A 57,226-nucleotide genomic window follows, 5' to 3' on the forward strand; every position below is an offset into this window, starting at 1 on the left:
TCAAAAGACCACAGCCGTGTCAAACGCCCTTCACTATGGCGAACACAGTTTTGCACCACATCATCCCACTCTTTATCAAGAGGCTCCAATGCGACAATATCGGGATAAAGCCAATGGTTGCCACCCAACCCTTTGTTGTTGCTTGAACGCTTTTCGTCAATACGACGGCACAATAGCCCTTCTTCCTGCGAAAGATAATCAATCAGGATCGGATACAACGAATGCTCGGTAAAGCTAACAGTTTCAACTGTTGGTTCGGGGGCTACATTATTAGCATCCGCCTGCTCAACCACAGACTCCCCCCAATAAAACAACCGTGGTCTTGGCTTATCACGCGTCATCACCTGCGGACACATAGCTTTCGCTTTAACAGTTCGACTGCCACCAACCTCAGCGGTGATTTGGCTTAAAAAATCCTCATCGCTGACAAAACGTGGATTTTTACGTTTTTCAGCGAGTTCTGCGCTGTAGTGATCGATGATTTTCTGCGCCAGTTGGCGAGCAGTGAACTGCTGGCCGGGATTAGCCTGTAACACGTTGATTATCATCTGGGGGCGACTGGTCATATGCCTTCCTGCGTTTGTACGCACGGCTTTGCGTATCGGCTTTTAAGCGATGCGTGGTTTACAACTCCTGTGGATGCAGTTTACCTTTCAGAGTTACAGACATAAAGCATCGATTTCATTCTCATCAACGTGACGAACCACAATTGAATTTCACCGCTTTTGCGAGCATGATCGCAATAACATCAGCCTGTTACCCGGTTTATTCTTATGATCTCTCCAGAAACGCTGCAATCCGCCATCGCTAACGTCTCTGTCTGGCGTCAGGGCGAGGTATGCGCGCCGCATAAACCGCTGCTGCTGTTGTACGTACTGTCGCAGTACAAAGCAGGCCATCCACGCCTGTTTAACTACGGCCTGGAAATCCACGAACCGCTTACTTGCCTGCTGAAAGAGTTTGGCCCCAAGCGACGCACCGACTATCCCAATATGCCATTCTGGCGGCTGCGAACAGACGGCTTCTGGGAGATCGCTCACGCAGAAGGTTGCAAACCGCGCAAGGGCAATACTCAGCCGACAAAGAAAGAACTGATTGATAACCAGGTGGCGGGCGGCTTCGATGAGGCGGCTTACCAGCAATTGCTGGCCCACCCTGAGATGATCGACCAACTGGCCCAGAAGATCCTCACCGATCGCTTCCCGGAAAGTATTCAGCGGATCCTGGCCAACCAACTGGGATTCGATTTTATCGATCGCTCCAGGAACCGCGATCCGCGTTTCAGGGATATCGTTCTTCGCGCTTACCACTCACGGTGCGCGTTCTGTGGTTACGATCTCAGACTTGATGGCGCGCTGGTTGGTATTGAAGCGGCGCATATTCACTGGAAAGCGTACGGTGGTCCGTGCGTGGTAAACAATGGCCTGGCGCTCTGTACGTTGCACCATGACGCATTTGATATGGGGGCATTCGGGCTGGATGAGAGTATGACCATCCGCATCTCCGGCGGCGTCAGTCGTAGTCCGGTGGTAGACCATCTGTTCTGGCACCGGGACGGCCAGCAGTTATTCCTCCCTTATGACAAAACGCAGTGGCCTGCTGAACAGTATGTCGGCTGGCACCGTAAACAGATTTTCAAAGCCTGAGACCGCGAGCTTCACAGGTATCATCGATTATATGCTTTATCCCCTTTAGAGGATAAATTGCCTCTAACCTCTATAGCGGATAAATCCTGTACATCAGTCTGGATTTTAGAATAATAAGTCCCAACTCTCGCCCAGAGAAACCAGATTCTTGATTATTATTGATACCGTAATAGTCTGTACGAAGTTTGATCCGCAATCAGAGCCATTAAGTTGCCACTTTCCCGGTGACGTCGTCTTTATCGTCCGCTCCCTATCATCCCCCGCGGACAGCGCTTAGCGCTTGATAGATCCTCATCGCTGTAACAATCGGTCGCGTGTGTGGGGGAAAACGAGATAGCATGAGTAAGGGTAGGTTAAGACGTAATAATGCGTGCCACTCTGTTCAGGGGCATTACGTAAGAGTTGTTCCCTTAAGACAAGGGAGAGAGCAAGGCTTATAAAATAGCCTTGTATTTCTCTAATGCTTTCACGGTCATAGGTAGCCCCTGCCGTAACAACGCTTCTAGATACTCATCCACACTCTTGGGCGGTTTCTTCATGTTAGCGCGTTGCTCTGCAACAGCCTGCAGCGCTAATGCGTGGTTTAAGTCAAACAGATCTGAAATAAACTCATCCGGATGAAGAGCTTCAACATCAAATTCTGCGATGCATTCCCTTGGAAAATCTTTCAGATTAGCCGTAACAATCACTTCTGCATTACATCGCACTGCAGCTGCAACAACATGGCGATCATCTAGATCAGGCAACTCGATGCTAGCGATCAAGTTTTCATAACCCGTGACCATTGCATCTGGTATAGCCTCGTTCATCAGTTGATCTGTGCGCTTTACTTGCTCTGGAGTTAAATCACTCCGATCATGAAGCAAATTGCGCTGCCATTCATCCTGAATTTCAGCAGTCCATTTTGGCTGGTATAATCCTTTTAGCCCCAAACGCATCAAGAGATCCCGCAGTAGCGATGGGTACAGTACACATGCGTCTAAAACTACGGGATATGGAGAGTGGTTCATTAGTACAGTCCTAGATCCTGGCTAAGGTCGGACAACTCCTGCATGGCTTTCTGGCTTTTCTGATCACGTAACTCTTTATACTTCATCAGATCAGCAAAAAGTACGCGGCGATGGCGACCCGTTTTATGGAATGGCAGCTCGCCGTCTTCCAAAAGTTTCACCATATGGGGCCGTGAAACATTCAGAATATTGGCTGCTTCCTGCGTTGTTAATTCAGCATGTACCGGAACAACTTGTACTGCGTTACCCGCAGCCAACTCACCCAAGATGGCCATTAGCAACGTCAGGGAGGATGTTGGTAATTCAATCTGGTGAGATACATTGTCTGCATCCTGAATAGAAATTTTTTGTGTTTCAAGCTTGGTTGACAGGTAGGTTGCAAGTTCTCTCTGTCCACGGACTGCCGCCTCAATTTCCTTAGGAGCTGGTAGGCTCAAGCTGTCAAGAAATGAGTTTGTCATAGTATTCTCTAAAGTTGGTCGAGTTAAGTTAAATAGTATTCAATATCAATGATATATGTTATTACGGGTTTAGTTTTAAACTTTCAAATCACACTGTTAATTACGGGTTTAGATAGTCATTACGGGTTTATGTTTTAGCGGTTGTCACTCAAGCAAGTAAAGAGTAGTCGAAATAAACGAAAAACGCAATAAACGAAACAAACAAAATAAACGAAACTCGCATCAGAGGGATCGTACTTTGCGCCTATCATTCCCGATGTGCTTTCTGCGGCTATGATCTGCGGATGGATGGGGCGCTGATTGGCATTGAAGCAGTACATATTCACTGGAAAGCCTACGGTGGCCCGAGCGTGGTAAACAATGGCCTGGCGCTCTGTACATTACACCATGACGCGTTTGATATGGGGGCGTTTGGGCTGGATGAGAGTATAACCATCCGCATCTCCGGCGGCGTCAGTCGCAGTCCGGTGGTAGACCATCTGTTCTGGCAGCGGGACGGCCAGCAGTTATTCCTCCCTTATGACAAAACGCAGTGGCCTGCTGAACAGTATGTCGGCTGGCACCGTAAACAGATTTTCAAAGCCTGAAAAAACGCAACGGGCCGTTAAGCCCGTTGTTCGTTATATCACCGCAGTTCTATCACTCTCGCCCGCTCAGCCTGCTCTCGGTAGTGGGCGTATCGCTCCCGGAACCATGCTTGCTGTTCATCACTCATATTGCCGGTCACGGCGTCGATATCCACTGGCTGGCCCAGGGCGTGCATACGGGCAAAACTGCGCGCCAGAAAATCAAAATTCTTCAATGCGTTTATATCTTGTTGGTTCATTAGCATATCCCTCCAGTCATTGTGATTACTGTTCAAGGTCATATGCTTTTCTGATTTCAGTATCCGCCTGAAAAAGATCGTTTTTTGAGCGATGCGTGCGCATCAATCTGCCTGCGTTCACATTTCAGGAACGATAAAACTCTTCAGCCCCGGTAATGATTTTCCCCTCCCTTTTATCATCCGCGCAGAAAACACTACCGTCAGCCATGCAGTAAGTTCGCCATGTATCCGGAAGATGCGAACGGCGCAGATGCGCAGGATACACGAACCATTCCATCCCGCAGGGAAACGCCCTGCGAAGGGTGTTCCCTGCTCATTTACAGGAGAAACACCATGTCGCTTTTCGATAAAAAACCGTCGTTAATGCCGGTGGTTATCGCCCCTGATGTCTGGCAATCCTCTGTGGAATTTCCCGCCGACCCGCAGCAGGTGGAAGAACGGCTGGGCAATCTGTTGCTCGCCGTACTGCTGACCCTGCGCACCGCCGGGGCATCCCGCAAGAAAGTCACCTTTACGATCTACTGCCAGCCGCCGCAGGGCGATATGAAAGTCCCTGTCGCATTACCGCTGTCGCTCAACTATCACGGCCACTATGTGCAGGTCTCGATGGCTGAACAGGCATAACCTCTCCCCGCCGGAGTCGCCTCCGGACGGAGGTAGCTCCGGCTTCTTCCATGAGGATCGCACAATGGACAGAAGCAACGATATCTACCAGAAAGTCACCGACCAGATTATTGCTGAGCTGGAAAACGGCAATGTGCCGTGGATCCGCCCGTGGCGCGATGGCGAGCCGCCGTTCCCGATCAATGCGTTATCCGGTCGTCCGTATCACGGCATCAACGTGCCGCTGTTGTGGAACAGCGCCGACAAGCAAAGTTTTGCCAGCGACCGCTGGCTGACGTTCCATCAGGTCAGCGCGCTCGGCGGGCAAGTGCGCCGGGGCGAGAAATCCTCTCTGGCGGTGTTGTATCTGCCGCGCACGCAGGAAGAGACCGACGCTCTCGGTCAGCCATTGCTTGATGAAAACGGCGAGCCGCAGATACGGCATTTCGGGATCATCCGCGAGTTCCGGTTGTTTAACCTGTCGCAGTGCGACGGCCTGCCGCAGTCGCTGTCTGAGCCGTTTACCCGGCCCGCAGAGCCTGTGGAGATGGCCGAAACCATTGCGAAGAATAGCGGCGTGACGCTGCGCCATCGCCGCCAGTCGAAAGCGTATTACAAACCCGCGACCGACCTGGTGATGATGCCGCACCCGCAGCAGTTTGAAAGCAGCGAGGCGTACTACGCCACGCTGTTGCATGAACTGACGCACGCTACCGGACACGCTTCACGCCTCAACCGCCCCGGTATTGCCGGAGCGGAACGCACCGAAGCGCTCTACGCCGCTGAAGAATTAGTGGCGGAGATGGGGAGCGCCTTCCTGTGCGCCCATTGCGGCATTCAGGGCAGGCTCCAGCACGCCAGCTATATCGGCTACTGGCTGGATATCCTGCGCCAGGACAAGCGGGCAATGATCCGCGCCAGCGGTATGGCGCGCCACGCCAGTGAATGGCTGCTCAACGCTGTACCACAACCCTGTCAGCTTAGCGCCTGACAGCCCACTCGCACGGGGAGTCTTCCCCGTCGGGGAGTTGCTCCCCTTTTTTCTGGAGTGATATATGGGACTCGATCTCTTCTTTTTCGAACGGGCAAAAAACGCGCCCGATGAAAGCCAGTACGCCAGAGTGGGTTATTTCCGCAAGGTGAACCCGTTACTCAAATGGGTGGATAAACACGTTGGGCTGGTGCGCAACCAGGTGCTGTTAGAAGTCACAAAAGCACATTTGCAGGCGCTTCTGAGCGACCTGCAGAGCCTGACGCCGGATAACTGCGGCGCGGTTTATCCGACGATTGACGGCTTTTTCTATGGGTATACCGATTATGGAGAACACTACTGGAAAGACGTTCGCGCCGTCACCCACTGGGTGAAGGAGACGCTGGAGACGTTTGATTTTGAGCGAGACAGGCTGATGTTTTATGCCTGGTGGTAATTTTAAAGTGGCCGACAAAACGTCGGTCACTTTTTTCATTTCATACTCGGTCGGAGAAAAATAATATGCCCTGACTAAGTCTATTCAGCACCATTAATGAGTTGCCATGCTTCAGCTTCCGCCGCCTGAATTACATTGGCCGGATAGTGCGATAGCATCTCCTCCGGCATCTTGCCTGCCAATAAATCATTTGAGGTAGCAAACCACTCGGCTATGCCCCATGGTGTTTTCACCTTTGTCAGAATATCCAGAATCGATTTCATCACCGGTAATGGCCGCAAGTTTTCATCTAACGCATAACCAGGAAATGCCTCCCCTACACCATTTTTATGTACCGAGAAAATACAGCCCTCGCGTTTCCACTTAGCAAACTGTTCAGGAGTAAAATCCGTCAGCAGGGATATTTCATCTGCTGTCAGCCAGCCCTGTGCAACCAATTGCCCTCTGGCCTGCGCCAGTGCTTCCTCATCAATCAAAGTGCACAAATTACCTGCTATTTTTCCATCCAACGCTGTGTGGTTCACTCGCACCATAACATTGGCCTCACCAATCGCATTATTTCAGCCACCAGTACCATATTGAACAAAATTTGTCCGTTGAGATAAGCACAATATTTAACTGTTCCTGGCTGACAAAAAAACCTGTTACACACAAAAGGCCCAAAGGGAGAAACTGCAAAGGAAGGGCAACAAGGGCAAAGGGGCCTGCCCGGAAAGGGGAAATATGCTGAAGTGGCTACAAAGATCATCCCAAAGCCAGCCACCTGCGCCAGACGCTGCTCTGCCGGAGGGCTGGTTTGCGCCACTATCCGCAGAACAGTTGCTGGCGACGCCGCTACGCCAGTCCTGTTTGCACCAGTTACGGCAAATGACCCCCCTGCCGGATCCCCTGTTTGAAAGCTGGATCCTCGCGGCGATTCACCGCTTCGCCGCACTGGTGCAACTGCTACCCGCTTCCCAAAGTCATCACCACTCCATTCCCGGCGGGCTACTGGATCATTCGCTGGAGGTTGCCTGCAACGCCATCCGGCTACGCCAGGGTTATCTGCTGCCACCAGAAGCGGGCGCGGAAGAACAAGCCCGGCAGGCCAGTGCATGGACGGTCGCGGTGGTCTGCGCAGCATTGCTGCACGATACGGGAAAAATCGCCGTGGATATGGCGATTCATCAACGTGATAGCGCGCACTGGCATCCGTGGCAAGGGAATCTGGCGCAGCCTTATCGCTGGCAGTACCAGAGCCACGGTCGCGACTATCATCTGCATCCGGCGGCTGGCGCAATGTTGATTAATCAGTTGCTACCCTCGCCATTACTGGACTGGCTGGCCGGATACCCGGCGGCTTTTGCGTCCCTGATTTATCAGCTCACCGGACACTACGAACGGGCTGGCGCGCTGGCTGAACTGATACAGCAGGCCGATAAAGCCTCTGTCGCCCGATACCTTGGCGGCAATATCAAAACCGCGCTGGCGCAAAAGCCCTCGTCCTTCCCACAGCAGCTTCTTACAGCCTTACGGTCGCTGGTACAGAACGAGTACCGGCTCAATAATCCCGAATGCGGATCCGATGGCTGGCTGACGGAGGATGCGCTGTGGCTTATCAGCAAAACCACCGCCGACCGGGTCCGCGCCTGGCTGCTCCAGCATGGCGTAGCCAGCGTACCGGAAAACAATAACCGCCTGTTTGACGAACTGCTGACGCATCAACTTATTGTTGCCAACGAAGATAAAGCGATTTGGCGCTGCATTATCCGATCGGATAAAGGCTGGTCGCCCGTTGAACCGCTGACGCTACTGCGCCTGACGCCGTCTGTAATCTGGGGGCAGGATGATCAACGTCCGGCCTGTTTCGATGGTGATGTGACGCCGATAATTGAAGCCGAACCCGCCCCTGAACTTAGCGCACCGACTCAACCGTTACCGGAGATAGCAGACGACCCGAGGCTTGGTGACAATAACAATTTCCTGCAGTGGCTGAAGAACCACACTAGTCCTTCAACCACGGTGAATACCCGGAACGGCAAGGTACATGTGGTGGAAAACCATCTTTTCTTGATTTCGCCGGGGATCTTTAAGATATACGCATCAGAAACCACTGGAGACACCGGCGACGGCTGGAAGCTGGCACAGCGAATGTTTCAGGAGTCAGGGCTGGCCCTGCGCTGTAATGATGACAGTTTTATCTGGACCTGCGAGGTTTGCGCACCACAAAAGAAAAATAGTCAGTTGAAAGGGTTTCTGATGGAGGCTCCTGGGCGGGTGCTTGGAGAGATAATACCGGTGAATAACCCGTGGCTGAAGCTGGTTCCCGCAATGGAATAACCATGATGCCCTCATAGGGTCTTCGCTGCCCCTTGCAAAACTGTATGCACAACGGCCAAAAGCGCAATAACACCAGAGCGAGCGTAATAATTATTTCGTATTATTTAATTTACGAGGATTAAATTAGGTTAGCAGTACGAATAAACACTAAAAGCACCATTAACTAATCCAATGATATTAATAGAAAAATCTGCCCCCGACACGCCAGAGTCTTTGTATCTTATCGAAATGCTATCCGCGACGCTGGCTGAGATAACTGGCGATAGCGGAAAGACCAACTTTAACATCGATACCATGAAATCTGATCGAGCGCTGTGGGTAGTGGCAAAAGATGAAAATGGCGAGGCAATCGGTTGTGGGGCGATCCGGCCAATATCTGAAAATATTGCTGAATTGAAAAGAATGTTTTCCGTCAATAAAGCATCCGGAACAGGCACAGCATTGCTCCGGTATCTTGAAGGTGAAGCAAAGTCGCTTGGATATAACGAAATCAGGCTAGAAACCCGTAAAGTTAATACCCACGCAGTTGCTTTTTATGTAAAGCATAACTATCAGCGCATCGCTAACTATGGCCCGTATGTGGGTAAAGATGAGGCAGTTTGCTTCTCAAAGCACTTATCTCTCAAGGAGATTTGAAAGCATCAGTGCAGCGGCAGCGTAACGTAGCGGCAAAGAAACCGCGCCTCATTCTGGTTGTCCAGACGTACCTGAAAGATATCGTGTGTATCCTGCGCGGATGCATCCTCACGCCACGCCAGCAGACCCCGTTGGTTCATGCGGATAATAATCTGATCGGGCGTTTCGCCCTGATTCAATGCTTCGACTACCTGTTGCAGGGGAAGTGGTAGCGTCTGAGCAGGCCACATCACTTCAACGCTCACGAGCTGGCGGTGTGTCCGGGGTAACATCGGTAGTTTCCTCCATGGCTAGAGTTTAGCGGTTAATTAGCCATGAAATAGGGGCATTTTTCACGTTTGCAAGCGTTGCCAAGATACCTCGCCATCGTTTCAAAAGACTACTTAAGCTTGTCAAACATTCGTATCATCTAAAGGTCGGTACGCCTAAAGAAAAGCCATGGATAGAGGAGTGATTGTAAAACATGTTGGTGGAGAAGAAGTCTCTTAATGGGCTAATCCAGAAAGCCTGCGTCAAGCCATCGAGGATATGTCGATAAAAAGCATTTTTTAACATATACCCAAAACATGTTTATGACATCTACACGTTTCTGCTATACGTCGATAAAACACGTTTTTTTAAACATATGGGTAGGCTCCCGTAAATTTCTTGCCTGTATTAACACGGATGTGATAAGGCGTGTTTATAGTCCAAGACTATTCATGTCTGACACCCAACTTTTCTCAACTCATCAGAAGGTAAATCAGCATCTCTTTGAAGGCAGACTTACTTCTCACTCATAGCAGATCTATTCATCTCTTTCAGACCGTTTTGTGCCTAGCGCATAATTTGCTAAATCAATCTATATCACTCAATGGGGAGCAAGTCATCAAGACATACACTATATTATGTGTCGCTGCCGTCCGGCGCAGTATCAGATCTAGCGTGATGTTTTCCGATACCCAAAAGCAAGGATCCGGCTGAATGATTTCACGGAGAAAGCCGCTCTAATAAATCTTTTCGATGACACACTGCTCAGGGCGAAAAGTGCCGCACTGATGGAAGTGCTGGATGTACTAAATTAGGAAATGGTAATGGTTTATGGAACAGAGAATCAGCAAAGGCTGGAAGATGAATAGTGAAACGTTGTCTCCAGCCTATAATACGAAATAGAACGACTTATCCATCTCAATGGTTAAATAACAAATTACCTTAATTATTTAGTAACATTGTTTTCGATAAAGTGGATCGCATTTTCTACGTCATCTTGAGAAACCGTGATATGCTTATATATATCAGATTCTTTAAATCTCTGTTTTGAATATTGCAGGCTATCAAAGATTACACTAGGATAAATATATTGCTTATCCTCAATAATACCAACGATACTTAAAATATCAGCAGCATGTTTCCATACTGTAATTTCATTTTCTACTATACCTTTTTCAAACAACTCTTGATTTGCATGCCATGCAATCGATTTAAGCCCCAATAAACATTCTAAATTAACTGTGCTAACATCATCAATTGATATTTTAGAACCCCGTATAAAACTATATATATCATCATCCAGAAGGATTGCTGATAAATTTGAAATATTACCATCAACTTGTATTGGTGTAATATGAGGCTTAGATGACTTAGAAGTATCAAAATAATCAGGTTTCCTAGTGAACAATTCTATTTGCTTAGGTAAATCACTTTTAACATTATCTTCTGGTAAAACAAATCGATAAGATGACCCTCCGGTATTACTTCCATTATATGTCCTCCCGATATAATCATGCTCTGATAAATAAGCTCTCAAATGTTCATAAAATTTCTGATTATCACCTTCAATAATCAGGACGACATCTAAATCTACCGTTGCCCTGAAAGAAGAACCCTCCTCTTTAAAATTTAATGCACAAGCATTACCACCGATCAATATATAGTCATCTTGGTAATCGCGCATATAATCAGATAAAAATCCAAAATCAACCATCATGTATTCCTTTCATTACCAGATAGATTTAAAGATATTTTTTTCTCAAGCTCTTGATAAGATGCTCTTACTCTAACATCAAATTTATTAAACCTTGAAAGAGCAAGAAAAACATCATTTAAACAATTGTTTATAATAACCGGCTCATATGGAAAAACCTGAACAAGCGCTTCACCGTCGGAGTAATAGCTTTCAATACCGATGTTATTACTACTATCTCCCAATAATCCAATAGCTTTGAACAATGATTCACCTTCAATTGTAGCGGGTGAAATAGTTCGAAGATACCGTTCGTTCGAACTTAGATAAATCCCCAATTGTTCTTTGTTCGGTGGTGATAAATCAGAATAATTACTAAGAGCAGTTTCGCCGGAGGCGAAGTACTTTCTATTATGTAGACCATCCACAGAAACGGGAATGAAACCAGTTGATAGTGGGGTTATTCTGTACCTGTAAATATTCCATATATCATATTTACTAATAATAAACCTATAGGACTTATACCTATCTTTACCATCTTGAATTATCAGTCCATTACTCTGTAACTCACGTAAGGCCCTTGATATAGCCATTTTAGATACATCGAAAATGCTCATAATATCAAAACTATTAAACCAATCGTCATAATAACCTGATAAGTAATAACTTATTATATACGATGGAATAACACCAAATGGCTTTTCATTATCGACAATAGTATTTTCAAGTTCGAAAGGCTTAGCCTTTTTCTTGATAAACATTGAAGGTATCGAAAGAAACTCGCCAGGTATAATATATCCTGCAAGAAAATCGCCTAGTTCTTTTCTCGTTTTATACTTTAGATTTCTTGCTACAAGAACAATTGGATAACCCAGCCTTGCATGTAGTCTTTTGAAATGGATTTGGCTATTAACACTTAGAACTTCATCATTTTGGATAGTTATAAACAGGAAGGGGTTCCCCTCTATTAGAACTGTATAAGCATGTGCTTTATTCTTTAATTGAAAAGGAAGAATATCGCTAATGTCATCCTTTATGGATGCATTGATAAAAAATTCGTGCTCAATAAAGTAAACCGCATCAGAAATTATCTGGTTCATGATACCCCCCCCAAACTGTTTAGAACATAGTAACGCATATGCGTTACCAACACAAACAAGAACCAAATCAAAACTTAATTAATTGATTTTTAACGACATTTAAGTAACGCATGCTTTTCGTTAAATTCAAAATCACAGATCAAGCTCTTGTGGATACGTTACCAATAAAGGTCACGATAAAGTAATCACCTTAATGGTGCTAAACCGCTGCTATTGCGTAACGCTAAAGTCAGGAGATACACAATATTACTTGTATTTTCGTTGATGAACGCCCGGTCAAAGAGCAGAACATTTGCAGCCGAAGCTCCAGCGAACGCATCACTATGCTTCAGGCCATGCACGGGTGTGTGCGAGTATGCCGATGCCAAACGCACAGGGGAAAAATTACAGAGGGGCGGCGTAATTGCCGCCACAAAGCGGTATTTGTTCGTACCAGTCCGTTTTCTAATGAATAGTATGCAGCAACAACTGTCGGAAGCTAATGTTGGCCACCTATGATACGCGTGATATTGTTGCCTCAGTCGTTGGGCGATGGTGCAGATCTGCCGTGATGGTTTTCGGTATCATAAGGCCGGAATCATATAGAATGATTTCCTCGAGAAAGCTGGTCAGATAAACCTCTTCGACGACGCCCACGACTCCACCTCATCCTGCGCCGCTAGCAGTACCAACTCTGACTTTGATACCAGCAGATCTTTCGGCCTCCCTCCGCGCAACCTGCGATTGGCCGAGCCAAACCAGATAGCCAGCCCCCACGGTGTTTTACGCTCCTTAAACAGTGAAAGAATCAAACGGACAACCTTGAGAGGCCGCATTTTCTCATCCAGAACATAATCCGGGTACAAATCCTCCCCGTCGACCTTCAGCGAGAATATCTTCCCGGCGGCTTTCCAGCCTTTCGGGCCTGCCTCAGGATCGGCAGAACGGAAACCCGCTTTTGCCGATAACTCAGACGCCGTCAGCCATTCCGAGTCGGCCAGTATTCTGGCTTTCAGCTCCTCTAGCTGCCGGTCATTACGCTCCTGGAAGCTCATATGGTCGAGTGTGCCTCCCGGCGACTTTTTAAAGCCATACGGCACCACATGCCTGAACCGGTTTGCATCCAGATAATCCGCCCACCACTGCATCATCTCCCGGCGCTCTTCGAGATGCTGCGCCTTATGGATATACGCCGCACGCACGCGCTTGCGCTCCTGATGGCTCATCTGGCGCTCTACCGCGTCGCTTGACCACAGGCCTGACTCCACCAGCGCGCTACAGGCCATAGTGCGAAAACCGTGGCCGCAGACGTCTTTCTGGGTGTCGTAGCCCATCACCCGCAGCGCTTTGTTGATGGTGTTTTCGCTCATCGGTTTGCGGTAATTGTGATCGCCGGGGAACACCAGCTCAGTTCCCGGTCTGCAATGCTGCCGCACCTCGTGCAGCAGTTCGATGGCCTGACGCGACAATGGGACCAAGTGTGGGGAGTGCATCTTCGCCCCACGCGCTGAATATTTAACGCCGGGGATCGGCTCACGCTCGGCGGGGATGGTCCACATGGCGTTACGCAGGTCAATTTCATCCCAGCGGGCAAAGCGCAGTTCGCTGGAGCGGATAAACAGCAGCAGCGCCAGCTTTACCGTCAGTTGAGTCAGTTGACGGCCTTTGTAATCATCGATTCTATCCAGGAAATCAGGGATAAGATTCAGATCCAACGCCGGGTGATGACGAACTTTGGGCGTAGAGACCGCGCCGGTTAAATCTGATGCAGGGTTATGATCGATAATGCCGTTCTGCACCGCATAGCGCATCACGCAGGCGGTACGTTGCTGGAGACGAGAAGCAACATCCAGTTTGCCCGCTTTCTCCACCTCCTTGATGGGCACCAGCAGATCTTTGACCTTCATTTTGGTGATGTCACAGCTGCCGTTCGTGGGGAACACATAAAGCTCGAAGTAACGCAGCACCCGCTTCTTATGTTCCGCCGACCAGTTTACGTTACTGGTGACCCATTCGCGTGCCACAGACTCAAACGTATGTTCCGGCGTTATAGCAAGGCGTTCAGCCTTTCGGTGTGCGCTCGGATCGATGCCGGAAATCAGCAGTAATTGGGCCTCTTCACGCATGCGTCTTGCCTGTGCAAGCGTCAAAAGCGGATAAGGGCCTAAAGCGAGCTTTTTCTCTTTGTTTACAAAGCGGTACTTGATGTACCAGCGTTTTGAACCGTTAGGGTTAACCAGCAGGTAAAGTCCATGCGAGTCACTGAGCTTGTACGGCTTGCCACAAGGCTTGGCGTGGACTATAGCGCGATCTGTTAGTGCCATTTGGGGGCCTCACTATTATCGAACTACGTCTAAGCCCCCAATTTGGCCCCCAAATCGTGTGGATGTCAATGGATGAAAAATGACCAACACGGAAAGACCGCAAAATAAAAATGGTTATTACCGAAAAATAAATTACCTTTGAATTACAGACGGATATGGACGAATTTGGACGAAAATGGACACAAAAAAAGCCACCCTTAGGTAGCTAATTATTGCATCACTTGGTGCCGAAGGCCGGACTCGAACCGGCACGTATCTCTACGGTTGATTTTGAATCAACTGCGTCTAACAAGTCATTGATTATCATCACTAACTTGTTACGCACCTACGGTTCGTACAGCCAATTTCGCCAACAGATTGCCCCAGCAAAATAGCAGGGGTTTACATGGATCACAAGAGGGTAAAACCGAAGGACAAACGCGATCGTTATCTGATTCTCGATCCGTGTGGAGTGTACATGGTACGCATAGCTGTCCCGGCATACATGGCGGCACACTTCGGCAATAAAACATACTTCATGAGGTCAACAGCGACTCGCGACATTCGTCAGGCACGCCTATTCCGGGATGCCATCGCATTGGAATGGTACAAGCTGCGCGATCAGCTTAAGCCTGTACGTTCAGGTTCACGGGTGGAGCTAATCCTTGATGAACTTCGAGGCATCGGCAAACAAGCAAAGGACACACAGCCCACACAATTGAACTTCCCCGCTCAAGTGCTGGCTTGCCCTTCTCTTCTGGCGATGCGGGATCAGTACATTCTGCAATTCAGCGAGAAACGTAAACTGACCACCCTGTCAAAGACGAACAAGGCTGTCGAGGTCTTATTGTCCCACCTTCGTAAGCGCGATATTCCTCTGAGGGATGTTAACCGAACCATAGTTACTGGCTGGTTGGATAGGCTGAAAAGCGAGAGAGCGCCCCAGACGATTCAAAACTATATTAGCGCCTTGGCTCAAATCTGGGATTTAGCCCGTAACCGATATCACGACGCTCCACAGGATAACCCCTGGCGTGGTCATGGTCTGGAAGCTAAAAGCAGCAAGGTAAGCTACGAAGTTTTCACCCATGTGGAACTGGCGAAGGTCTTCGCAGCTCTGGGGGATGACGAAGAGATGCAAGCGGTGACTCTGATCGGCATGTATAGCGGCATGAGACTGAATGAGATTTGCTCTTTGCTGGTAGGGAACATTCGAAAAATCGAGGGTGTCCTTTGCTTCGAGGTCACAGAAGGCAAGACCAAATCAGCGGCGCGTATCATCCCGGTTCATAGCCGCATTATCGATCTGGTGGAGTCACTTCTCCAGGAGCCTCATAACGGCTTCCTTTTCTACCGTGCGTCGATCATTGATCGTGCAGACGGCAAGCGCTCAACGTGGCATACGCAGCGTTTTACACGGGCTAAACGACAGGCGCTGGGTGAAGTTGAAACGGAACGGAAGGTTTATCACTCGCTACGTCATGAAGTGGCCCAGCAGCTTGACCGGAACCAGGTTCCAGAAGACAGGATCGCGTTATTGATGGGCCATGAGCGCGGGAAAACAGAGGCGTTCAAGACATACTCAAAAAATGCTGCATCACCAGTGGAGCTATCAAAATATGTCGAGTTAATCCGTTACGATATCGCCGGATTGCAGGCATAAAAAAACCGGGCGGTTTCCCGTCCGGCATTAGCTCACATTTTTCAATTTCTGTTCAGTGGCGTAGTACAAGATCGCGGCTTCAAGACCATGCGTCGCCACGCGTGATAAAAAGGTGCTGCGGTGTACTCCCAACTTTCTGGCGAGCGCTGACACGTTCAGCAACCCGGCATCGTCCAGCGTCTTAACCTTGACCGACAGCAGCGGCGAGTTTCCAACGCCCAGAATCTTCAATTGCATATTTTTACCTCTCCATAATAGCGGAGGGCGGCAATCACCGCCCCAAAACCGTTAGCCCCTGGGGTTTTATCCCGTTGGGCTGTTGCCTCGCCTGATTACGAAGCATCGTTGGTGATGGCGGTCACCAGATCCGGGCGGTAGCAAATCGGCAACAGGCTGAACTCACTGGAAAGCGTAATGTTCTTATACGCATCGGTGCTGCTATAGATGCGGAAATCCACCACGTCAGCGAAGGCAAGCTCAAGGTTGCGGCTCGTTGGCCCCACCAAATTGGTAAATGGAGATGCCTGATCAGCGCTTAACGGCTTCTCGAATATCGGAACCATGAAGCCTTGATCTGCCCCGATGCCGTAGAAATCGGTATCGGACATCTCGACCACGGTCACGTTATCCAGGACGTAATAGCTGAATGCCGGGTTGATCTCTTTATTGAATACCAGGCCATCAGGGTCAAGGACACCATACTGTACAAGCTGGCGCACCGATGGGTTAAAACGCAGCTTCTTGAACAGGTTGGAACCCGCGAACAGGTAGATGCCTTTCAGCAGGGAAGCAAGGCCACCCATGCGGCGCTTCATGGCGCTGACCTCATCGGACAGGGATTCTAACGGATCAGCGGCAACCCCCGTGTAGATGGTTCCGGTGCTCTGGTCGTAACCAAATTCCTCTGACCAATCCAGGATCGGGCCATCAGCGGTGTATTCCATATCGGTGACGCGATGACGGAACAGGCTTTCAGCAAACATACGCTCACGGCTTGCCGCAAAGCGTTCATAGTGAGCCAGGCTTTTAGCAGTAACAGCGTCCAGGACGTTGGCCTGTAGCGAAGATCCGATTTTACGGAATGGCTGCACGTCTGCTGCCGTGATCACATCCTGGGTGGGGAATAACGGCAGTTCGATCAAATGGTTAGCTGCTTTTGACTTCGGTGTGCTTCCCCATTCGCTGGAAAAGCGATTCGCTGCTGGAGCGATGGTGTCAGCCTGAGCGTTCAGAATGTCCAGACTGGTTTTAAACTGGTCAGTAACGTCACGCTGGAAAATGTTCAGGTTGGTTAAGATACGGTTGCGAGCCGGAACGTTAGCAAAGGTCGAACTGTAATCGACGTATGAAAAATCTTTTGTAAGAGCCATGTTGTGATGTCCTTATCGGTAAAATTATTGAGCGTCAGCCTGATCTACGCGGATATTGCCGGATGTAGCGAGGGCAGCGAGGGCAGCAGCACCAACTGATGTCCCCATAACGGCGATCACTGTTTCCGGGCGGATGTAGACGCCACGATCAGCAACGATGATGTTCGCATCATTTCCGGCGCGGTGATGGCTCAGAACCAGTAATGCATCGTTGCCGGAGGTAAATGCGGTTCCATCGGCCTTAATGACCGAACCGGGCTGCACTTCGACGGCCAGGTTTGGGATGTTGATTGTTTTCACTGCAAAATTAGCGTCGGCCTGGTAGGTCACGACATCATTAAAGGTGCGTTGGGATTCGCCCATTTTCATAAAGATCACTCCATAAAGTTGTTTGGTCGTTTTACGATGATGTCGAAGCATCACCGCTATAGCGGCCCGTAGGCCATATTGCGGCCCTGCCGTCAGAATTGACGGACTCAGGCCAAAGAGAAGCCGGAGGGGCTAACCATCCGGCTGTATCGGTGTTCAGATGTCAGAAAAACCAGGCGGCAGGAGATACCGCCCCGGAGGACAATAGACAGACATTTATTATTGTTCGTTTTCTGATCTGGGAAGAAGGGAGCGGCGGCACATCCATTGAAGGGCAAGGAGTCCCAAACGTGACGCGCTCAATGCCAGTTTGCATCATGGCAAGATGGCCCACTGAGGAGAGGGACGTAGTGCGGTTGTTAGACCGCTGGCAAATCCCATCGCGGCAGGCTAATACCACGGCAGAATTATTTAGCGTTCAGCGGGATTGTTGCCCGGCTGAATGAATAAGCGGCGCTGGGAAGCGATGAGGCTCGTGCAAAGCGTATCGGAGGCCAGCGCCTGAGAGGAGATTAAATGCGACAATTGGCAGTAGTACGCAGTCTCTTTCGAGACATTAATCACCTTGCATATAATTTTAACACGTTATTATTGAAAGTGCAATCATAATTTTCGTCAAATCTGTTGACTTAACGATTCATTTGTGAATTGAACGAAATTCGTACTAGTAAGTACGTTAATTCCCTTCATGGTCAAGCCATCTCATGGTCACGGAGAGGTGCCGATTCGATAATGTATGAGTACGCTGCCGGATCGGCGGCGACAACCTGGCGGCATTTCTCCCTCGCCAAGCGAAGCATTTCAGGATCTATTTCGTGCGGAGTAAAACCTCCCGCCCCTGCACCCAGTGTCTTCATAATGCGGCGCATTTTGATTTTGCTGTCGGTCACTGGCGCAACTGCGGGCGCTGTTGTTGGTTTCCAGTCTGGATGGCGGATCAGATAGTCATCAACGGCGCTTTTTACAGCGTCCTGCCGCTGTTCTTCCTCCAGTTGCTCTGGAGTTTTCCCCAGAAGCGCTGCGGCAATGCCGTCTCTGACTTTTTGCAATGTTGTTTTCATTCTTATGGTTCCTGTACAGGGCCAGCCCGTCACGGGCGCAGCAGTACGCCAGCCAGATGATGGGCAGGTAAGGTAAAATGTCGAGTAGGTTCAATGCTGGAACTATCAGGCCGTCGCGATCTGACTCACGGTTGCGGCCTTGTTCGTGGCCCTGGCTTGCCTTCCTGGTTCTTATTGATGCGTCTTACCGGGTTTATTTGAATCGCTTTAAAACGGCTCGCGGCCTTCCGCTCACACACCCGGCGATATTCAACGCATAGCGGATGGTCGTATGGAGGGAACCGTGGAGCCATTGCGGCATCGGTGACGCCATTCTGCCTGAGTGACATCACCACCCAGTACAGCGACAATCCCAGCGCCGTACATATGGCGCTTAAATCAGCCCCCTCGTTAAAACTGGTAAAGGCCAGTCGGGAGTTCTGGTAGGAATTGGCCTTAGCAAAGCGCCTGCATCGCGGGTTATAGCTGTTGTCGTAAAGGTTCTGTACCTTTTCCAGCGGCAGACGAAGCATTAGCGCGACCTTTCCAGGAAGCATTCCAGCGATTAAAAGGTGTTTGCACTTCTGCATGATATCGCCATCACGGCAACGCCGCTTGTACAGGCGAGTCAGGTCGGGTAATTCTGGATCTGGGAGTGGCTCTGGTTCGGTACAGCCCGCTTGACGCGAGTTAACTTCGTTAACGTCACCAGGTGACGCTGGTTCGGCGCTTACGCCGTTACGGTCATCATTGTTCATTAGTCCTCATCATTAAAAAGGTGTGCCACCATCGGCATACTTTGTACGTTCCTCAGCAGCAAAGCGGGCCATCTGCTCGGGAGTGTAGATCGTCCCTTTGCTCTGTATAGTCGGGGGTTTATAGCCAGTTTCCACAACGACGGGCTGCGGCTCAGGTGTTTTTGTCTGTTTTTTGAAATCGACCTGGATAACCTTATCGTCAGTTTCCCCACCGGTTCCACGGCTTGCCCTCAGCCGCTCAAGTGCTTTTTCATGATCGTAGGACGGTGAACCATTTAACAGTTTCGGGTAATAGAAAATCAGGTTGTGTTCCTGGCTCACTACTGAGCGCACCGTGTATGAATGACTCTTCTGACTCTCATCAATGACGAGTAAACCAAGCGTTTCGAGAACTTTTATCCACTTACCAAGGGTTTTTGGTGTGCATTTGCATTTAGTCGCGATGTCCCTTTGGTCTTCATAGAATGACTGCTCCTTTTTCCGGTAGCTGTTGTACTGATCCACCATATAGGTGTGAATTTTTGCAAGTTTGTCCTCAATCTTGAAACACTCACCAGTTGCTTTGATAGTGACGCTTTCTGCAAAGAAAAGGCGGCGATCCTCTTCAATCCAAATTTCTGGTTTATTTTCTGCTGCTCTGTTGGTCATAGTGTTCTCCTTCAATGGGATTCTTCATGTTTGTTCGGATGCGTTCTGCCTCGGCATCCACGAGTCTATTGATGAGCGTTGCAACAGGCGTCCCGGTTCTGCGGCACTCCTGCATGATTACGTCCATCGTTGAATTGCTAAACGTCAGTTTCATGGCGTTTTCTCCTGTTTGTCAGACATGCGGATTTGATCCTGCGATCGCGGGTGGCGATCAGGATTCGGCGGGCCTTATAGCCTGCATTTGGTTATGTGTTTAACGTTTGTTCAGTGATCTGATAGCCCGGCACTGTGCCGGATCACGCTGTCGCCGCAGTCGGGAAAACGCCCGCAACGCTATAACCGTGTTGCTCCAGGTTCTCCACACCGTGTGTGGCAACCAGGAACATGATCACCTGCTCGGGCGTCATATCCAGATTGAGTTTTTCACGGTACAAGCAGCGCCAACCCTGGAGCACCGGGGCCAGAATCTCAGTCAGGGATTGACCATCAGCAAACTGGCGGGATAGCGGTTTCAGGATCGCCTTGACCGCTCGGGCGCTCTTTGCCTTTTTCCTTTCCTGTTTCAGGATATGAAGTGCAACAGCAAGCTGCGGGTACTTAGCGTGTGCCGCATCCGCTCCACCATTTCTGGAGATGAAAGACCAAAGTGCGGTTTTTGTGTACGTGCCGTAAAGGATCGCATCTGCGATTTGCTCGCCTGTCATGGCGTTTGGGGTGATGCGTTGGGATTTCGGTTTGTTCATTTGGGTTCTCCGTTGAGTTATTGAAATTATTCTCGGAGGTCATTTGTACCCATTTGTCAGGAGCCATCACCGGGCGGCAATGCACCTTATTTGTTAAAACCATTGTATCAGGAATGCATGCGAATAGCAAGCACAACCAAGGCATACACTGATTTCTTCATCTTAATATGACACACGTATGATTTCAATGTCAAATTCTTTTTTAACGCACTGAGACGCTCCGTATCGCTCTCTGCTACGTCCTGATGTCTATCCGCTACATCGTATTACCCGAGGTGTTACAGCGTCGCGTAGGCCCCTCTCGTTAAGGATTTGATGGCTTTGTGTATAGTTGGCACGGGTGTTGCATAAGTCGCACACCCTCGCGGCCCCAATAGACTCTCACACTACGTGTTCGTGACAGTTTCCAAATTGCTGCGCGGGCTGTCGCCCTTGCTGCCCAAAGGTGGCTGGCCTCTCCCGGTCAGGGAGAGATTAGCCGGACACCGTGGGCGATGCATATCGCAAAGCGCGGAGCGTAGCAACCAAACGAGACCAATAAGAAAGATAGCCATCGCAATGGCAATCTTAAGATGTGCAGGTGTGACCTTGCGTAAGTTCTTCACGGCCAGGGAAGAACGCATGGTGTTTTAGATCTTATTGGTTTTATTGATCTTATTAATTTGATCTTATTGGTGCGTAACCATTACCGATGTCTCATCTGTAACCATTACCGATGAAACGGCTTTTCATATGAACTGATTACCGATGACTTCTGACTGGTAGCTCCTCCCGTAACTGAGTAACCTCGTTCTATCAGTGAACAAAAGGAAACAGCATGGAAATCATCCAAGGCAAAGATAGCTTTAACGAGATGGCGACAGGAATTCTGGTGAAACTTTTCGCGGATTACCCATTCCACTCAGAATTTGACTATTCGGACTGGGGCTGGAATAACAAGCGCAGCGAGCTACTGCGTAACACCTTACTGGCTCTAAGGGATATGGGTTACATTGATATAATCTCATCAACCGACATGGACTACACCGCGAAGTTAACTCCAATCGGCTTGAAGTTGCTTCAGCAGCAAGCACCAGGCGCCAGCGATACCATAATCAACGTCCTCAAAGGTGCAGCAGGTGAAACCCGGACAGCGGTCATTGGTGCGATCATCGGTTGGATTTTTGGCGGGAAATAATTGCGTAATAATACCTATTAAATGCGGCTAAATGCCCCACCCCGTCGGGCCAGGTTGGGGTATTACCCAGGCGGGGTCGTGGTCAAGTGGCTGTCTTCGCTACGGTGTTGAGTACATAACGTTCAGGTCTGAGCGCCGCGCCAATTGCGGCTTCGTCAATTCTGTCTGCCGATATTGTGGCTTACCTGTTCATCGCGGTGCTAAACCAAATCCGCCCACTACGCCCCATTTCTCTGCAAAAAATAATTCTTCGCCAAAAAACCAGAAACGATGAGAATCGCCTCGCTTTTCAGCCCGATTTTCAGGCTCACGGGACGCGCTCTGGAGGGCGCTGTGATTGCGGTTATCGTGATTCAGATCGTGACGGCAAACGCCGCTAAGGGTTTCTGGTGAAGCGTGGGAAGGGTTGCCGGATGGTGCAAAGGCTGAGGCCGGAAATGTTGTCGGATGTGGCAAAGATCAAAGGCGGGAACCGGGACACATCGCCAGCGCCTGGCGTCATGTGGTGGGGAAACCTTGCTTATCAGGTAGAGGGAAAAGCGACCCCCTGAGTTAGGTCACACTGTATTCAAGTGTGACCTAAGCAAGGAGGAATACAAGCAACCAACTGAATAATAATAACTTTTATCGCCTTGCCGTCTCTGCCACCGCCGTATCGTGGTTTTATGCAGTCACCAGATGAATAGAACAAGCCGAAATGTGAATGAAAATTCAATTCTTTGCATACGTTGACGAAGTTCAGCCAGGCGACCAGGAACCGGGCGAGGACTCGATCACTCAGCTGTCAAGATATTTCAAAAACATGTTTCATTTTTATTGAACCAGCCAAGCAGGCACTTAACCGTTTTCCAAGTCCGAAGATACTAACCCTGCTAAGAGTTCACCAGTAGATATTTTCCGACCTGCCAGCCTTCGGCATGGCCCTTGTTGGTGTGTCTCTCCGGCGGGGGTGGGGTATCCTCTACATTTTTTGTGACCTAACAAAAATGATCAAAAAACACCTTTAAAATGATCGTGTTGTGATCAATAATTCATTCACAGGAACGATGACGGAGACACAAATTATGGCAAAAACCAACGCGCCAACGCTGGAGGAAGCAGCGGCAATTGAGAAGGTTTTGAGGTATCGCAATGAGACCTACGCAGACGCCTGGGCGCTCAATCTCAACCTGGCGTTACGCATTAGTGATCTGTTGGCACTGACCTATAAAGACGTTGCCGGGACGGAGATCCGCATCACAGAGGGCAAGACAAAAAAAGCGCGGGTAATCCCGATTAACGAGAAGGCACGGAAGATTATCAACCGCCGCCGTGCGGCATATCCCGAAGATATTTTTCTGTTTCAGTCTCGATCAAATCGGGTGAAGAGTCAGACTGCGAGGCCAGTCACCAGAGAGTCAGCCAGCAGGGCATTCAGTGAGGCCGGGGAAATGGTCACGGATAAAAACATCGGGACACACAGCGCCCGCAAGTGTCGCGGGCGTGCGTTATGGGAACGTGGTGTGCCTATCGAGACAATATCCAAAATGCTGAACCACAGCAGCCCATCGGTCACCATGACGTACCTCGACATTACGCAGGATGAGGTTAATCAGACCTACGATCTGAACATTTGACAACAAGAAGGCGCGCAGATAAAAAATGTCCAGTTTGAAAGTCATGATGGGTAATACAAAATAGTATCACCCGTTAGTTATTTATTCTTCACGCTCATAATTGGCACGTAAAAAATCTTCATATTTTTCTGGTAGGAGTGAAATCTCTCCCCATTTTTTATTTTGAGACCAATAACCAGCACCAACAGAATTTATTTTACCAAAAAAAACCAAGATCCTACGTTGAGCATTAGCTGCGGTGATCCCTCTTGCATCCAAGTCTTCATTGCTTGCAGAAATTTTAAAATCAACATTACCTGCTAATCGTGGGTGTCTCAAAAAAACATGACTGGTATGATCAAATCTTCTAATTGATACAATTTCTCCAAAATAAAAGTTTGGAGTGTCATTTTCTTCTGCTATCTCTGCTGCGTCAGTTAAACATTCACTCAACACGTAATGTTTCACTTCCCCATCGACTAATATATGAATGTCACGATAGAAATTACGCCGAAAATTGGAACAAAGAGACATTACACTGGTTATTTTACTGGGTACATTAAAGGTTTGTCCCTCATGCCGAGATATTGGGACATCTATTGCAGGTCCATCTTCACTCTCATAGTCAGTCTCAACTTGTTCGTCTTCACCCTCGACAGGATCTCTGGCATAGTTATTCGCTCGTTCCTGCATGAACCCACTAATAATTATAATATCTTCGTCTTCAATGGCTTGAAGTGCTTCTGCCTCAGAATTATATTTTTTACCAACCATGATGCCGCTTCTTAACATGCATTGAGGTGCGGTATGATCTCTATCAGGTAGATGTCTAAACAAGGCCTCTCTATCGTGAGGCATGATACTGATTGACGGATCGTTAGGAACACGTATCAATGACTCATAGCATGATGGACAATGAAGATGCCCCCTCATTTCAGAAGTATATTCTAAAGGCCCAATCTCAGTACGAGTCAGTGCAGCAAGAGACATCGTAGTTTTATCCCATGCAGGATCATAATATGCATATTTAATTCTTCTAACAGCCATCTTGAACTCCGTGTGTAGTATCAATGAATAAAAAACATCCAACTCTACTTACTATTCGATTTCTGTTACTCTGATGAAGAAATGCCTTCAATTATTTCAATTTTAGTGAAATAACATTTTCTTTTTCGGAATATATTTCCGATTTTTTTATTTTGGTGATAGCAATAAAATCAGCATCAGGCAAAGCAGAGCTTTCAAAAAGCTCACTTTTAGTGATTATATTATGCTCATCAAGCAAATGAGCAAGTTTATTTATTAACTTAGGCTCTTCACTTTTTATTACGTCGTCCAATGGCTCTCTTTTCCGATAAGGGGCCAATTGCCTGAAAACATACTCTTTCTGATTATCATTTATCAGATGCAAGCTCGACGCTCGCATGGTGAGCGCTCCAATCGAAACACCCCAACGTTCTTTCAGCTTTATCAGCCCCTGCAAACTTGGTGAGAAAAACTCATTGCCAAAAGTAGAAGCAGGAAGCAAGAAGCAAGAAGCAAAGTAATCCGCTTGTTTTTCTACTTTCTTGAAAAGCTCTTTATCGTCAAGATAATCATCCTGAACCGAACGGTGCAGTATCAGATGCCCCAATTCATGAGCAATAGTGAATCTCAACCGAACCGCCGTGCAATTTTTATCAGCAACAATGACTGGACCGGAATTAGACCAAAATGAAAAGGCATCGACCCTATCACCCGCATGAATATTCGATACAACAACACCATTATTTTCAAGAAGTTGAGTTAGATTCTTAATCGGACCATCACCCAGTCCCCAATATCTACGGGTTTGCGTTGCGATATCTTCGAGATCGCTTGGCGTCAGCATTTCAAAATCATCAATATCAATAGGCGGTAGCTTCAATTCAGGCAAAATTGCATATTGGAGCAGATTAGTGAGTATACCTGTCACCCATCTTCCCTTCGTTGTGCCCATTAAGCGTTCCTTTTTACTTGCGGAAGCTCGACTACGAAAATGAACAGCGCCTTTAATGTTGGGTGAAGATTCGGGAGCTAAAAAGAAAGCCTCAGGGAAACCCAATACCCTTGAGAGCTGATTTAATGTTTCATGGGATGGATTTTTCAGCCCTTTCTCAAACGCAGAAACCGCTTGCCGAGAAATTTCAAGCAAACGAGCAAGGTCAGCCATAGTCAACCCTTTAGCCTCCCTTGCTTCGGTAAGACGTTCAGGATTGATTAATTTGTCACGATTTTGCGAAATAAGCGGGCTTACGTTCATTTTTGTTTTCTTAGCATTTCATCGACCCTAAGGGCGATTTTTTCATCAAGTTCATCTTCAATAGCTTCTTCCTCAACTTCATAAGAAGAAACTAACTCTAATGATTCAGCATACAGTACAGCACGCAAGTCTGGTGTAGGAATGGTCAAACTTATCGCTTCCAGCGAAGCACCTACACCATCGTGTAAAAGATAAACGTGACCACCAACGCTTGGAAGCACATTATCGCTGTCTTCAAACCCTTCAAAAAGATCGTAATTCATACTTTGTGCATATGCAGCTCGGTAGCGAGCCTTACGCGGTAATTGTCCTGGCCCGTTAACATGGTGAGTGGTAAGAGTCCAGTTGTTAGACTTAATCGATAAGTGGCGACAGTTGCGGGCTACATTAGGTGCAGCCTGAAAATCCAACCCAAGATTGATAGCCGCTTTTTCCAGTAATGCTTCACAATAGAACCAGCGAAGATAGGGTTGTGCCTCACGAGAGAACACACCGAATTCGCGGCTACGTTCGGCAGACATCAAGTAAGCCTGAGATATGGAACGAATCATGGAACTACGATGATTTAAATCAAAAGCGTTCATTAGTACTGTTCGATAATTGCTCATAACGGCTTACCCTGGTGAAATGTTGTCAACCATATTTACGGAAAACGTTGATTTTGTCAACCAGCACATATCAATTGAGCCGTAATGAGTACATACAAATCTGCGTGTATATGCCTCTACAAGCACCAAAACATAGTCAGTGCATAAGCAGCTTTATAATTAGCTATAGTCAGATAAATCTCTTGGCCTCCGTCACCATCTTCAACTCCGCCTCCTCTGCCTTTTTACGTTCGAGCCATGCTTTGCCCTCTGGTGTCGCCAGAAACTTACGAGCGTGAATTTTACGGTTGTTGCGTTTGGTTGCTGCTGCATTCTTCGCCATGATTACCTCCAGATCGGCCCTCATACTGGGGCCATAAGGGCAGGCTACAGAAAATCGCAGTGACAAATCCAGATGCCAAAATACCCTACCAAATGGTGCCGAAGGCAATAGGTGACCATTACGTGCCGTGTTGGGCACATAACGAAAGGCGGAGCGTAGCGACATCCGCAGATAGCTTTTGTCCCTTCACAGAGATGATGACGCCTTGTCATGGCTTCTTATCAGGTAGCCTTTGTGAACCGGTGGCTGAAACCGTGGCAGAGCCGGACTCTTTCCCGATCCGGTTAGTCTTCCCAACATTACGCCTGTTTATTCGCTGCAACGTCATCTCGACGTGTTGCATCATGGAGCGCCGCACGAAGCGCGAGCCACATCGACAAGGGTTATGGGAAAAGGATTAGAGACGCTGGCGGCGTCTTCCGGCTTCAAAGGAAAAGCGCAACGAATAGACCAGCGACATAAAATTAAGTCGTCAGTGCTGACCGTTCACGTTTGTACAGGGTTGAGCCTGGAAACTACCTGCCGCTGCGTGATAACATCCCAAAAGCCACTACCAAACACAGCGGCAATCGTTGGTGACATTATTCAAGCAAAAAACACAGGCAAGAAAGGCAGAGTTATTTAATTAACTCGTTGTTTCTAAGGGGTTTTTCTTGATTGGTGCCGAAGGCCGGACTCGAACCGGCACGTATTTCTACGGTTGATTTTGAATCAACTGCGTCTACCGATTTCGCCACTCCGGCACGGAAAGGATACGGAAAACGTTCTGGATTATACCTGTCGCACGCTGCCATGCAAGCAACGTTGCATTCACCTGCCACCAAGTGATGAATTTTTCATCGGCTCAGTGTGTTAGCCTCTTCAGGGTACATTTTGCCCTCCTCTATAACCCCCTATCCCCCCTCCTTCTGCCAGGCGTCCCCTCGCCCCATGCTCTACACTTCCTTCTTAACTACGCCAAACCCAAGGAAACTGTCATGAGCACTATTAAAAGTTACGCCGCCAAAGAAGCGGGCGCCGATCTGTCGCTGTGGGAGTACGATGCCGGCGACCTTAAGCCGGAAGATGTCGAAGTGCAGGTGGAGTACTGCGGGATCTGCCACTCCGACCTGTCGATGATCGACAACGAATGGGGCATGTCGAGCTATCCGCTGGTGGCCGGTCACGAGGTGATTGGCCGGGTGGCGGCGCTGGGCAGCGCGGCGCAGGATAAAGGGCTGAAGGTTGGCCAGAAGGTCGGCATTGGCTGGACAGCGCGCAGCTGCGGCCACTGCGACGCCTGTATCAGCGGCAATCACGTGAACTGTCTGGAAGGCTCGGTGCCCACCATCATCAACCGCGGCGGCTTCGCCGATAAGCTGCGCGCCGACTGGCAATGGGTGATCCCGCTGCCGGAAAACGTCGATCTTGAATCTGCCGGGCCGATGCTCTGCGGTGGCATCACCGTCTTCAAGCCGCTGCTGATGCATCACGTCACGGCGAACAGCCGAGTCGGCGTCATCGGCATTGGCGGCCTCGGCCATATCGCCATCAAGCTGCTGCACGCGATGGGCGCGGAAGTCACCGCCTTTAGCTCCAATCCGGCGAAAGAGCAGGAAGTGCTGGCAATGGGCGCCGATCGCGTGGTGAACAGCCGCGATCCCGAAGCCTTAAAGGCGCTGGCCGGCCAGTTCGACCTGATTATCAACACCGTCGCCGTCGACCTCGACTGGCAGCCGTACTTTGAAGCGCTGGCGTACGGCGGTAACTTCCACACCGTCGGCGCGGTGATGAAGCCGTTCCCGGTCCCCGCTTTTACCCTGATTGGCGGCGACCGCAGCATCTCCGGCTCGGCCACCGGCAACCCGTCCGAGCTGCGCAAACTGATGAAATTCGCCGGACGCAGCAAAGTCGCGCCGACCACCGAGCTGTTCCCGATGTCGCAGATCAACGAGGCGCTGAAGCACGTTCGCGAGGGCAAGGCCCGCTACCGCGTGGTGCTGAAAGCCGACTTCTGATCGTTCTTCGTCATGCTTCAGGCCGCAGCCGCGCGGCCTGAACGCCACTGACCGGAGTGATGCCGGGCGACCCGTCTGCCCGGCGCTTGTTTCCCTGGTCATTAAACCGTCATCTCCCCGCCATACGCTTGCAGTCAATCCTTCTCACAATCCGGGCTTCTACAAACGCCTGAATGAGACGTCCGCCACCATGAGAAAAACCTGGCTCCCCTGGCTGATACTGTCGCCTTCCCTGCTGTTTTTATTACTGTTTACCTGGTTTCCCCTCGGGCGATCGATTTATGACAGCCTGTTCGATACCCGCATGGTCAGCGACGGCGGCCAGTATGTCGGGCTGGAGAACTTCAGTCGTCTGTTCGCCGACAGCGTCTTCTGGCAGTCGCTGGGGAATAACCTGCTTTATATCCTGCTGACGGTGATACCGGGCGTGACCCTCGCCCTGCTTCTGGCGGTCGCCCTGACCGAGAATCACCGCGTCAACCGCTGGCTGCGCACCGCCTTCTTCTTCCCGATGATTATCCCGATGGTCAGCGCCGCCGCGCTGTGGCTGTTTATCTTTATGCCCGGTCTTGGCCTGCTCGACCACTATCTGGCGAAGCTGTTCGGCCCGATGAACAACAACTGGCTGGGGCGCAGCAATAGCGCGCTGCTGGCGCTGGCGCTGATTGGCGTGTGGAAGTTCGCCGGTTACTACATGCTGTTTTTCCTCGCCGGGCTGCAAAGCATTCCGGCCTCCACGCGCGAAGCGGCGATCGTGGAAGGCGCCACCCGCACGCAGGTGTTCTTTAAGGTGACGCTGCCGCTGCTGCGCCCGACCCTGAGCTTCGTGATAACCACGGCGCTGATCTACTCCATCACCCAGATCGACCACGTGGCGGTGATGACCCGCGGCGGGCCAGATAACGCCACGACCGTGCTGCTCTACTACATCCAGAACCTCGCCTGGGACACTCATGATTTAGGTAAAGCTTCCGCCGCCACCTTCCTGACGCTGGCCGGGCTGTTTGCCTTCTCGCTGATTAACCTCAAACTGCTGGAGAAAGGAGCGCACTATGAGCGCTGAAATCTCGCCGCTGGCGCTGCGATCGCACAGCGCATCGCGCCCGCTGTGGCTGCGCCTGCGCCGCTCGCAGCCCTTTACGCTCACGGTATTAATGTGCTGCCTGGCGCTGCTGTGGATGAGCCCGTTTTTATGGATGCTGGCGACCTCATTTAGCGCCACGACCTTCGGCGAGGATATGGCCTCCCTGCTGCCCCGTATGCCGCTGACGCTGGATAACTTCCGCGATGCCTGGGACAGCGCCAACTGGCTGAGCCTTTACGCCAACACCCTTATCTTCACCTTCGGCACCTTCTTCGTGCAGCTGTTGACCATCACCACCGCTGGCTACGTCTTCGCCTGCCACGAGTTCCGCGGCAAAAAGACGCTGTTCCTGATGTTCCTCGTCCAGCTGATGATCATGCCGGTGGTGATGATGGTGCCGAACATGCTGACCCTGAAAACCTTCGGCCTGCTCAATACCCTCACCGGGGTAATGATGCCCTACTTCACCTCGGCGTTCGGCGTGTTCCTGATGCGTCAGGCGTTTCTGGCCATACCCAAAGAGCTGGAAGAGGCGGCGCTGATGGAGGGCTGCCGCTGGTGGCAGGTGCTGTTCCGCGTGCTGCTGCCGATGTCCTGGCCGTCGGTGCTGGCCTTCGCCACCGTCAGCATTACCTACCACTGGAACGAGTATCTGTGGCCGCTGATGATGCTGAACGACCCGGACAAACAGGTGCTGACCGTGGGGCTGGTCTCGTTTGCCATGGGCGCTGAATCCGGCGGTCAGTGGGGCATCATCGGCGCCGGCACGCTGATGGTCTGCCTGCCGCTGATGCTGGCCTTCATCCTCTTCCAGAAACAGTTCCTGCGAAGCTTCGGCTTCTCCGGGATCAAATAAGGAGCTCTTCATGCTGTTAGCGCAAATTTCCGATACCCATTTCCGCAGCCGCGGCCAGAAGCTGTACGGCTTTATTGACGTCAATGCCGCCAATGCCGACGTCGTCTCCCAGCTGAATGCCCTGCAGGAGCGTCCGGACGCGGTGGTGGTGAGCGGCGATATCGTCAACTGCGGCCGCCCGGAAGAGTATGAGGTCGCCCGCCAGATCCTCGGCAGCCTGAACTATCCGCTGTATCTCATTCCCGGCAACCACGACGATAAAGCGCTGTTTCTGGAATACCTGCATCCGCTGTGCCCGCAGCTCGGCCGCGACGCGCAAAACGTGCACTACGCGGTAGACGATTTTGCCACTCGCCTGCTGTTTATCGACTCCAGCCGGGCGGGTACGTCGAAAGGCTGGCTGACCGAGGAAACCATCAGGTGGCTGGAAGCCCAGCTGTTTGATGGCGGCGATAAACCAGCGACGGTGTTTATGCATCATCCGCCGCTGCCGCTGGGCAACGCGCAGATGGACCCTATCGCCTGCGAAAACGGCCATCGTCTGCTGGCGCTGGTTGAGCGTTTCCCGTCGCTGACGCGCATTTTCTGCGGCCATAACCACAGCCTGACCATGACCCAGTATCGCCAGGCCATCATCTCCACCATCCCGGGAACCGTCCACCAGGTGCCCTACTTTCATGAAGATACCCGTCCGTATTACGACCTCTCTCCAGCGTCGTGCCTGATGCATCGCCAGGTCGACGAGCAGTGGGTGAGCTATCAACATCCTCTGACCCACTACGCCGGACCGTGGATGTACGACGAAAATATCAGCTGCCCAACGGAAGATCGCTAAACGCCATGCTTAGTCTGCAAAACATCAGTAAACAGTTTGACGGTAAACCGGCCCTCAGCGCCCTGTCGCTGGATATTCGCGAAGGGGAATTCGTGGTGCTGGTGGGCCCGTCCGGCTGCGGTAAAAGCACCCTGCTGCGCCTGCTCGCCGGGCTGGAGCCGGTCAGCGAGGGGGAGATCTGGCTGCACGATGAGAACATCACCGAAATGTCGCCCAGAGAGCGTAACTTCGCGATGATCTTCCAGAACTATGCGCTGTTTCCGCACCTGTCGGTGCGCGACAACATCACCTTCGGCATGAAGGTGCGCAAAGAGGAGAAGACCAGCTGGCAGCCGCGGGTGGATAAAGTCGCGCAGATGCTGCAGCTGGATACCCTGCTCGATCGCAAACCGGCGAAGCTCTCCGGCGGCCAGCGGCAGCGGGTGGCGATGGCGCGGGCGATAGTGCGCAATCCGCGCCTGTTCCTGATGGATGAGCCGCTCTCCAACCTCGACGCCCGCCTGCGGAGCGAAGTGCGCGACAGCATTATGGACCTCCACCAGCAGCTCAGAACCAGCACCGTCTACGTCACCCATGACCAGACGGAAGCGATGTCGATGGCCGACCGCATCGTGGTGATGAACGGCGGCCACGTACAGCAGGTCGGGCGACCGGAGTATCTGTACGCCAACCCGGCCAACCTGTTTGTCGCCGGATTTATCGGATCTCCGGCGATGAATCTGCTCTCACTGCCCTGCGCTGATGGTGAGGTATTACTGGGTGAGCTGCGCTATCCGCTGCCGCCGCGCTACCGTGAAAAATCCCGGGTGTGGTTAGGCATTCGCCCGGAACATATCAGCGACCGCGTGGAAGAGAACCATCTGCGCCTGCCCGCCACCGTGCTGCAACGAGAACTGATGGGAGCCGATTATCTGCTCCACGTCAGCACCCCCATCGGCACCTTACGCTTTAGCCGTCGCCATCGCGGCGCGGTGCCGGAGAAAGGCGATTCGCTGATCCTCGGCTTTTCACCTGCCGATGTGCATCTTTTTCATGCTGAGAAACAGCATAATTTAGCGCCGGTACATCAGGCGTAATTGTTGCAGTCAGTTTGGACACGGACAGCGCGGAAGAACCGGAGCGTACGTGTAGTACGTGAGGATGATTCGCTACGCTCCCCCTTCGGGCCACCCTGAAGGGTGTTCAAAACTCTACGAGTTTTGTCTGAGCACTGCCCAGGGCCAAACTGGCAAATAAAATAGCCTGTGGACAGGTGCTTACTGATGGAGACAAACTATGTTTAAACCTATCACCGCTCTCGCGGTTGGGCTCAGCCTTGCCCTGAGCGGCGCGGCGCTGGCGAAAGAGAGGATCGACTTCATGTTTCCGGCGCCGGTGGACGGCAAGCTGACCATGGAGATGACTCGCGTCATTAAGCAATTCAACGAGTCGCAGCAGGATGTCGAAGTGCGCGGGATCTTTACCGGCAACTACGACACCACCAAGATCAAAGCAGAATCAGCGCAGAAAGCCGGGCAGCCGCCCGCGCTGGTGATTATGTCCGCCAACTTCACCACCGATCTGGCGCTGAAGGATGAGATCCTGCCGATGGACGAGCTGTTCCAGTATGGCGATCAAAAAGCGGGGGATTTCCTGGTGAAGGCGTTCTGGCCCGCAATGCATAAAAACGCCCAGGTGATGGGTACCACCTATGCGATCCCGTTCCATAACTCGACGCCGATCCTCTACTACAACAAAACGATGTTCGATCGGGCCGGGATCAAACAGCCGCCGCAAACATGGGCCGAGCTGCTGGCGGACGCCAGAAAGCTGACCGACGAAAGCAAAGGCCAGTGGGGGATCATGCTGCCGTCGACCAACGATGATTACGGCGGCTGGATCTTCTCGGCGCTGGTGCGCGCCAACGGCGGGAAATACTTTAACGAGGACTATCCCGGCGAAGTCTATTACAACACGCCAACCACCATCGGCGCCCTGCGCTTCTGGCAGAACCTGGTCTATAAAGACAAAGTCATGCCTTCCGGCGTGCTGAATTCGAAACAGATCGGCGCCAGCTTCTTCTCCGGCAAAGTTGGAATGGCGATGCTGAGCACCGGCGCGCTGGGCTTTATGCGCGAGAACAGCAAAGATTTTGAGCTGGGCGTGGCGATGCTGCCGGCCAAAGAGCAGCGGGCGGTACCGATCGGCGGCGCCAGCCTGGTAAGCTTCAAGGGCATCAACGACGCGCAGAAAAAAGCGGCGTACCAGTTCCTGACATATCTGGTGAGCCCGCAGGTCAACGGCGCCTGGAGCCGCTTTACTGGCTACTTCTCCCCGCGTAAGGCCGCCTACGATACGCCGGAAATGAAAGCATATCTGCAGCAGGATCCGCGCGCGGCTATCGCCCTCGAACAGCTGAAGTATGCCCATCCGTGGTACTCCACCTGGGAGACCGTTGCCGTGCGTAAAGCGATGGAAAACCAGCTGGCCGCAGTGGTCAACGATGCCAACGTTACCCCGGAAGCCGCGGTGCAGGCGGCGCAGAAGGAAGCCGATGCGCTGATGAAACCCTACGTCGATAAGACCGCGCTGGCGGAAGTGAAGTAAAACTTTTCCCTCTCCCTGCTCCTCTCCCAAAAGGAGAGGGAAACGCGTACAGCGTCGCTTATTCGCCACCAGGCAATGTCACGACAGAGGAAAAAAAGCAGGCCATACGACGTATGGCCTGAAAATAAAACAACGATTAGATTCCTGCCGTATCGCGGATATATTTGCGCGCTTTTACGGCGTATTCGAATGGGTTGGCCAGCGCCGGATCCTGCTCGGCCTCAACCACCATCCAGCCTTTATAGCCATGTTCGTCCAGCAGTTTAAACACCGGACGGAAATCAATGACGCCGTCGCCCGGCACGGTGAAGGTCCCCTTCTTCACGCCGTCAAGGAAGGAGAGCCCTTCGCGACGCACCTGCTCGATCACCGGCGGACGCACGTCTTTCAGGTGCACGTGGTTAATACGCGGCAGATATTTTTTCAGAATCGCCAGCATCGGCTCTTCGCCGCCTTCGGAATACCAGGCGTGCCCGGTGTCGTAGAGCAGGAAGACCTTGTCATCCACCAGCGACATAAACTTGTCGATCTCTGCCGTCGTCTGGATACCTGTGCCCATATGGTGGTGCAGACAGACCTGCATGCCCTTTTCCGCCGCCAGACGACCGAGGGTGTTATAGCCTTCCGCCACCCGCTGCCACTCTTCTTCGCTAAAGCACGGTTTCGCATTCTCCAGGATAGGCTTTTCCAGCCCCTGGATGCTGCCGCTCTGCTCAGAGCAGCCGATCACTTTCGCGCCCATAGCATGCAGGAAATTCATGTGGTTAACGAATTCATCAATGGTCTTTTCCCGCTGGCCGTTAGCAAAAAAGGTGCTGAACCAGGCGTTGCAAATCTGAATGCCGCGGATATCCAGCATCGGCTTGAGAACCGCCGGATCGCGTGGATATTTGCTGCCGACTTCGCTGCCGGTAAAGCCCGCCAGCGCCATTTCGCTGACGATTTGCTGGAAAGTATTTTCGCTGCCCAACTCCGGCATATCGTCGTTAGTCCAGCCAATCGGGGCGATGGCCAGTTTTACGTTATCTTTGTTCATAGTAGGGGCTCCTGCCGCTGCGCCTTACCGGCGCAGCAATTCACGTTCGATGAGTTCACGGGTTTCCACTGCCTGGTATTTCATTTTTTCCGGGTAGCCGAACAGCGAGGTGGCCACAATCGGCTCACCGCCGACTTTGAAGGTCTGCTCGGCAAATTTCATATCGCGCAGAGTGCGGAACAGCGCGTCGAAATCCACATCCCCTTCCCCGACGCCCACATGCTGGTGAACGACGGCATCTACGCCCGGCGGGTTAACGATATAGCGGCAATGTTTTGTATGGTTGCGGGTATCCGCGATCAGCACGTGGGAGAGATCGCTTCCCGCGTAGCGCAGCATTTTTTCAACGTCGCCCACGCCTTTGTCATAGAAGAAGGTGTGCGGGACGCTATAAACGTACTTAACGTTATCGCTGCGGAACGACTTCACGATATCGACGGTTTCGTTGTTCTCTTCGCAGAAGTCCCACGGATGCGCCTGAATTTCAACGCGGATGCCTTCGCGCTCAAAAATCGGCAGCAGCTCTTCCATGGAGCGATAGAACATCTCATCGCAAATCTCCGGCTGGTTAGGATCGCCGGAGAACTCGGTGTTGATCACCTGTACACCCATTTCAACCGCGATTTCGATCAGCCGTTTCCAGTTTTTCACTGCTGCCTGACGGCGCAGCTCATCCGGACCGGACCAGCGGTAGACGCAGATAAATGAGGAGAGCTCTACGCCGGTATCGCGCAGCGCCTGCTTGTACTCAGCCATAATTTCCCGGCTGGCGCGCGGGTGCTTGTAGAACGGGTTGATCTGCGGGTGCGGCGATTGCTCAATGTACTTGTAGCCCCACTCCGCCACCTGATGGACCATCCGGGTTACCCCGAGGTCTTTAATGACATCAACATCAAAAGCAATTTTCATCGTCGTTACCTGTGCAAAGAAGTTCCGTCAGCAAAGCGGGATTAGCGTTTGTAGAATGCCGGGCATTCAGGCAGCGTCACCTCAACCGGCTCGCTGGTTTCCTGGGCTTTGATACAGGCGTCGGCAGCGACGGACGCCGCGTAGCCATCCCACGCCGATGGGCCGTGTAGCTGGCCGGCCTGAACATCATTGATAAAGGCCTGCAGCTCAACGTCATACGCTTTGATAAAGCGATCCTTCCAGTCGGTCAGAATAGCGGTCGACAGGTTAGCGGCTTTGCGCATCTGCACGGCCGACGGCTCAGGCAGGCGGGCAATTCCGGTTTCCCCTACTACTTCACACTGGATGTCGTAGCCGTACTGGCAGTTCACGAAGACTTCCACGTCGATCAGCGTGCCTTTTTTGGTTTCAAACGACACGATCTGCGGGTCTTTCAGGCGCGCGTGGGTGTGGGACGTGGAGCGCGGGAAGCGCACCTGCACGGAAACATAGTCGTCATTCAGCAGCCAGCGCAGCACATCCAGTTCGTGAATAAGGGTGTTGGTGATCGCCATGTTGGTGATGTAATCCTCGCCCACCGACTGGTTGCGGTGCGCGCAGCGCAGCATCAGCGTCGCGCCGATGTCGCCGTCATCGATCACTTTTTTCAGCGCCAGATAGCCTTCGTCGTAAGGGCGCATAAATCCAACCTGCACCAGGCGGCGACCGGCTTTCATTTCCGCATCAACGATGCGGCGGCAGCCTTCCGCGCTCATCGCCAGCGGCTTCTCGCAGAACACCGGCTTCCCGGCGGCGATAGCGGCCAGCGTGTACTCTTCGTGGGTGGGGTCCCATGAGGTGACCAGAATGGCATCGACATCGCTGGCTTTAATCACGTCATGACCGTCGGCATACACTTCGGCATGCACGCCCGGCAGCGCTACCGCGGCGCGGGCGTTCTCTTCGTTGATATCCGAAACCGCAACGACCGTGGCTCCCTGCAGTACCTGAGTGCAACGACGGATATGCTCTTTACCGATAGCGCCGGCACCGATGACACCTAATTTGAGTGACATAGTTGGTTTTCTCCCGAGATTTGTAGGGTTCAGGGTTTATGTTCTGTTTAGTAATCCCGCGCCTGAGCGCGTTTTTCATTGATCATTTGCGCCACCTTGCGGATCCGCTCGGAGAGCGCAGACTGCGCGACGCCGACGTTCCACCAGCTGCCGTATTTGTGCACCATGGTTTTCGGCAGCACTTTAATGTCTATCAGGGTACTGACGGTTTCGCGGCGCGCGGCGTCCAGCGCGTGGCGCAGTTCTTCTAGCGTCGTGACGCGCCAGGTTTTGCAGCCGTAGCCGGCAGCGACGGTGGCGAAATCTACCGGCACCAGGCCGCCCTGCAGCTGGCCCGATTCGGCGCAGCGGAAGCGGAACTCGGTGCCGAAGCTGTCCATACCGTGCTCCATCTGCAGGTTGTTAATGCAGCCGTTGGCCATGTTGTCGAGCAGCACGATGTTGATCTTCGCGCGCTCCTGCAGGGAGGTCACCAGCTCGGAGTGCAGCATCATGAACGAGCCGTCGCCGACCAGCGAATAGACCTCGCTTTGCGGTTGGGCTAACTTCACGCCCAGCGCGGCGCTGACTTCATACCCCATGCAGGAGTAGCCGTATTCCACGTGATAGGTGTTGGTGGCCCGGTTGCGCCAGACGCGCTGCAGGTCTCCCGGCAGGCTACCCGCCGCCGCCACAATTACCGCATCCGCCGGCAGCGTTTCGTTGAGTACGCCGAGAACGCTGCTTTGCGTCAGGGTGGAGTCGGTTATCTGGCGAAATTCGCGATACACCGATTCCCGATCCAGGTGGTCGTCTATTTCCGGGACGAAAGCGGTTTCCTGCCACACCGCCTGGTAAACGCGCTGGGTCTCTTTCAGCTGGCGGCTCTGCACGCTTTCAATCTGCTCTCCCCAGCCAGCCTGCCAGGATTCGCCGGACAGGGCACCGTCCAGAGCAGTGAGGGCTTCGCGAGCATCCGCCAGCATCGGGATGCCATCCAGCTTCCAGGCGTCGAAGTTGCTGACGTTGATATTGAGGAAGCGCACGCCCGGGTGCTGGAAAATCCATTTTGATGAGGTGGTGAAATCGCTGAAACGCGTGCCAAGACCGATGACTAAGTCCGCCTCTTTCGCCAGCAGGTTCGCCGCCAGGCAGCCGGTTTCGCCGACGCCGCCTACGTTATAAGGATGCGAAGAGACAACGCTGCCTTTACCCGCCTGGGTTTCGGCAAACGGCACGCCGTAGCGCTCGGCAAAACGGGTCAACGCCTCGCCTGCGCCGGAGTATTTCACCCCGCCGCCGCAAACGATCAGCGGCTTACGGCTGGCTTTAATCGCCGCCACGGCATCCGCCAGCTGCGCGGCGCTGGCCGGACGGCGATCAAGGCGGTGTACCCGGCGGGTAAAGAAGGATTCCGGATAATCCCAGGCTTCACCCTGAACATCCTGCGGCAGACAGAGCGTGACCGCACCGGTTTCCGCCGGGTCGGTCAACACGCGCATGGCGTTGATGCAGGCGCTCATCAGCTGTTCCGGACGGGTGATGCGATCCCAGTATTTACTCACCGCGCGAAACGCGTCGTTAGTGGTAATGCTGAGATCGTGGCTCTGTTCGATTTGCTGCAGCACCGGATCAGGCTGGCGGGTCGCAAACACATCGCCCGGCAGCAGCAGCAGCGGGATGCGGTTGGCGGTCGCGGTGGCGGCGGCGGTAATCATATTCGCCGCGCCGGGGCCAATGGAGGAGGTGCAGGCAATAATCTGACGACGCAAAGACTGTCTGGCAAAACCGGTGGCGACATGCGCCATCCCTTGCTCGTTACGCCCCTGATAGACCCGCATTTCACCGCTATCTTGTTCAAGGGCCTGGCCCATTCCCAGCACGTTGCCGTGGCCAAAGATAGCAAAGATGCCTTTGACGAACTTATGCTCTTCGCCATCGACTTCCAGGTACTGGTTATCCAGGAACTTCACCAGCGCCTGCGCCATTGTCAGTCTCAGTTTGCCCATATTGCCCAATCCTTATTGTCAGTATTTGCGTGTGGGTTAGCGTTTTGCCCTGCGCAGCGATACAAGCGATGAGTCAGGGAAACCGTTAACGCCACTGGAATACTTCTGGATTATAGGCAAACATTTTTTTCATTAAATAGAAATACAGAAGAAATATTTCATTTTGCGAGAGGGATCAAACTCTCTATGCATTTCACCCGTTTCATTCGCATCCTGTATACGGGATAACGCGCAAATTACGCGGCCCACCTCTTAATATCCCCTTAAAAATCATAGGTAAAGACCACATCCAAACGGGCTCCAGTTCAACTTTCAGCCGCAGCCCAGGATCCGAGGCAGAATGAGGCTCAGCGCGGCATAGTGGTATATCCCTCACATTTTTGGTTTTTTAATTTCGATCTAGTTTGCAAATGAAATATTTATTTCTCAAACTAAGGGTAACCAATAACCCTCAGGCTGTTTTCGGAGACGCTGTCGGCATTCCGACTCTTCCGTACAGCAGAAATGCAAAAGGAAACCCTAGCTATGAATGCAGCAGTAAAGCGACTCGACGTCATCTGTATTGGCCGGGTGGCAGTCGATCTCTATGCCCAGCAGATTGGCGCGAGGCTGGAAGATGTCGCCAGTTTTTCTAAATACCTGGGTGGCTCTTCCGGCAACGTCGCCTTCGGCACCGCCATTCAGGGATTAAAATCGGCAATGCTCGCTCGCGTGGGCGATGAGCATAATGGCCGTTTTCTACGCGAAACTCTGAGCCGCGCCGGCGTCGATACCGAATATCTGATCACCGATAAGCAGCGCCTGACGGCGTTAGTGATGCTGGGGATTAAAGATCAGGAGACGTTTCCGCTGATTTTTTATCGCGATAACTGCGCCGATATGGCCCTTTCGCCAGAAGATATTAAGGAAGAGTACATCGCCTCTTCTCGGGCGCTGGCGGTAACCGGCACCCACCTTTCGCACGCCAACACGCGCGAAGCGGTGCTGAAGGCGCTGGAGTACGCCCGCCGTCACGGCCTGCGTACCGCGCTGGATATCGACTATCGTCCGGTGCTTTGGGGGTTAACGTCTTTAGGCGACGGTGAAACGCGTTTCATTGAATCCGGCCAGGTAACCAGCCAGCTGCAGGAAGTCCTGCATCTGTTCGATTTGGTGGTGGGGACTGAAGAGGAGTTTCATATTGCCGGCGGCAGCACCGATACCCTGACCGCGCTGAAAAACGTGCGTAACGCCACAAAAGCGACGCTGGTTTGCAAGCGCGGTCCGATGGGCTGCGTGGTGCTGGAAGGCACCATTCCCGACAGCTGGGATAGCGTGCCGCTACAGCAGGGCGTACGCGTTGACGTGCTTAACGTCCTGGGCGCGGGCGATGCCTTTATGTCCGGCCTGTTGCGCGGCTGGCTTAACGATGAAGGCTGGGAGCAGGCCTGCCGCTACGCTAACGCCTGCGGCGCGCTGGTGGTTTCACGCCACGGCTGCGCGCCCGCAATGCCGACTAAAGCCGAGCTTGACGACTATCTGTCGCGAGCAGAATCGGTCCCGCGTCCGGATATCGACGCTCGCCTCAACCATCTCCATCGCGTCACCAGCCGCCGCCAGGCGTGGCCGGAGCTGTGCATTTTCGCCTTTGACCACCGTAAGCAGCTGGCAGACCTGGCACTGGAAACCGGGCGTGATGAATCCTGTATTCCGCAGCTGAAGCTGCTGCTGCTGGCTGCCGCGGAAGCCGCCGCAGACGAAGCCGGTCTTGACGGTCACAGCGGCATCCTCGCCGATGGCACCTACGGCCAGCGCTCGCTCAATGCCATCACCGGCAAGGGTTGGTGGATTGGTCGGCCGATTGAAATGCCGAGCTCGCGCCCGCTGCGCCTGGAACATGGCAACATCGGTTCCCAGCTGATCGACTGGCCGCTGGAGCACGTGGTGAAATGCCTGGTCTTCTATCATCCGGCCGATCCCGCCGAGCTGCGCGCCGAACAGGATGCGCTGCTGCTGGAAGTCTGGCAGGCGTGCAATAAGTCCGGGCATGAACTGCTGCTGGAAATCATCCTGCCGGAAAACGGTCCGGATAAAGATGAACGTCACTACCACGACATGCTGGAGCACTTCTATCAGCTGGGCATCCAGCCGGACTGGTGGAAGCTGCCGCCGCTGTCGAGCGCGGAATGGGAGAGGATCGGCAAACTGATCGCGCGCGAAGATAGCTGGTGCCGCGGGATCTTAATCCTCGGCCTGGACGCCCCTTCGGACCGTCTGCGCGCCGGTTTTGCTGAAGCGGCGAAGCATCCGATGATCAAAGGTTTTGCCGTCGGGCGCACCATTTTTGGCCAGCCTTCACGGCGCTGGATGCAGGGAGAGCTCAGCGACGAGGCGCTGATTAACGAAGTGAAACGCAACTACCTCACGCTCATCGGCTACTGGCGAGAAGCACGCGGCTGATTCCGCCCAGGCCCGCATCCTCTTCAGAAGATGCGGGCTTTTTTCTGGATCTTCGTGAAATGAATCGCGTATTTCATCGTAGTAAATGAAAAATTCGCTTCATTTGATACACTGGAAATTATATTCCTTTCATTTTCTCAGAGCGCAATCTATGGCCAATAATCCGACCCAACTTACCATCTTGCAGGATGAAATCAGGCGTCGCTACGACACGTTAAGCAAACGCCTGAAACAGGTAGCCCGCTATATTCTCGATAACAGCAATAGCGTAGCTTTCGACACCGTGGCCTCTATCGCGCAACAAGCTGACGTCCCCCCTTCCACGCTGATCCGCTTCGCTAACGCCTTTGGTTTTAGCGGCTTCAACGAAATGAAGCAGATGTTCAAGCAGCACCTGATGGAAGAGACGGCCAACTATACCGAGCGCGCGCGTCTGTTCCGCCAGACCACCACGGATGACGCAACCCCGCCGGAAACGCCGACCGAAATCCTGAATATGTTCACCATGGTCAATACCCAGGCGCTGCAGCAGCTGGCGATGCAGACCTCCGGCGACGATCTGCAGCGCGCGGTCGCGCTGCTGGCAGAAGCGGAGAATATCTACGTTATTGGCCTGCGCCGCTCCTTTAGCGTCGCCTCCTATCTGACCTACGCCCTGCGCCATCTGGACCGTAAAGCGTTCCTGATTGACGGTCTGGGCGGCATGTTTACCGAGCAGCTCAGCCTGGTCGGGCCGAAAGATGTCGTGGTGGCGGTGAGCTTCTCTCCGTATGCGCGGGAAGTGGTTGAACTGGTGGAACTCGGCGCGCAGCGTAAAGCACGACAGATAGCGATTACCGACAGCCAGGTCAGCCCGCTGGCGGCCTTCAGCGACGTCTGCTTTGTGGTGCGCGAGGCGCAGGTTGATGGTTTCCGCTCGCAGGTGGCCTCGCTGTGCCTGGCCCAGACTCTGGCGGTCTCGCTGGCGCTGAACAGCAGCAAGGATGCAGAAACGAAGCAGCTGGCTTAAGCTTTTTATTATTCCCGGATGGCGACGTAAACGTCTTATCCGGGCTACTTGTCCGCAGACGACGGTAAACCCGTAGCCCGGCTGAGCGCAGCGCGAGCCGGGGATGTGGCAGAATTGCGAAGAAGATCTTATTCGGGTTACAGAATCAAAAAGGCCGGCTAGCAACGCTAACCGGCCTTTTTATCCTCAACCGATGTTAATCGTGGCGAGGATAATCAGGGCTATTGATCCACGCGTGATCCTCTTCCCAGGTAAACATCCATTTGCGATCCGGGCCGGCCATCACGTTCAGATAGTAGCTGTCATATCCGGCAATCGCCGCCACCGGATGGTAGCCGCGCGGCACCATGACTACATCGTGGTTGTAGGGAGCCATGCAGGCATCGAGGCTGCGGTCATCGGTGTAGACGCGCTGGAAGGCAAAACCCTGCGGCGGATCGAAACGGTGATAGTAGGTCTCTTCCAGCTGGGTTTCCTGGCCCGGCAGCGCCGTATCGTGCTTATGCGACGGCCATGAGCTGGTCGCCCCTTCCTCGGTGTAAACCTCCACCACCAGCAGGCAGTCCGCCTGCACGTTGTCCGGAAGAATATTGTGCACCAGGCGCTGGTTGCGCCCCTTACCGCGATGCTCTACGCCCACGTCCTGCGGGGAGATGACCCGTGCAGGGAAGGTTCCTTTACCCGGCGCGCTGCATACGGCCAGCTCGAGGTCTGAATCCGCCGTCACTTCGACTTTATCCTGCGGCGGCACGTAGACTGACCAGGGCGGCGTACGCTCAAATGGCGACATACGCTGGCCAAGTTTGGGGAAATCCGCCCGCGTGGTTTTTACCGAAGCCAGCCCGGCGACCAGCACCAGGCACAGTTCGCGATCGCCGCTTTCCAGGGTGACGGTTTGCCCTTTCTTTAACATCCAGACGTCAAAACCAATGTACTTCCACCCCGCGCTCTGCGGGGTGATGTGCTGAATCTGCCCTTCTTTTTTTGCTTTAGCCAGTAAAGACATGGCGCTCTCCTTCGCCGATTAGCCTAACGTCGGCATACTGAATTCAGATACGGTTTGCTGACCCTGCGGCCAGCGGACGGTGGCGGTTTTCATACGCGTATAGAAGCGCACACCGTCCGGGCCATGGACGTTCAGTGCGCCGAATACGGAGCGTTTCCAGCCGCCAAAGCTATGGAAGGCCATGGGAACGGGTACCGGTACGTTGACCCCAACCATTCCGGCCTGGACATCATGGACAAATTCACGCGCGGTGTGGCCGTTGCTGGTAAAGACGGCGCTACCGTTGCCGAACTCATGGCTGTTCACCAGCTCCAGCGCGCTGTGGTAATCCGCCACGCGGACAATACCCAGCACCGGGCCAAAAATCTCTTCGCGCCAGATAGTCATCTCCGGCGTAACGTTGTCGAACAGCGTTCCGCCGACGTAGTATCCCTCTTCAAACCCGAGCACCTGCGGCTTGCGTCCGTCAACCACCAGCGTCGCACCCTCGCTGACCCCTTTATCAATATATCCCAGCACTTTTTTCTGATGGGCATCGGAGACGACCGGCCCCATTTCGTTCTCTTCTTTTCCGCGCATACAGCCAGGCCCCACCTTCAGGGATTCCACCAGCGGCTTCAGGCGCGCAATCAGTTTATCCGCCGTTTCATCACCCACGGCGACCACCACCGGCAGCGCCATGCAGCGCTCGCCCGCCGAGCCGAACGCGCCGCCCATAATGGCATTCACGGTGGCATCCAGATCGGCATCCGGCATCACAATCGCGTGGTTTTTCGCCGCGCCAAACGCCTGTACCCGCTTGCCATAAGCGCTGGCGGTTTTATAAATATGCTCCGCCACGCCGGAAGATCCGACAAAGCTTACCGCCGCGATCCGCGGGTCCCGGTATAGCTGCTCGGCATCTTCGTTGCTGCAGTGCACGACGTTAAAGACGCCATCCGGCAGACCCGCTTGTTTCAGCAATTCCGCCAGACGCACCGCGGCAGTAGGCGCCAGCGCTGGCGGCTTCAGGACAAAGCTGTTGCCGCAGGCCAGCGCCAGCGGGAACATCCACATCGGTACCATCGCCGGGAAGTTGAACGGCGTAATGCCCGCCACCACGCCCAGCGGCTGCATCAGAGAATAGCTATCAACGCCGGTTCCGACATCCGATGAGAACTCCCCTTTGATCAGGTGCGGAATACCGCAGGCAAACTCAACGACTTCCATGCCGCGCGTCAGCTCCCCCATCGCGTCGGAAAACACTTTACCGTGTTCGCTGACGATAATCCCCGCCAGCTCTTCAGCGTGCTGTTCCAGTAACATTTTAAAATTGAACATCACGCGGGCGCGGCGCAGCGGCGTGGTGCGCGACCAGCTTTCAAAAGCATCACGCGCCACCTGAATGGCGTCAGAGACTTCCTGCGCGGTCGATAACGTGACTTCGCGGACCACTTTGCCCGTCGCGGGGTCGAATACCGGCATTGTGTTGCTGCTGCCGCTGGTAACGGTTTTCCCGCCAATAAAGTTTCCTGTGATAGTCATGCTCTCGCCTCATCTGTATGGGGTATCGGGGGCCAACGCAGTACGGCCCATTACTGGATCTGCTGTGCTGTAACCGTAGTAAAATGAAATTAATATTTCAATATTGATGGCTAGTGAAATTCTATTTTGGTGATGATGGTCGCAATTTCGTGTAAGAAATTGCCGGCTTGCGGGCTAAAGCACGATAAAAAGAGTTGAGATTTAGCGCCACCTGCAACCCGTGCTCTTTAAAACGCAGCAGAAAAATATTTTGCGAGTCGGCTCAAAAAACCACCATTTCATACATTGCTAATTTTGGAATAAATGTTTTGACTATGAGGCATTCGAACGAATTCGATCCCTACGTTTCTGGAGAGTCAAAATGGCTATTGCATCGCAACGTTTCTGCATCAACCGCAAGATCGCCCCGTCACTCAGCATTGAGGCCTTTTTCCGGCTAGTGAACAGCCTGGGGCTGAACAAAGTCGAGCTACGTAACGACCTCCCCAGCGGAAAAGTAACCGACAATCTGAGCCACCAGCAGGTGCGGGAGCTGGCTGACCGCTACCATATTGAGATCCTCACTATCAATGCGGTCTACCCCTTCAACTGCCGCACCGCAGAGGTTCGTAGCCTGACGGAGTCATTGCTGAAAGAAGCCAAAGCCGTTGGCGCAAAATCGCTGGTGCTGTGCCCGCTGAACGATGGTACCGAGGTTCCGGCGAGCGAAACCCTTAACGCTCTGCGTGACCTGGCGCCGCTTTTTGCCTTCTACGGCATTCAGGGGCTGGTGGAGCCGCTCGGTTTCCCGCAGAGCTCGCTCCGCTCGTCGGCGCAGGCGCAAACGCTGATCCACGACGCGCGGGTGCCGTTTAAGCTGCTGATAGATACCTTCCACCATCATCTTTATCCGCAGGCGGAGCAGGAGTTTAACCAGGTGGATATCGGCGAAATCGGTCTGGTCCATCTTTCCGGCGTAGAGGATACCCGCCCGCGCGAAGCCCTGACCGACAATGAGCGCATCATGCTGACCGCAAAAGACCAGCTGCAAAGCTGCGAGCAGGTCAAAAACCTGGAGGCGCGCGGCTATCAGGGCGTGTATGCGTTCGAACCCTTCGCGCCGGAATTGGCAAACTGGAGCGAAGACGATATCCGCCGAGAAATCGAGCAGAGCATCGCGTTAATTCAGCGCCACTGCGCCTGACGTGAATAAGCGAAGGTGCGCGTGATTTCCCTCCTTTTGCTATCAGGTTGCCTATACTCGCAGCAGGATAAATGGAGAAATCGCTCATGAGCTCACCTCTGCTGATTGCACGCACGCTGGATAAACAGCTGCATTTACTGCCCGCTATGGCCAACCGCCACGGCTTGATTACCGGCGCCACGGGGACCGGTAAAACCGTCACTCTGCAAAAGCTGGCGGAGTCTTTCTCGGAAATCGGCGTTCCGGTATTTATGGCCGATGTGAAAGGCGACCTCACCGGTATCGCCGAGTCGGGCCAAAGTTCGGAAAAGCTGCAGGCGCGTCTGGAAAAAATCGGCGCAACGGACTGGCAGCCGCACGCCAATCCGGTGGTGCTATGGGATATTTTTGGCGAAAAAGGCCACCCGGTTCGCGCCACAGTTTCCGATCTCGGGCCGCTGCTGCTGGCTCGCCTGCTCAACCTCAATGAGGTTCAGTCCGGGGTGCTGAATATCATCTTCCGTATCGCCGACGATCGCGGGCTGCTGCTGCTCGACTTTAAAGACCTGCGCGCCATAACCCAATACATTGGCGACAACGCCAAAGCGTTTCAGAACCAGTACGGCAACATCAGCAGCGCCTCCGTCGGGGCGATTCAGCGCGGATTGCTGACCCTGGAGCAGCAGGGTGCAGAGCACTTTTTCGGCGAACCGATGCTCGATATCCAGGACTGGATGCGCGTTGATGCGCAGGGTAAAGGGGTAATTAATATCCTGAGCGCCGAAAAGCTTTACCAGATGCCGAAGCTGTACGCCGCCAGCCTGCTGTGGATGCTCTCCGAGCTTTACGAACGGCTGCCGGAGGCCGGCGACCAGGAGAAGCCAAAGCTGGTCTTTTTCTTTGATGAAGCGCATCTGCTGTTTAACGATGCGCCGCAGGTGCTGCTGGATAAAATCGAGCAGGTCATTCGTCTGATTCGTTCTAAAGCCGTCGGGGTCTATTTTGTTTCACAAAACCCGGCGGACATTCCCGATGCGGTTCTCGGTCAGTTGGGTAATCGCGTACAGCACGCCCTGCGCGCCTTCACGCCGAAAGACCAAAAAGCGGTAAAAACCGCCGCGCAGACCATGCGCGCGAATCCGGCGTTCAGTACCGAACAGGCGATCCAGGAGCTGGGCACCGGCGAGGCGCTGATCTCCTTTCTTGATGAGAAGGGCAGCCCTTCGATAGTGGAACGCGCGATGGTTATCGCCCCCTGCTCGCGTATGGGGCCGGTCACCGATGACGAACGTAACGGACTGCTTAACCACTCGCCGCTGTACGGAAAATATGAAGAAGAGATCGACCGTGAATCGGCCTTTGAAATGCTGCAACAGGGCGTTCAGAGCACAACGGAGCAGCAGCAGTCACCACCCGCAAAAGGCCAGCCAAACGGCGATGACGACGGCCTGCTCGGCGGATTAAAAGACATTCTGTTCGGCACCACCGGGCCGCGCGGCGGCAAACGCGACGGTATCGTACAAACGGCAGCGAAGAGCGCGGTGCGTCAGGTGACCAACCAGATAGTCAGGGGAATGCTGGGAAGCTTGCTTGGCGGGCGAAAACGCTAAAAAAACGCCCCCTTGCTGACTCCAGGAAGGGGGCGCGTTACGTCAGGATTTGCGCATCATCAGCCAGAGGCTCAGCAAGAAGAAGCTGGCGCTCGGCAGCAGCGCGCCGATAATCGGCGGAATGCCGTACACCAGGGTTAGCGGGCCGAAAATCTGGTCCAGCACGTAGAAGATAAAGCCGAAGCTGATCCCGGTCACCACTCTGACGCCCATCGGTACGCTGCGCAGCGGGCCGAAGATAAACGACAGCGCCATCAGCATCATCACCGCCACCGACAGCGGCTGGAAGATTTTGCTCCACATATTGAGCTGATAGCGGCCCGGATCCTGACCGCTGGACTTCAGATAGGTAACATAGTTGTGCAGGCCGCTGATGGACAGCGCGTCCGGGTCCAGCGCCACCACGCCGAGCTTGTCCGGCGTCAGGTTGGTCTTCCAGGTCCCGCTGACCGTCTGCGTTCCGGTGACCTGTTTCGGGTCAGTCAGGTTGGATTCATCCACCTGCGACAGTCGCCAGAGCTTATTCTCGGTGTCGAACTTTGCCGAAGCGGCATAGCGAACGGACTGCAGGCGGCGCTGGTCGTTAAAGGCGTAAATGCTCACCCCACCCAGCTCATCGTTGCCTTTTACCCGCTCGATATACACAAAGTTATGGCCGTCTTTCGCCCATAGCCCCTGCTGAGTGGAAAGCAGCGAACCGCCGTACATCTGCTGAGCACGATAGTTACGCGCCATCTGCTCGCCCTGTGGGGCAACCCACTCGCCCATCGCCATGGTCAGCAGCACCAGCGGAATCGCGGTTTTCATCACCGACAGCGCCACCTGCAGACGGGTAAAGCCGGAAGCCTGCATCACCACCAGTTCGCTGCGCTGCGCCAGCATCCCCAGCCCCAGCAGCGCACCGAGCAGCGCCGCCATCGGGAAGAAGATTTGGATATCTTTCGGCACGCTGAGAATCGTGTAGATTCCTGCCCCCAGCGCATCATAGTTGCCCTGCCCGGCCTTTTTCAGCTGGTCGACAAACTTGATGATGCCCGAGAGGGAAACCAGCATGAACAGGGTCATCATGATGGTATTGAAAATCGTCTTACCGATATAACGGTCAAGTACCCCAAACGCCTGCATCACGCCGCTCCTTTGTTAAAACGGGCACGGAAGCGGCGCATCGGCACCGTATCCCACAGGTTCAACAGCACGGCCAACGCGAAATAGAGCAGGTTTACCGCCCACATCCAGACCATCGGATCCATTTTGCCTTTACCGCCGCTCGATTTAATCGACGTTTGCAGCAGGAAGAACACCAGATAGAGCAGCATCGCCGGCAGCATCGACAGCACGCGGCCCTGGCGCGGGTTCACCACGCTGAGCGGCACCACCATCAGGGCCATGATGAACACCGTTGCCACCAGCGTGAAGCGCCAGTGCAGCTCCGCCCGGGCGCGATCGGTATCGGTATGCCACAGGGTGCGCATATCCATCTGCTCGGTATCGTTCGGGTCGGAGGCCACCGCCTGATGGCCAACTATCGCCTGATAGTTTTTGAAGTCGGTAATGCGGAAGTCACGCAGCATCGCGGTGCCTTCAAAGCGGGTGCCCTGATTCATGGTCACCACCTGCGAGCCGTCTTTACGCAGCGAGAGCTCGCCGGTATCCGCGACCACCACCGACGGGCGCGCGTTGCCCCGCGGCCGCAGCTGAGCAAGGAAAACGTCGCTGAAGCGGTTGCCGTTGACGTTCTCAATAAACAGCACCGCGCTGCCGTCGCTGGCCTGCTGGAACTGGCCCTGAGCCAGCGCCGCCATGCCTGGGTTCGCTTTCGCTTCCGCCAGCACTTCATCCTGGTGACGAGAAGACCAGGGGCCGGCCCACATTACGTTGACCGCCGCGACGACGCCCGTAAAGAGCGCCAGGATCATGGCGGCTTTCACCAGCACGGCTTTACTCAGGCCGCAGGCGTGCATCACCGTAATTTCACTTTCGGTATACAGTTTGCCCAGCGTCATCAGCAGCCCGAGGAATAAACTCAGGGGCAGAATAAGCTGCGCCATTTCAGGTACGCCCAGCCCTAACAGCGAGAGCACCAGATTTGTCGGGATATCGCCATCAACAGCGGCGCCGAGGATCCTGACCAGTTTCTGACAAAAGAAAATGAGCAGCAGGATGAATAGGATCGCCAACTGGCTTTTCAGCGTCTCACGAACCAGATATCTTATGATTATCACTATAAATACGCCCGTAAAAACCCGTTTTATTGCAGGAAAATTGCTTGTTTCATGGCTTAAACGTCATTTATTCTCTTTGGTCGTCGAAAACATCGCTAAGATTAAATGACTCGCTGGTTCTGCGTATCAGGATCTTTTCTGACGAACCAAGGCCGTAATAACGTTAAGATTAACACGAAGTCACCACAACAGCGGACATGAGTTACGAAAGCTTTCAATTTCTATACTCTGTGGATTTCGAGTTGCAGGCAGGCGGCAAGACTGTGAAGCCCCGGAGCTTACATCAGGTAAGTGACAGGGGTGAGCAGGCGCAGCCAACGCATCTGCAACTTGAAAGACGACGAGTATATCTGTAGCCACCACTGTTGTCTTTAAGATTCAGGAGCATAGTGCATGGAGTTCAGTGTAAAAAGCGGTAGCCCGGAGAAGCAGCGGAGCGCCTGTATCGTGGTCGGCGTCTTTGAACCACGTCGCCTCTCCCCCATCGCCGAACAGCTTGATAAAATTAGCGACGGTTACATCAGCGCCCTGCTGCGTCGCGGCGAGCTGGAAGGCAAACCTGGCCAGACTTTATTGCTGCACCATGTGCCGAACATTCTGTCAGAGCGCATTCTGCTTATTGGCTGCGGCAAAGAGCGCGAGCTGGATGAACGTCAGTACAAGCAGGTCATTCAGAAAACAATCAATACGCTGAATGATACCGGCTCAATGGAAGCCGTCTGCTTCCTGACCGAGCTGCACGTCAAAGGCCGCAATAACTACTGGAAAGTGCGTCAGGCGGTCGAGACCGCCAAAGAGACGCTGTACAGCTTTGACCAGTTGAAAACCAACAAAAGCGAGCCGCGTCGCCCGCTGCGTAAAATGGTCTTCAACGTCCCAACCCGCCGCGAGCTGACCAGCGGCGAACGCGCTATTCAGCACGGTCTGGCGATTGCTGCAGGCATCAAAGCGGCGAAAGATCTCGGCAATATGCCGCCAAATATCTGTAATGCCGCCTATCTGGCCTCTCAGGCGCGCCAGCTGGCCGATACCTACAGTAAGAACGTCATTACCCGCGTTATCGGCGAACAGCAGATGAAAGAGCTGGGAATGAACTCTTATCTGGCGGTCGGCAACGGTTCGCAAAATGAATCGCTGATGTCGGTTATCGAATATAAAGGCAACCCGGCAGAAGACGCGCGCCCTATCGTGCTGGTGGGTAAAGGTCTGACCTTTGACTCCGGCGGCATCTCCATCAAGCCTTCCGAAGGCATGGACGAGATGAAATACGACATGTGCGGCGCGGCGGCTGTGTACGGCGTGATGCGTATGGTTGCCGAACTTCAGCTACCGCTGAACGTTGTCGGCGTGCTGGCGGGATGTGAAAACATGCCGGGCGGCCGCGCCTATCGTCCAGGCGACGTGTTGACCACGATGTCCGGGCAAACGGTGGAAGTGCTGAACACCGATGCCGAAGGGCGTCTGGTGCTGTGCGATGTGCTGACCTACGTTGAGCGCTTCGAGCCGGAAACCGTTATCGACGTGGCCACGCTGACCGGCGCCTGCGTGATTGCGCTGGGCCACCACATCACCGGCCTGATGTCGAACCACAACCCGCTGGCCCACGAGCTGATCGGCGCGTCCGAACTGGCGGGCGATCGCGCATGGCGTCTGCCGCTTGGCGACGAGTTCCAGGAGCAGCTGGAGTCTAACTTTGCGGATATGGCCAATATCGGCGGCCGTCCCGGCGGGGCAATTACCGCGGGCTGCTTCCTGGCGCGCTTTACCCGCAAGTACAACTGGGCGCACCTGGATATCGCCGGTACCGCGTGGCGTTCCGGGAAAGCCAAAGGCGCGACCGGTCGTCCGGTGGCGATGCTGTCGCAGTTCCTGCTCAACCGCGCCGGATTTACCGGCGAAGAGTAATTGCCGTCTGATACCCGGCGGCGTTACGCTTGCCGGGCCAACGAAAAGATGCCGTTTATAGGCCGGGTCAGCATAGCGCCGCCCGGCTTAAGCATTTAAAGTCACCACAAGAAGCCCCATATATGAAAAACGCAACGTTCTATCTTCTGGACAATGATACGCAACAAGACGGCCTGAGCGCCGTTGAACAACTGGTGTGTGACATTGCCGCAGAACGTTGGCGCAGCGGCAAGCGAGTGCTCATCGCCTGCGAAGATGAGCAGCAGGCCATTCGTCTGGACGAAGCGCTCTGGGCTCGACCCGCGGAAAGTTTCGTTCCGCATAATCTGGCGGGAGAAGGTCCGCGCGGCGGCGCGCCGGTGGAGATCGCCTGGCCGCAAAAGCGCAACAGCAGCCCGCGGGATATTCTGATTAGCCTGCGGCTAAACTTTGCAGATTTTGCCACCGCTTTCACAGAAGTGATAGACTTCGTCCCTTATGAAGATTCTTTGAAACAACTGGCGCGCGAACGCTATAAAGCGTACCGCATGGCTGGTTTCAACCTGAACACGGCAACCTGGAAATAATGGAAAAGACATACAACCCCCAAGATATCGAACAGCCGCTTTACGAGCACTGGGAAAAGCAGGGCTATTTCAAACCCAATGGCGACGAAAGCCAGGAAAGTTTCTGCATCATGATCCCGCCGCCGAACGTCACCGGCAGTTTGCATATGGGTCATGCCTTCCAGCAAACCATCATGGATACCATGATTCGCTACCAGCGCATGCAGGGTAAAAACACCCTGTGGCAGGCCGGTACCGACCACGCGGGTATCGCTACCCAGATGGTGGTTGAGCGTAAGATTGCCGCCGAAGAAGGTAAAACCCGCCACGACTACGGTCGCGACGCCTTTATCGATAAAATCTGGCAGTGGAAAGCGGAATCCGGCGGCACCATTACCCGTCAGATGCGCCGTCTGGGCAACTCCGTGGACTGGGAGCGCGAGCGCTTCACCATGGACGAAGGCCTGTCCAACGCCGTAAAAGAAGTCTTTGTCCGCCTGTACAAAGAAGATCTGATCTACCGCGGCAAGCGCCTGGTCAACTGGGACCCAAAACTGCGCACCGCCATCTCCGATCTGGAAGTGGAAAACCGCGAGTCTAAAGGCTCAATGTGGCATATCCGCTATCCGCTGGCCGACGGCGCGAAAACCGCTGATGGTAAAGATTATCTGGTCGTCGCCACCACCCGTCCGGAGACCGTGCTGGGCGATACCGGCGTGGCCGTTAACCCGGAAGATCCGCGCTATAAAGACCTTATCGGCAAATTCGTGATCCTGCCGCTGGTTGACCGCCGCATTCCGATTGTGGGCGATGAACACGCCGATATGGAAAAGGGCACCGGCTGCGTGAAGATCACCCCGGCGCACGACTTTAACGACTATGAAGTGGGCAAGCGTCATGCGCTGCCGATGATCAACATCCTGACCTTTGACGGCGACATCCGCGAAACCGCGGAAGTTTACGACACCAAAGGCAACGAGTCCGATGTCTACTCAAACGCCATCCCGGCGGAGTTCCAGAAGCTGGAGCGCTTTGCCGCGCGTAAAGCGGTGGTTGCCGCTATCGACGCGCTGGGCCTGCTGGACGAGATTAAACCGCACGATCTGACCGTACCGTACGGCGACCGCGGCGGCGTGGTAATTGAGCCGATGCTGACCGATCAGTGGTACGTCCGTGCCGACGTGCTGGCTAAACCGGCGGTTGAAGCGGTGGAGAACGGCGACATCCAGTTCGTGCCGAAGCAGTACGAAAACATGTACTTCTCCTGGATGCGCGATATTCAGGACTGGTGTATCTCCCGCCAGCTGTGGTGGGGTCACCGCATCCCGGCATGGTACGACAACGACGGCAACGTTTACGTTGGCCGCACCGAAGACGAAGTACGCCAGGAAAATAACCTCGGCGCCGACGTGGCGCTGCGCCAGGACGAAGACGTTCTCGATACCTGGTTCTCCTCCGCGCTGTGGACCTTCTCCACCCTCGGCTGGCCGGAAAACACCGATGCCCTGCGTCAGTTCCACCCGACCAGCGTGATGGTTTCCGGCTTCGACATCATCTTCTTCTGGATTGCCCGCATGATCATGATGACCATGCACTTCATCAAAGATGAAAACGGCAAGCCGCAGGTGCCGTTTAAAACCGTCTATATGACCGGTTTGATCCGCGATGACGAAGGCCAGAAGATGTCCAAATCGAAGGGCAACGTTATCGACCCGCTGGATATGGTCGACGGCATTTCCCTGCCGGAGCTGCTGGAAAAACGCACCGGTAACATGATGCAGCCGCAGCTGGCGGAAAAAATCGCCAAACGCACCGAGAAACAGTTCCCGAACGGCATTGAGCCGCACGGTACCGACGCCCTGCGCTTTACCCTGGCGGCGTTGGCCTCTACCGGCCGCGATATCAACTGGGATATGAAGCGTCTGGAAGGTTATCGTAACTTCTGTAATAAGCTGTGGAACGCCAGCCGCTTTGTGCTGATGAATACCGAAGATCAGGATTGCGGCTTTAACGGCGGCGAAATGACCCTGTCGCTGGCGGACCGCTGGATCCTCGCGGAATTCAACCAGACCATCAAAGCCTACCGCGAGGCGCTGGACGGCTTCCGCTTCGATATTGCCGCAGGCATTCTGTACGAGTTCACCTGGAACCAGTTCTGCGACTGGTATCTGGAGCTGACCAAGCCGGTAATGAACGGCGGTTCCGAGTCTGAGCTGCGCGGCACCCGTCACACGCTGGTGACCGTTCTTGAAGGTCTGCTGCGCCTGGCGCACCCGATTATTCCGTTCATCACCGAGACCATCTGGCAGCGCGTGAAGGTTATTTGCGGTATCACTGCCGATACCATCATGCTACAGCCATTCCCGCAGTACGATGCGTCTCAGGTTGACGAAGCGGCGCTGGCCGATACCGAATGGCTGAAGCAGGCGATCGTCGCCGTGCGTAACATCCGTGCGGAAATGAACATCGCCCCAGGTAAGCCGCTGGAGCTGCTGCTGCGCGGCTGCAGCGAAGCCGCGATTCGTCGCGTGAATGACAACCGCAGCTTCCTGCTGAACCTGGCGCGTCTGGAAAGCATCACCGTGCTGCCTGCCGATGATAAAGGCCCGGTTTCCGTGACCAAAATTATCGACGGCGCCGAGCTGCTGATCCCGATGGCTGGCCTCATCAATAAAGAAGATGAGCTGGCGCGCCTCGCTAAAGAGGTGACCAAAATCGAAGGCGAGATTGGCCGCATCGAAAGCAAACTCTCCAACGAAGGCTTTGTGGCGCGCGCGCCGGAAGCGGTGATCGCCAAAGAGCGTGAGAAGCTGGAAGGTTACGCGGAAGCAAAAGCGAAGCTGATTGAGCAGCAGGCGATTATCGCCGCGCTGTAATTCACTCGCCCCTTATCCATTCGGATAAGGGGCGTTTTCTGTGAAAGATCCTCGCTTGCACTCTCCCCTCCCGCAGTGTTATTAACAACATTATCCGTCATTATTTTGCAATGAGTCTTCACATGAATACGAGCGCAACCCTACCGCTAACCCTGCGCCGCATCACGGCTAATGATAATCCGGCGATTGCCGCTGTTATCCGCCAGGTCTCCGCTGAATATGGTCTGACCGCCGACAAAGGCTATACGGTAGCCGATCCGAATCTGGATGAACTCTATGAGCTTTATAGCCAGCCGGGTTCCGCCTATTGGGTCGTTGAGCAGAATGGTGAAGTGGTGGGCGGTGGCGGCGTGGCACCGCTCTCCTGCAGCGAGCCCGATATCTGCGAACTACAAAAAATGTATTTTATGACCTCCGCGCGCGGCCAGGGGCTGGCGAAAAAGCTGGCACTGATGGCCCTTGATTACGCCCGCGAGCAGGGATTCAAACGCTGCTATCTGGAAACCACCGCCTTCCTGAAAGAAGCAGTCGGTTTATATGAGCACCTCGGCTTCGAGCATATTGCTGAGCCGCTGGGCTGCACCGGTCACGTTGATTGCGAAGTCAGGATGTTGAAAGTGCTGTAGCGCCCGCAAAACGGCGACGTTGATTAATCGAAAAAATGCATGGTTTTCATGCAAAAAGAGCGTTATTCACCGCACGTTTTCGCTAATACACTCTTCGAGCATTGGATCTTTTCGCCTGCCGCCGAGGCAGGCTTTGCTCAGGATAGAACATCATGAAAAAACTCCCCCTCCTGCTCACCGGCGGCCTGATGCTTGCCGGCATGGCTTCCTGCGTTAACGCCGGCGAACTTGCTGGCAATACCGAAGGCGCTCAGGTCATTCGCGTGGAAAAAACCCGGGGCCGTATCGATGCGCTCAACGATATCGTTTATAGCCAGGTAAAAAGCACCGTCGCCGTTCGTCAGCTGCATATGTCTTTACTGGTACCGCGTAACGGCGATCTGAAACCGGCAATCATCTATTTCCCCGGCGGCGGTTTCACCAGCGCGGCCTGGAATAAGTTTATCGAGATGCGTATGGCGCTGGCGGCGGCGGGATTCGTCGTCGCGGCGGCGGAATACCGTACGGTTCCCGACACCTTCCCGGCCCCGGTTATCGATGGTAAAGCCGCCGTTCGCTATCTGCGCGAACATGCCGCGGAATACGGTATAGATCCGTCGCGTATTGGCGTGCTGGGGGATTCCGCAGGCGGCTATATGGCGCAGATGCTGGCGCTCACCAACGGTGACAAAACGTTTGAGCGTGGCGATAACCTGGCGCAATCCTCTGACGTGCAGGCCGCCGCCACGCTGTACGGTATTTCAAACCTGTTGAATATCGGCGAAGGTTTTCCGCAGGCGATTCAAAAAGTGCACCAGTCGCCGGCGGTCACTGAAGCGCTGCTGGTACACGGTAGCGCCTTTCGCGACTGGCCGGGAGCGACGATTGACAGCGATCCGCAAAAAGCCCTGGCGGCCAGCCCGATGGGCCATATCAGCGGTAAAAAGCCGCCGTTTTTAATTATGCACGGCAGCGCCGACACCCTGGTTTCACCGGTACAAAGTCAGCAGCTCTATCGCGCGCTGAAGAAGGAGGGCAACCCGGCCGATTACGTGTTGCTGGCGGGCGCGGAGCACGGCGATGACAGCTGGTATCAGAAACCGGTTATTGAACGGGTGGTGAACTGGTTTAAAGCAACCCTCGGCGCGCCC

At 53.3% G+C, this 57,226-nt stretch carries 52 protein-coding genes, 1 tRNA gene and 2 pseudogenes (1 of these 55 cut by a window edge); 25 read left to right on the forward strand and 30 right to left on the reverse strand.

Annotation, left to right across the window (positions count from 1 at the left end):
* Positions 1–566: pseudogene (locus HMPREF1144_RS07225) on the reverse strand (HrgA protein); the annotation flags it as partial.
* Between the two features lie 207 nt (positions 567–773).
* Here HMPREF1144_RS07225 and HMPREF1144_RS07230 point away from each other — a divergent pair.
* Positions 774–1,646: a phosphorothioated DNA-binding restriction endonuclease gene (locus HMPREF1144_RS07230; protein ID WP_009652363.1), complete on the forward strand. Its 873-nt coding sequence runs from the start codon at positions 774–776 to the stop codon at positions 1,644–1,646.
* A 434-nt stretch (positions 1,647–2,080) separates the two neighbouring features.
* Here the strand turns inward: HMPREF1144_RS07230 and HMPREF1144_RS07235 are convergent, their stop codons facing one another.
* Positions 2,081–2,656, reverse strand: a complete 576-nt coding sequence (locus HMPREF1144_RS07235; RefSeq protein WP_042927197.1) for a putative toxin-antitoxin system toxin component, PIN family — start codon at positions 2,654–2,656, stop codon at positions 2,081–2,083.
* Positions 2,656–3,117, reverse strand: a complete 462-nt coding sequence (locus tag HMPREF1144_RS07240) for a helix-turn-helix domain-containing protein (protein ID WP_042927199.1) — start codon at positions 3,115–3,117, stop codon at positions 2,656–2,658. Before HMPREF1144_RS07240 ends, HMPREF1144_RS07235 begins: the two co-directional genes overlap by 1 nt.
* A gap of 188 nt (positions 3,118–3,305) precedes the next feature.
* On the opposite strand from HMPREF1144_RS07240, the gene HMPREF1144_RS07245 reads away from it, so the two are divergent.
* Positions 3,306–3,704 (forward strand): phosphorothioated DNA-binding restriction endonuclease, encoded by a 399-nt coding sequence (locus tag HMPREF1144_RS07245; RefSeq protein WP_343505261.1) that lies wholly within the window; start codon positions 3,306–3,308, stop codon positions 3,702–3,704.
* A 38-nt stretch (positions 3,705–3,742) separates the two neighbouring features.
* Here the strand turns inward: HMPREF1144_RS07245 and glgS are convergent, their stop codons facing one another.
* The gene (gene glgS / locus HMPREF1144_RS07250; protein WP_227500426.1) at positions 3,743–3,949 is read right to left on the reverse strand and encodes a cell surface composition regulator GlgS; all 207 of its coding nucleotides are present in this window, start codon (positions 3,947–3,949) and stop codon (positions 3,743–3,745) included.
* A 327-nt stretch (positions 3,950–4,276) separates the two neighbouring features.
* On the opposite strand from glgS, the gene HMPREF1144_RS07255 reads away from it, so the two are divergent.
* From HMPREF1144_RS07255 to HMPREF1144_RS07265, 3 genes are all read left to right on the forward strand, one after another.
* Entirely contained in the window at positions 4,277–4,567 is a 291-nt protein-coding gene (locus HMPREF1144_RS07255; RefSeq protein WP_009652355.1) for a hypothetical protein, read from the forward strand.
* A gap of 64 nt (positions 4,568–4,631) precedes the next feature.
* Entirely contained in the window at positions 4,632–5,537 is a 906-nt protein-coding gene (locus HMPREF1144_RS07260; protein ID WP_009652290.1) for an ArdC family protein, read from the forward strand.
* 64 nt (positions 5,538–5,601) lie between these two features.
* Positions 5,602–5,973, forward strand: a complete 372-nt coding sequence (locus tag HMPREF1144_RS07265) for a hypothetical protein (RefSeq protein ID WP_009652327.1) — start codon at positions 5,602–5,604, stop codon at positions 5,971–5,973.
* 80 nt (positions 5,974–6,053) lie between these two features.
* Here the strand turns inward: HMPREF1144_RS07265 and HMPREF1144_RS07270 are convergent, their stop codons facing one another.
* The gene (locus HMPREF1144_RS07270; protein ID WP_049106853.1) at positions 6,054–6,506 is read right to left on the reverse strand and encodes a hypothetical protein; all 453 of its coding nucleotides are present in this window, start codon (positions 6,504–6,506) and stop codon (positions 6,054–6,056) included.
* Positions 6,507–6,696: 190 nt separating this feature from the next.
* Here HMPREF1144_RS07270 and mobH point away from each other — a divergent pair, with 190 nt between their 5' ends.
* On the forward strand, positions 6,697–8,292 hold the full coding sequence (gene mobH / locus HMPREF1144_RS07275; protein ID WP_009652351.1) for a MobH family relaxase: 1,596 nt from the start codon (positions 6,697–6,699) through the stop codon (positions 8,290–8,292).
* A gap of 171 nt (positions 8,293–8,463) precedes the next feature.
* A complete protein-coding gene (locus tag HMPREF1144_RS07280; RefSeq protein ID WP_009652345.1) occupies positions 8,464–8,928 on the forward strand; it encodes a GNAT family N-acetyltransferase in 465 nt (154 codons plus the stop codon).
* A 5-nt stretch (positions 8,929–8,933) separates the two neighbouring features.
* Here the strand turns inward: HMPREF1144_RS07280 and HMPREF1144_RS07285 are convergent, their stop codons facing one another.
* The 4 genes and pseudogenes from HMPREF1144_RS07285 to HMPREF1144_RS07300 all read right to left on the reverse strand — a co-directional run.
* Positions 8,934–9,200, reverse strand: a complete 267-nt coding sequence (locus HMPREF1144_RS07285; RefSeq protein WP_042927201.1) for a hypothetical protein — start codon at positions 9,198–9,200, stop codon at positions 8,934–8,936.
* Between the two features lie 923 nt (positions 9,201–10,123).
* Entirely contained in the window at positions 10,124–10,894 is a 771-nt protein-coding gene (locus tag HMPREF1144_RS07290; protein WP_157214906.1) for a hypothetical protein, read from the reverse strand.
* The gene (locus HMPREF1144_RS07295; RefSeq protein WP_009652337.1) at positions 10,891–11,970 is read right to left on the reverse strand and encodes a hypothetical protein; all 1,080 of its coding nucleotides are present in this window, start codon (positions 11,968–11,970) and stop codon (positions 10,891–10,893) included. Before HMPREF1144_RS07295 ends, HMPREF1144_RS07290 begins: the two co-directional genes overlap by 4 nt.
* A gap of 1,058 nt (positions 11,971–13,028) precedes the next feature.
* Positions 13,029–14,273: pseudogene (locus HMPREF1144_RS07300) on the reverse strand (tyrosine-type recombinase/integrase); the annotation flags it as partial.
* Positions 14,274–14,658: 385 nt separating this feature from the next.
* Here HMPREF1144_RS07300 and HMPREF1144_RS07305 point away from each other — a divergent pair.
* Complete coding sequence (locus HMPREF1144_RS07305; protein WP_009652367.1) at positions 14,659–15,915, forward strand: site-specific integrase; 1,257 nt, start codon at positions 14,659–14,661, stop codon at positions 15,913–15,915.
* A gap of 27 nt (positions 15,916–15,942) precedes the next feature.
* On the opposite strand, the gene HMPREF1144_RS07310 is transcribed toward HMPREF1144_RS07305, so the two are convergent.
* The 8 genes from HMPREF1144_RS07310 to HMPREF1144_RS07345 form a co-directional block, all read right to left on the reverse strand.
* Entirely contained in the window at positions 15,943–16,152 is a 210-nt protein-coding gene (locus HMPREF1144_RS07310) for a hypothetical protein (protein ID WP_009652344.1), read from the reverse strand.
* 95 nt (positions 16,153–16,247) lie between these two features.
* Positions 16,248–17,285, reverse strand: coding sequence for a major capsid protein (locus HMPREF1144_RS07315; protein ID WP_009652292.1), 1,038 nt, complete (start codon positions 17,283–17,285; stop codon positions 16,248–16,250).
* A 24-nt stretch (positions 17,286–17,309) separates the two neighbouring features.
* Positions 17,310–17,654, reverse strand: a complete 345-nt coding sequence (locus HMPREF1144_RS07320; RefSeq protein ID WP_009652339.1) for a hypothetical protein — start codon at positions 17,652–17,654, stop codon at positions 17,310–17,312.
* Positions 17,655–18,346: 692 nt separating this feature from the next.
* Entirely contained in the window at positions 18,347–18,715 is a 369-nt protein-coding gene (locus tag HMPREF1144_RS07325; protein WP_009652328.1) for a hypothetical protein, read from the reverse strand.
* A gap of 125 nt (positions 18,716–18,840) precedes the next feature.
* Entirely contained in the window at positions 18,841–19,452 is a 612-nt protein-coding gene (locus tag HMPREF1144_RS07330) for a hypothetical protein (protein WP_042927205.1), read from the reverse strand.
* 12 nt (positions 19,453–19,464) lie between these two features.
* On the reverse strand, positions 19,465–20,100 hold the full coding sequence (locus HMPREF1144_RS07335; protein WP_009652362.1) for a DUF6945 domain-containing protein: 636 nt from the start codon (positions 20,098–20,100) through the stop codon (positions 19,465–19,467).
* Positions 20,075–20,254 (reverse strand): hypothetical protein, encoded by a 180-nt coding sequence (locus tag HMPREF1144_RS07340; protein ID WP_009652315.1) that lies wholly within the window; start codon positions 20,252–20,254, stop codon positions 20,075–20,077. The genes HMPREF1144_RS07335 and HMPREF1144_RS07340 overlap by 26 nt, the downstream gene beginning before the upstream one ends.
* 142 nt (positions 20,255–20,396) lie before the next feature.
* Positions 20,397–20,843 carry a hypothetical protein gene (locus HMPREF1144_RS07345; protein WP_009652371.1) on the reverse strand — a complete coding sequence of 149 codons (447 nt, stop codon included), beginning with the start codon at positions 20,841–20,843 and terminating at the stop codon, positions 20,397–20,399.
* A gap of 817 nt (positions 20,844–21,660) precedes the next feature.
* On the opposite strand from HMPREF1144_RS07345, the gene HMPREF1144_RS07350 reads away from it, so the two are divergent.
* Together HMPREF1144_RS07350 and HMPREF1144_RS07355 are read left to right on the forward strand one after the other, a co-directional pair.
* Complete coding sequence (locus tag HMPREF1144_RS07350; RefSeq protein ID WP_009652288.1) at positions 21,661–22,020, forward strand: hypothetical protein; 360 nt, start codon at positions 21,661–21,663, stop codon at positions 22,018–22,020.
* A gap of 1,064 nt (positions 22,021–23,084) precedes the next feature.
* Positions 23,085–23,636, forward strand: coding sequence for a tyrosine-type recombinase/integrase (locus tag HMPREF1144_RS07355; RefSeq protein WP_009652312.1), 552 nt, complete (start codon positions 23,085–23,087; stop codon positions 23,634–23,636).
* 81 nt (positions 23,637–23,717) lie between these two features.
* Here the strand turns inward: HMPREF1144_RS07355 and HMPREF1144_RS07360 are convergent, their stop codons facing one another.
* From HMPREF1144_RS07360 to HMPREF1144_RS07375, 5 genes are all read right to left on the reverse strand, one after another.
* On the reverse strand, positions 23,718–24,662 hold the full coding sequence (locus HMPREF1144_RS07360) for a hypothetical protein (protein ID WP_009652361.1): 945 nt from the start codon (positions 24,660–24,662) through the stop codon (positions 23,718–23,720).
* A 91-nt stretch (positions 24,663–24,753) separates the two neighbouring features.
* The gene (locus HMPREF1144_RS07365) at positions 24,754–25,896 is read right to left on the reverse strand and encodes a helix-turn-helix domain-containing protein (protein WP_009652346.1); all 1,143 of its coding nucleotides are present in this window, start codon (positions 25,894–25,896) and stop codon (positions 24,754–24,756) included.
* The gene (locus tag HMPREF1144_RS07370) at positions 25,893–26,504 is read right to left on the reverse strand and encodes a hypothetical protein (protein WP_042927208.1); all 612 of its coding nucleotides are present in this window, start codon (positions 26,502–26,504) and stop codon (positions 25,893–25,895) included. The genes HMPREF1144_RS07365 and HMPREF1144_RS07370 overlap by 4 nt, the downstream gene beginning before the upstream one ends.
* A 169-nt stretch (positions 26,505–26,673) precedes the next feature.
* The gene (locus tag HMPREF1144_RS33215) at positions 26,674–26,826 is read right to left on the reverse strand and encodes a hypothetical protein (protein WP_009652349.1); all 153 of its coding nucleotides are present in this window, start codon (positions 26,824–26,826) and stop codon (positions 26,674–26,676) included.
* A 658-nt stretch (positions 26,827–27,484) separates the two neighbouring features.
* A tRNA-Leu gene (locus HMPREF1144_RS07375) sits at positions 27,485–27,569 on the reverse strand.
* Positions 27,570–27,803: 234 nt separating this feature from the next.
* Between HMPREF1144_RS07375 and ahr the strand changes: the two genes are divergently transcribed.
* From ahr to HMPREF1144_RS07405, 6 genes are all read left to right on the forward strand, one after another.
* Entirely contained in the window at positions 27,804–28,823 is a 1,020-nt protein-coding gene (ahr, locus tag HMPREF1144_RS07380) for an NADPH-dependent aldehyde reductase Ahr (protein WP_004108819.1), read from the forward strand.
* Positions 28,824–29,013: 190 nt separating this feature from the next.
* Positions 29,014–29,886: a carbohydrate ABC transporter permease gene (locus HMPREF1144_RS07385; protein ID WP_004098155.1), complete on the forward strand. Its 873-nt coding sequence runs from the start codon at positions 29,014–29,016 to the stop codon at positions 29,884–29,886.
* Complete coding sequence (locus HMPREF1144_RS07390) at positions 29,876–30,763, forward strand: carbohydrate ABC transporter permease (protein ID WP_009652353.1); 888 nt, start codon at positions 29,876–29,878, stop codon at positions 30,761–30,763. Before HMPREF1144_RS07385 ends, HMPREF1144_RS07390 begins: the two co-directional genes overlap by 11 nt.
* 10 nt (positions 30,764–30,773) lie before the next feature.
* Positions 30,774–31,598, forward strand: coding sequence for a phosphodiesterase (locus HMPREF1144_RS07395; RefSeq protein ID WP_009652342.1), 825 nt, complete (start codon positions 30,774–30,776; stop codon positions 31,596–31,598).
* A 5-nt stretch (positions 31,599–31,603) separates the two neighbouring features.
* Positions 31,604–32,674, forward strand: a complete 1,071-nt coding sequence (locus HMPREF1144_RS07400; protein ID WP_009652289.1) for an ABC transporter ATP-binding protein — start codon at positions 31,604–31,606, stop codon at positions 32,672–32,674.
* Positions 32,675–32,873: 199 nt separating this feature from the next.
* Positions 32,874–34,184: an ABC transporter substrate-binding protein gene (locus HMPREF1144_RS07405; RefSeq protein ID WP_009652373.1), complete on the forward strand. Its 1,311-nt coding sequence runs from the start codon at positions 32,874–32,876 to the stop codon at positions 34,182–34,184.
* 136 nt (positions 34,185–34,320) lie between these two features.
* Here the strand turns inward: HMPREF1144_RS07405 and iolE are convergent, their stop codons facing one another.
* The 4 genes from iolE to iolD are packed head-to-tail and all read right to left on the reverse strand — an operon-like array spanning position 34,321 to position 39,172.
* Complete coding sequence (gene iolE / locus HMPREF1144_RS07410) at positions 34,321–35,220, reverse strand: myo-inosose-2 dehydratase (RefSeq protein ID WP_009652324.1); 900 nt, start codon at positions 35,218–35,220, stop codon at positions 34,321–34,323.
* Between the two features lie 24 nt (positions 35,221–35,244).
* Positions 35,245–36,129, reverse strand: coding sequence for a sugar phosphate isomerase/epimerase family protein (locus tag HMPREF1144_RS07415; RefSeq protein WP_004098146.1), 885 nt, complete (start codon positions 36,127–36,129; stop codon positions 35,245–35,247).
* A 41-nt stretch (positions 36,130–36,170) separates the two neighbouring features.
* The gene (locus HMPREF1144_RS07420; protein ID WP_009652322.1) at positions 36,171–37,184 is read right to left on the reverse strand and encodes a Gfo/Idh/MocA family protein; all 1,014 of its coding nucleotides are present in this window, start codon (positions 37,182–37,184) and stop codon (positions 36,171–36,173) included.
* Between the two features lie 47 nt (positions 37,185–37,231).
* Complete coding sequence (gene iolD, locus HMPREF1144_RS07425) at positions 37,232–39,172, reverse strand: 3D-(3,5/4)-trihydroxycyclohexane-1,2-dione acylhydrolase (decyclizing) (RefSeq protein ID WP_009652310.1); 1,941 nt, start codon at positions 39,170–39,172, stop codon at positions 37,232–37,234.
* Positions 39,173–39,697: 525 nt separating this feature from the next.
* On the opposite strand from iolD, the gene HMPREF1144_RS07430 reads away from it, so the two are divergent.
* Together HMPREF1144_RS07430 and HMPREF1144_RS07435 are read left to right on the forward strand one after the other, a co-directional pair.
* Positions 39,698–41,611 carry a bifunctional 5-dehydro-2-deoxygluconokinase/5-dehydro-2-deoxyphosphogluconate aldolase gene (locus tag HMPREF1144_RS07430; protein ID WP_009652304.1) on the forward strand — a complete coding sequence of 638 codons (1,914 nt, stop codon included), beginning with the start codon at positions 39,698–39,700 and terminating at the stop codon, positions 41,609–41,611.
* Between the two features lie 151 nt (positions 41,612–41,762).
* A complete protein-coding gene (locus tag HMPREF1144_RS07435) occupies positions 41,763–42,620 on the forward strand; it encodes a MurR/RpiR family transcriptional regulator (protein WP_004098142.1) in 858 nt (285 codons plus the stop codon).
* Positions 42,621–42,816: 196 nt separating this feature from the next.
* Here HMPREF1144_RS07435 and iolB read toward each other — a convergent pair whose 3' ends face one another.
* Positions 42,817–43,626 carry a 5-deoxy-glucuronate isomerase gene (iolB, locus tag HMPREF1144_RS07440; protein ID WP_004098140.1) on the reverse strand — a complete coding sequence of 270 codons (810 nt, stop codon included), beginning with the start codon at positions 43,624–43,626 and terminating at the stop codon, positions 42,817–42,819.
* An 18-nt stretch (positions 43,627–43,644) separates the two neighbouring features.
* Positions 43,645–45,150, reverse strand: a complete 1,506-nt coding sequence (locus HMPREF1144_RS07445) for a CoA-acylating methylmalonate-semialdehyde dehydrogenase (RefSeq protein ID WP_009652300.1) — start codon at positions 45,148–45,150, stop codon at positions 43,645–43,647.
* 361 nt (positions 45,151–45,511) lie between these two features.
* Here HMPREF1144_RS07445 and HMPREF1144_RS07450 point away from each other — a divergent pair, with 361 nt between their 5' ends.
* Together HMPREF1144_RS07450 and HMPREF1144_RS07455 are read left to right on the forward strand one after the other, a co-directional pair.
* Positions 45,512–46,333 (forward strand): TIM barrel protein, encoded by an 822-nt coding sequence (locus HMPREF1144_RS07450; RefSeq protein ID WP_004098138.1) that lies wholly within the window; start codon positions 45,512–45,514, stop codon positions 46,331–46,333.
* A gap of 86 nt (positions 46,334–46,419) precedes the next feature.
* Complete coding sequence (locus HMPREF1144_RS07455) at positions 46,420–47,922, forward strand: helicase HerA-like C-terminal domain-containing protein (protein ID WP_004098136.1); 1,503 nt, start codon at positions 46,420–46,422, stop codon at positions 47,920–47,922.
* Positions 47,923–47,964: 42 nt separating this feature from the next.
* Here HMPREF1144_RS07455 and lptG read toward each other — a convergent pair whose 3' ends face one another.
* Both lptG and lptF read right to left on the reverse strand, forming a co-directional pair.
* A complete protein-coding gene (lptG, locus tag HMPREF1144_RS07460) occupies positions 47,965–49,047 on the reverse strand; it encodes an LPS export ABC transporter permease LptG (protein ID WP_004098134.1) in 1,083 nt (360 codons plus the stop codon).
* The gene (lptF, locus tag HMPREF1144_RS07465) at positions 49,047–50,144 is read right to left on the reverse strand and encodes an LPS export ABC transporter permease LptF (RefSeq protein ID WP_004098132.1); all 1,098 of its coding nucleotides are present in this window, start codon (positions 50,142–50,144) and stop codon (positions 49,047–49,049) included. The genes lptG and lptF overlap by 1 nt, the downstream gene beginning before the upstream one ends.
* 393 nt (positions 50,145–50,537) lie before the next feature.
* Between lptF and pepA the strand changes: the two genes are divergently transcribed.
* The 5 genes from pepA to HMPREF1144_RS07490 all read left to right on the forward strand — a co-directional run.
* Entirely contained in the window at positions 50,538–52,049 is a 1,512-nt protein-coding gene (pepA, locus tag HMPREF1144_RS07470; RefSeq protein ID WP_004098131.1) for a leucyl aminopeptidase, read from the forward strand.
* Positions 52,050–52,171: 122 nt separating this feature from the next.
* Positions 52,172–52,615, forward strand: coding sequence for a DNA polymerase III subunit chi (holC, locus tag HMPREF1144_RS07475; protein ID WP_004098129.1), 444 nt, complete (start codon positions 52,172–52,174; stop codon positions 52,613–52,615).
* The gene (locus HMPREF1144_RS07480) at positions 52,615–55,470 is read left to right on the forward strand and encodes a valine--tRNA ligase (RefSeq protein ID WP_004098127.1); all 2,856 of its coding nucleotides are present in this window, start codon (positions 52,615–52,617) and stop codon (positions 55,468–55,470) included. The genes holC and HMPREF1144_RS07480 overlap by 1 nt, the downstream gene beginning before the upstream one ends.
* A 122-nt stretch (positions 55,471–55,592) precedes the next feature.
* Positions 55,593–56,096, forward strand: coding sequence for a GNAT family N-acetyltransferase (locus HMPREF1144_RS07485; protein ID WP_004098126.1), 504 nt, complete (start codon positions 55,593–55,595; stop codon positions 56,094–56,096).
* A gap of 152 nt (positions 56,097–56,248) precedes the next feature.
* Positions 56,249–57,226, forward strand: the 5' portion of a protein-coding gene (locus tag HMPREF1144_RS07490) for an alpha/beta hydrolase (protein WP_009652375.1). 45 nt of this gene lie beyond the right edge of the window; 978 of the gene's 1,023 nt are visible here — the first part of the coding sequence; the start codon lies at positions 56,249–56,251; the stop codon falls past the right edge of the window.

Origin of the sequence: Klebsiella sp. OBRC7 (assembly GCF_000293135.1) — a bacterium.
GTDB classification, from domain to species: domain Bacteria; phylum Pseudomonadota; class Gammaproteobacteria; order Enterobacterales; family Enterobacteriaceae; genus Klebsiella; species Klebsiella michiganensis.

Coding starts and splice junctions, on each gene's coding strand:
- HMPREF1144_RS07305 (WP_009652367.1), top strand. CDS start 14,659: ATGGATCACAAGAGGGTAAAACCGAAGGACAAACGCGATCGTTATCTG.
- HMPREF1144_RS07230 (WP_009652363.1), top strand. CDS start 774: ATGATCTCTCCAGAAACGCTGCAATCCGCCATCGCTAACGTCTCTGTC.
- iolE (WP_009652324.1), bottom strand. CDS start 35,220: ATGAACAAAGATAACGTAAAACTGGCCATCGCCCCGATTGGCTGGACT.
- HMPREF1144_RS07355 (WP_009652312.1), top strand. CDS start 23,085: ATGGCAAAAACCAACGCGCCAACGCTGGAGGAAGCAGCGGCAATTGAG.
- HMPREF1144_RS07295 (WP_009652337.1), bottom strand. CDS start 11,970: ATGAACCAGATAATTTCTGATGCGGTTTACTTTATTGAGCACGAATTT.
- HMPREF1144_RS07385 (WP_004098155.1), top strand. CDS start 29,014: ATGAGAAAAACCTGGCTCCCCTGGCTGATACTGTCGCCTTCCCTGCTG.
- HMPREF1144_RS07320 (WP_009652339.1), bottom strand. CDS start 17,654: ATGAAAATGGGCGAATCCCAACGCACCTTTAATGATGTCGTGACCTAC.
- lptG (WP_004098134.1), bottom strand. CDS start 49,047: ATGCAGGCGTTTGGGGTACTTGACCGTTATATCGGTAAGACGATTTTC.
- pepA (WP_004098131.1), top strand. CDS start 50,538: ATGGAGTTCAGTGTAAAAAGCGGTAGCCCGGAGAAGCAGCGGAGCGCC.
- HMPREF1144_RS07350 (WP_009652288.1), top strand. CDS start 21,661: ATGGAAATCATCCAAGGCAAAGATAGCTTTAACGAGATGGCGACAGGA.
- HMPREF1144_RS07240 (WP_042927199.1), bottom strand. CDS start 3,117: ATGACAAACTCATTTCTTGACAGCTTGAGCCTACCAGCTCCTAAGGAA.
- HMPREF1144_RS07445 (WP_009652300.1), bottom strand. CDS start 45,150: ATGACTATCACAGGAAACTTTATTGGCGGGAAAACCGTTACCAGCGGC.
- mobH (WP_009652351.1), top strand. CDS start 6,697: ATGCTGAAGTGGCTACAAAGATCATCCCAAAGCCAGCCACCTGCGCCA.
- HMPREF1144_RS07310 (WP_009652344.1), bottom strand. CDS start 16,152: ATGCAATTGAAGATTCTGGGCGTTGGAAACTCGCCGCTGCTGTCGGTC.
- HMPREF1144_RS07480 (WP_004098127.1), top strand. CDS start 52,615: ATGGAAAAGACATACAACCCCCAAGATATCGAACAGCCGCTTTACGAG.
- HMPREF1144_RS07235 (WP_042927197.1), bottom strand. CDS start 2,656: ATGAACCACTCTCCATATCCCGTAGTTTTAGACGCATGTGTACTGTAC.
- HMPREF1144_RS07450 (WP_004098138.1), top strand. CDS start 45,512: ATGGCTATTGCATCGCAACGTTTCTGCATCAACCGCAAGATCGCCCCG.
- HMPREF1144_RS07405 (WP_009652373.1), top strand. CDS start 32,874: ATGTTTAAACCTATCACCGCTCTCGCGGTTGGGCTCAGCCTTGCCCTG.
- iolB (WP_004098140.1), bottom strand. CDS start 43,626: ATGTCTTTACTGGCTAAAGCAAAAAAAGAAGGGCAGATTCAGCACATC.
- ahr (WP_004108819.1), top strand. CDS start 27,804: ATGAGCACTATTAAAAGTTACGCCGCCAAAGAAGCGGGCGCCGATCTG.
- HMPREF1144_RS07455 (WP_004098136.1), top strand. CDS start 46,420: ATGAGCTCACCTCTGCTGATTGCACGCACGCTGGATAAACAGCTGCAT.
- HMPREF1144_RS07270 (WP_049106853.1), bottom strand. CDS start 6,506: ATGGTGCGAGTGAACCACACAGCGTTGGATGGAAAAATAGCAGGTAAT.
- HMPREF1144_RS07330 (WP_042927205.1), bottom strand. CDS start 19,452: ATGAACAATGATGACCGTAACGGCGTAAGCGCCGAACCAGCGTCACCT.
- HMPREF1144_RS07365 (WP_009652346.1), bottom strand. CDS start 25,896: ATGAACGTAAGCCCGCTTATTTCGCAAAATCGTGACAAATTAATCAAT.
- HMPREF1144_RS07260 (WP_009652290.1), top strand. CDS start 4,632: ATGGACAGAAGCAACGATATCTACCAGAAAGTCACCGACCAGATTATT.
- HMPREF1144_RS07395 (WP_009652342.1), top strand. CDS start 30,774: ATGCTGTTAGCGCAAATTTCCGATACCCATTTCCGCAGCCGCGGCCAG.
- HMPREF1144_RS07485 (WP_004098126.1), top strand. CDS start 55,593: ATGAATACGAGCGCAACCCTACCGCTAACCCTGCGCCGCATCACGGCT.
- HMPREF1144_RS07430 (WP_009652304.1), top strand. CDS start 39,698: ATGAATGCAGCAGTAAAGCGACTCGACGTCATCTGTATTGGCCGGGTG.
- HMPREF1144_RS07290 (WP_157214906.1), bottom strand. CDS start 10,894: ATGATGGTTGATTTTGGATTTTTATCTGATTATATGCGCGATTACCAA.
- HMPREF1144_RS07280 (WP_009652345.1), top strand. CDS start 8,464: ATGATATTAATAGAAAAATCTGCCCCCGACACGCCAGAGTCTTTGTAT.
- HMPREF1144_RS07325 (WP_009652328.1), bottom strand. CDS start 18,715: ATGAAAACAACATTGCAAAAAGTCAGAGACGGCATTGCCGCAGCGCTT.
- HMPREF1144_RS33215 (WP_009652349.1), bottom strand. CDS start 26,826: ATGGCGAAGAATGCAGCAGCAACCAAACGCAACAACCGTAAAATTCAC.
- glgS (WP_227500426.1), bottom strand. CDS start 3,949: ATGCTAATGAACCAACAAGATATAAACGCATTGAAGAATTTTGATTTT.
- HMPREF1144_RS07415 (WP_004098146.1), bottom strand. CDS start 36,129: ATGAAAATTGCTTTTGATGTTGATGTCATTAAAGACCTCGGGGTAACC.
- HMPREF1144_RS07420 (WP_009652322.1), bottom strand. CDS start 37,184: ATGTCACTCAAATTAGGTGTCATCGGTGCCGGCGCTATCGGTAAAGAG.
- HMPREF1144_RS07370 (WP_042927208.1), bottom strand. CDS start 26,504: ATGAGCAATTATCGAACAGTACTAATGAACGCTTTTGATTTAAATCAT.
- HMPREF1144_RS07335 (WP_009652362.1), bottom strand. CDS start 20,100: ATGACCAACAGAGCAGCAGAAAATAAACCAGAAATTTGGATTGAAGAG.
- HMPREF1144_RS07390 (WP_009652353.1), top strand. CDS start 29,876: ATGAGCGCTGAAATCTCGCCGCTGGCGCTGCGATCGCACAGCGCATCG.
- HMPREF1144_RS07340 (WP_009652315.1), bottom strand. CDS start 20,254: ATGAAACTGACGTTTAGCAATTCAACGATGGACGTAATCATGCAGGAG.
- HMPREF1144_RS07345 (WP_009652371.1), bottom strand. CDS start 20,843: ATGAACAAACCGAAATCCCAACGCATCACCCCAAACGCCATGACAGGC.
- holC (WP_004098129.1), top strand. CDS start 52,172: ATGAAAAACGCAACGTTCTATCTTCTGGACAATGATACGCAACAAGAC.
- HMPREF1144_RS07435 (WP_004098142.1), top strand. CDS start 41,763: ATGGCCAATAATCCGACCCAACTTACCATCTTGCAGGATGAAATCAGG.
- iolD (WP_009652310.1), bottom strand. CDS start 39,172: ATGGGCAAACTGAGACTGACAATGGCGCAGGCGCTGGTGAAGTTCCTG.
- HMPREF1144_RS07315 (WP_009652292.1), bottom strand. CDS start 17,285: ATGGCTCTTACAAAAGATTTTTCATACGTCGATTACAGTTCGACCTTT.
- HMPREF1144_RS07400 (WP_009652289.1), top strand. CDS start 31,604: ATGCTTAGTCTGCAAAACATCAGTAAACAGTTTGACGGTAAACCGGCC.
- HMPREF1144_RS07265 (WP_009652327.1), top strand. CDS start 5,602: ATGGGACTCGATCTCTTCTTTTTCGAACGGGCAAAAAACGCGCCCGAT.
- HMPREF1144_RS07360 (WP_009652361.1), bottom strand. CDS start 24,662: ATGGCTGTTAGAAGAATTAAATATGCATATTATGATCCTGCATGGGAT.
- HMPREF1144_RS07285 (WP_042927201.1), bottom strand. CDS start 9,200: ATGTTACCCCGGACACACCGCCAGCTCGTGAGCGTTGAAGTGATGTGG.
- HMPREF1144_RS07255 (WP_009652355.1), top strand. CDS start 4,277: ATGTCGCTTTTCGATAAAAAACCGTCGTTAATGCCGGTGGTTATCGCC.